The organism is Microcoleus sp. Pol12B5, assembly GCF_036701335.1.
Lineage (GTDB): Bacteria > Cyanobacteriota > Cyanobacteriia > Cyanobacteriales > Microcoleaceae > Microcoleus.
Map to the genome: position 1 here is coordinate 153,542 of NZ_JAUBQQ010000001.1, position 57,671 is coordinate 211,212.

Below are 57,671 nucleotides of genomic sequence, written 5' to 3' on the forward strand. Positions count from 1 at the left end.
GGCAAAACCGCGATTTCCGCTTCCGCTGCTGACGATAACACCATGAAAATCTGGGACACTGAGAGTGGTACCGAACTGCGAACTCTCACCGGTCATACTGAGTCGGTAAATGCAGTGGCGATCGCACCAGACGGTAAAACCGCGATTTCCGCTTCAGATGATCGAACCCTGAAAATCTGGGACACCGAGAGTGGTACCGAACTGCCAAATCTCACCGGTCATACTGAGTCGGTAAATGCAGTGGCGATCGCACCCGATGGCAAAACCGCGATTTCCGCTTCATCGGATAACACCCTGAAAATCTGGGACACCGAGAGTGGTACCGAACTGCGAACCCTCACCGGTCATACTGAGTCGGTAAATGTAGTGGCGATCGCACCCGATGGCAAAACCGCGATTTCTGGTTCATCGGATAACACCCTGAAAATCTGGGACACCGATAGTGGTACCGAACTGCGAACCCTCACCGGTCATACTTACGGGGTACTAGAAGTGCCGATCGCAGCACTAGCAGTGGCGATCGCACCCGACGGCAAGACAGCGATTTCCACTTCAAGGGATGAAACCCTGAAAATCTGGGACACCAAGACAGGGACTGAACTTAGAACCCTCACCGGTCATACTGAGTCGGTAAATGCAGTGGCGATCGCACCCGACGGCAAAACAGCGATTTCTGCTTCACACGATAGAACCCTGAAAATCTGGGACATCGAGACAGGCTCGGAACTCAAAACTCTCACGGGTCACAGTAACTCGGTATATAAAGTGGCGATCGCACCAGACGGAAAAACCGCGATTTCCGCTTCAGACGATAAAACCCTGAAAATCTGGGACACCGAGACAGGCACCGAACTATTAACCCTCACAGGTCATATTAACTCGGTAAATGCAGTGGCGATCGCACCTGACGGCAAAACCACGATTTCCACTTCGGATTACGCCCTGAAAATTCGGGATTTGCTTAGCGGTAAAGAGGTTGCTAGTTTCAGCGGAGAGTATAGGTTTGTTTGCTGTGCAATCGCCCCTGATGGAGTGACAGTTGTAGCGGGCGATGATTCGGGCCGGGTGCATTTCCTGCGATTGGAGGGAGTTAGCGGCGGGGGATAATCCAAGAAACCGGGTTTTTGCCCGAATCTGTGGGTTGTACCGAAGTATTTCGGAAAAAACCCGGTTTCTGGGGCCTCGCGATCGGGTTTTTTGTGGATGGGCGATCGGGTTTTTTGTTGATTGGGGCGATCGAATTTTTGTGTGGATCGGGCGATCGAATTTGAGAGAAATGTGCGATCGGGCAATAAGTTGTTAACCAATAAGTGATTAATGGGAACCCGATTAGTGCGATCGTTACTTGTTTCTCGGATTCTATCAGATTCAAAAAGATTGTGAGTAAAATAAACGGGGTTTGCGTCAGTTATTTTTGTAAGTGAGTCTAGTAAAATGTTGGTAACATATTTTTTGGAATAGGCAATCGTGTAATAATTCGGCTGCCTATCTTTTTTTACCACAACACTGATCAATCCTTACCCCCTCTGGATTTGGGGCGGGTTGTTCCCCCCCCAGTCCACTAACAATCCTATTTTTTAATAGTCGCTTGCAAATAAAGCAGCGGGTCTTCAGCAACCCAACCCAAACCCGAATTGTACCGAACTTCAAAATGCAAATGAGATGGCGGAATGTCCCGTTTTCCCGTCGTCCCCACAGTACCCAAAAGTTCTCCCGACTGCACTTTTTGACCGACTTTTACCGCAATATCTTTCAAATGAGCGTAGCGCGTTTGCTTCCCCGCTTCATGGTTCACCACCACTAAATTCCCGTAATCCCCCTGCGGCCCGGCAAAGGCGACAGTCCCCTCGCCCGCGGCCAAAACCTGCGTACCCTCCGACGCCAAAAAATCTACGCCGCTGTGGAAAAAAAATTCGCGCCGCCCCGGATGCAATTGCCGCCCGTAACGCAAAGCTTCCACTGCTGGCGCGGGCAGCGGAAATCCTTGCACCGATGGCGTTGCATCGGGATTGATAGAAGGCCCGATCGACCTATTCACCGCTGGCACAAACACCGTTTTCCCCAAAGGCCTGCACCCATTCGCCTCAAATAGCAAATCTGCGCGCACTTTGTAAGCTTCTGCCAGTTTTTGCCAATTCCAGCCCGCAGGCACTTCTACCTCCCTGCCACTGTACGGAGGAATGACGATCGCACTTCCAGCAGATACTCCACCGCCCCGCAACATCGGATTTATCCCGATCAGTGCCGCAGGAATCACACTGTACTGCCGCGCGATGCTTTCTATTGTTTCGCCCTGGGCCACAGTGTGGCGGCGCAACCGAGACATAGCCGGACTCGGGCAATCGCGGGCGGGGTCGGGGTTTTCTACAGGTGTACCTAAAGGAAGATTTGCAGGTGGGATTTCGGTATTTGCCGCCGTTTTCCCAACGGGTGCGATCGACCAAATTAATGCAAAAATCAGCGGAAATAAGCGTTTCAAAGTCATTATGTACATAAAAAAGTATTCATTTCGGACAGTTGACAATTTTAAAATCCTGTGAAACTGCATATTTGAAAGCTCTAGCCACCCCCCAGACTGTAAATCCCAGGCTAAGCCAAGTTAGGATGAGAATTATTAGTTTGATTCGCTCTTGGCAAATCCGGCAAAATTGCCTGTGATGCCGATGGGCGCCTGCCTGTTAACAGCTATGTTCTTGAGGAAGCGGTACGCCCCGCCCCGCTTCCTTCCCGTCGCCAAGACAAAAAAGCTTGATTCGGAACCTGTCTGCGGGGATGAGGTATTTAGCGGGAGTTATTAAATGAGTTTATCTTTTAAGCAAGCGACCCTTTATGTGACTCTGCTGTCAATCGGCGGAGGTATGGGATGGTTGGGAAATCGCTATCTGCAAGGCTCAAACAATCTGGAAACCGGATTGGTTTTGCCAGTAGTACGCCAGCAAATCCCCCCCTATGCGTCTCCTCCAGTTCTGGAAAATCGGGCAGTCGATCGCAGCAATCCCAATTTTATTGCTGAAGCAGCGGAAAAAGTCGGCCCGGCTGTAGTGCGGATTGACGCATCAACCAAGGTGGCGAATCAAGTGCCCGAAGCTTTCAAAAATCCTTTGTTTCGTCGGTTTTTTGGGGAGAATTTGCCACAGCCGGAAGAACGACTCAAGAGAGGTACGGGTTCCGGGTTTATTCTCACTTCGGACGGCCGCATCGTTACTAATGCTCACGTTGTCTCCGGGACTGATACTGTCAAGGTGACTCTCAAAGACGGCCGCGAGTTTGAGGGTAAGGTGCAGGGAGTCGATCCGCTGACGGATGTCGCTGTGGTTAAGATTAATGCTAAGGAACTGCCGCAGGTGGCTTTGGGTCGATCGGACAATATTGTACCGGGACAGTGGGCGATCGCGATCGGCAATCCTTTAGGTCTCGACAATACCGTGACTGTGGGCATTATCAGCGCTACTGGTCGATCAAGTTCCCAAGTCGGCATCCCCGACAAGCGAGTCCGCTTCATCCAAACCGATGCTGCCATCAACCCCGGCAATTCAGGCGGCCCCCTACTCAACGACCAAGGCGAAGTAATTGGCATCAATACCGCTATCCGCGCGGACGCTCAAGGCTTGGGATTTGCAATTCCGATCGAAACCGCCAAACGAGTTTCCGATCAGCTATTCGCCAAAGGTAGAGCCGAACATCCCTATCTCGGCATTCAAATGGTCAGCTTGAGTGCCGCCACCAAGGCAGAACTCAACAAACAGCTCGATAATAATAATAAAATTACCCTCGATCAAGGCGTAGCCGTGGCGCGAGTCGTGGAAAATTCCCCCGCTCAAAAAGCCGACTTGCGCCCCGGAGATGTCATTCAAAAAGTTGACGGAATTGCGGTTAACACTCCCGGTGACGTGCAAGAACGGGTGGAAAACACGGTTGTGGGCAAAGAACTAGAAGTGGAAATTAACCGTTTGGGTCAAGTTCAGAAAATTAAAGTACGTCCGGGTGCTTTTCCCCTATCGGGTAGCTCCGCCGGTGGGTAATACCATTTTCAATTTTCGATTTTCGATTAAAGAATTAAGAATGACTTACTGCATAAGGATTTGGAGCTTATCTACAGTTGCATTCTTTTTTGAAATTGGTATTAGTTGCAGGGGTGGAGGATGGAAGATGAATCTGATGCTTTATAGTCCTGGAAGCAGTAACCGGGTTTTTTCACCAAAAGCCTCGGTGTAGCGCGAGGGATAGCCGGTTAACAGCCCGGTTTCTTAATTCCCTGTGCCTCCATGATTCAGGATTATGGATTTTTCTGAACAACTTTCATCTTTCTTGCTTCCCCAACCCGTTGATCTTTTTACTTGTCTTTGGGTGAGTTTGGTTTAATCGAGCTGGTGCTTGCTAAATTTTCTTCTAGGTGCATCCTTTGCTCCATTTGCCTCAAAAAATAGCCTGTCATCATCGCTGAAGCTAGCAAACCTGCTAAGTTTTCGCGATCGGTGGTAATTTCGACGTTAAAATTTTCTGAAGGCAAAACGCCGACAAGTCCTTGAACGTTATGAGAGATTATTTCTCTGATGTCGGGGCTGACGGACTTGGCGACGTGGGCTAGAACCTCCGGGGATTGGTGTTGGAGGTACTTCAGCAGTGGATTGACTGCGGTTTGTTGGGCATTGGATGTGTCAAAGTCAGGGTGAAAAACCATTTGGCGATTCTTAATTTCTGGCTGGTTACATTCTACTTCAAACTACTCGTCATTGCTTGGGTACAAATTTGCCTGAAAGTCAAGTTGCAATTGTTTTGGCAGTTGATCTACTTGAAAGTACCGATGAAATTTCTCGGTAACTTGTAACCAATACGACCGCCCCTCAGTCGGTCGCCGTTTGCGGACGAAACCCATTTCTACCAACTCCTGCACTTGTTGGTAAGCTCCTGAACCTCGCAAGTTAACTAAATCTGGCTGAGCGATGCCGCCTTTGAGGGCGATCGCAGCCAGCGTCCGCAAAGCTCCCACACCTAATTCTGGAGGTATTAAAGTTTGCATTAAACTGGCAAACTCTTCTCTGAGTTGCAGGCTGTATCCTGTGGGGGTTTCGACGACTTCTAATGCACTGTCGCGGTGGGACGAGTCAGACATGAGTTCGATGATGGCGTCTTCGGCTTCGGCTCGATCGCACTTGGCAATCTCGGCAATTTCTGCGATCGACACTGGCTGACCTTTTAGGTAAAGTATGGCTTCTATTGTTGTGGCTAAGCGAGTCATTTGGGAATTGGTAATTAGGAATGGGGACGTGGAAAGAAGGAGGAAGAAGCAAGGAAGAAGAAAGACTCAGGAAAACAACAGTTATCCGTATTTCCGTAACTTCCGTCTAGTGAATAATGAGAGTTAGGAATAAACATTCTCCTTACACAAATTATTAATAGTGTAGGTTAGGTTGAGAAACAAAACCAAAACTTTCAATTTTCTTTTTTTATATCAGTCCGAGACGCAGAAATATATAACGTTTCTGGCTCTCCTGAGCTTATGGTGCTCAACCAATACACCTGACGGGGTGACACCCCCGTCATAACCCCCTAGCTGACGGGGTTATTACTAATTCAGGGTAAAAAAAGATGGGTCAGTATTGTTAAGAAGCCCCATCAGTTAAAATGTTACCTCAATCATACCAAATTTGTTTCCAACGGCAGCTCAAAAACGCCTAATACTTGACTCGGACTATTGTAGTTTTTCTGCTCCCAACCCATAAATAGGTGAGTATTGAGTTATTGGCAAAATTGATGCCATACCCAATCATGTTTGAGAGCCGACGACATTCTCTTCAACGATTTCTCAAGCTACCTATCTTCAAGATAGAAAAGCTTTGGTTTGCTCTGCTTAAATATACCCATCTTCTGTCAATACGCGGCAGAATAAAATAAGAATTCACTCTCATTGATCAAGTAAGGAAAGGATTTGGGTAAAAATTTATTAACGCTCTTAATCGAGCCTAGCCTGTAGATAATTGTGGAATCGGAAAAACTTTTAGCCACTGTTGTATCCAGTTATATCAGGTTCGGATAATTACTTATAATATTTAAGTTCGACGACTGACCCTCACAAACCAGCGAGTGAGGCAAAATCTCATTGGTAATCAGTTAAGCCTGTATGGCTATTGTCAACAGGATTCCAGAAGAGGTCTCTTGCGAAAAATTGGTCAGAGCCTCGCTGGGGAAAATCCAGATTATTTGCTCTCATTCTATCACGACCTACTCGAAAAATACCTAAGCCCAACACAATTACTTACTCTTCAGATGTTCGCGCGTGTTGTTGCAGACTCAAAAAGAAGTCAGAATAGAACCATTAGCTGTTAAAGAGCAATTGCCGATCTTACAAAGTAGTCGCCGCCGTCACATACAAAGATTTTTACAGGTTCCAGGACTTAGCATACTTGTGCTGTGGTTTCCAATTGTCTGCATAGGTAATAGCCCGTCACCTAAAAGTCGGGTGTCAATTAGTAATTGCATTGGGATAGAACTCAATGCAAAGATTATAATGTCTTAATGGTAAGTGCCATAGTTCAAAAAAGGGTATTTCCTGTATTCTGGACGCTGTGAGATAAACATGGGGCTTCTAATACAAGTCGAAGAGAAACAAGTGTTATGTCCAGTTATTCGCTTGTTAAAAAGATATAAATTAGTAATTGTTGGCGCTCGGTAATTTCAGTAACTGCTAACCGCAACAGGGTTGCGGTTAGCAGTTACGACTTTGGTCGCGTACAAATGAGCCTCTTGCTAATCGAACATTTGAAAATCTTGATGACTTAGAAAAGGTTTTATTTGCTCGCTACCAACAATTACTCCAACAACAAGATTTAATTCGGGGTTTCACAAACTTTCACTGGTGGCCTCAAGTTCCCGTTGCTGCTTAATTATGGGTAAGTACCCGGATATGATATAAGATTGAGCCTCCAATTTATAATTTTAGTTACTGGGCTGAAAGATATTGTCTGGTCCGCACCTGGGCAATCTCACTCAGTTGGTGGTGGGAACGAGTCAGAGGAGCCTGTGTTTCCCAGTTGCGATCGCCCTCGTCGAGCTCACGTTAACTATGAGTAAAAGCGTTTATCGCAAAAAAAAATAGGCTAGCTATATTTCACAGCGCCTATCTCAATCAAAATTTTAATGGTTCCCCGCAACGCCGTCTTACCTCAGCTTTTGACCTGGTATTTTACCAGGTGGGTACCGTTGGCTCGGACTTAAAGTTTCTGGGTACAAGCCCAGTTTACTGCTGTCCAAACATCTTGATTCCCGAGAGTTAAGAGTTATAGATCAAAAAAACATTATTGGCAGTCACCAACGTCGCAGTAGAACCTTTATTTAATATATACCAACTAACCCGATTTTGGCAAGCTTCGAGCAATTTAACTTGCATACCAGATAGATTCAACGGTTTGAGCCAGATCCTCTGCTGACGATCGCCCCTGAGCCACCAAGTCCGCGTCGATCACAACTGTAACGTGACCGAGTTTGCGACCGGGACGCGATACTTTCTTACCATACCAATGGACAAAAGCACCACTAATTTGTGCCAGTTGTTTTCTTTTTGCTAAATAATCGGACTCAGCCGACTCGTAACCTAGCAAATTTACCATGACAGCGCCTGCACATTTTAAATCGGAATTCCCTAAAGGCAGTTGACAAACTGCGCGCAAATGCTGTTCAAATTGTGAAGTTTCGCAAGCATCGATCGTAAAATGTCCAGAATTGTGGGTGCGGGGTGCAATTTCATTGACTAACAGCTTATTGTCGGCGGTTAAAAATAATTCAATGCCGAATATGCCGACAGCTTGCAAACTGTTGAGGAGAGTGCGGGCGATCGCACAAGCTTCATTTTTCACCTCTAAACTAATATCAGCGGGCGCAATCACCACATGACAAACCTGATTTTGCTGCTGAGTTTCTACGATCGGATAAATCGCAATTTCGCCAGTTGCCGATCGAGCCGCAATCACAGCCAATTCGCGATCAAACGGCACAAACTCTTCCACTAGCAAAGACTGACCTTGGAGTGTAGCACGAATTGACTCAAAACTCCCCCGATCCTTAACAATAAAAGTACCTTGGCCGTCATAACCGTGGCGGCGAACTTTGACGACAAAGGGAAAGTCGATCGATCCAGCACCCGAATCTCCTGCAATCTGCACGCTGTCAGAAACAGAAATTGCCCGAAAGTCGATCGCCACCGCCTTAAACAATTCTGGGGGCAAATCCGCACTGCCATCCCATTCCCAAAACCTCGGAGTTGGCAAACCCAAACCTTGTAAATAACAGCGCTGAACGTACTTATCCAACAAAGGAGAAAGCGACGACAAACTCGGCTGAAATAACACACCTTGCTCTTCTAGCGACCGCAAACCATCCAAATCCACAAACTCATTTTCAAAAGTAATAACATCGCAGCCAGCAGCCAATTGAGCCGTAGCCAAAACATCATCAACAGCAGCCAAAACAGCATCAGCAGCAACAGAAACTGCCGGGTCAGTAGCATGGGGAGTTTGTACTACCAATTCAATACCGAGCGCCCTAGCAGCATCCCCCATCATCCAAGCTAGCTGGCCGCCGCCGACAACGCCCACCCGCTTAAATTTTGCAGACGAACTCGCAGCGGTTTGATTTGATTTCATGTGAGTAAAATTCTCAGAGTCAACCTGCCTATCTTATCGCTATTTGTCCCCGGATCAATTATAGTAATTGCAGAGTTAAAAGCCAGAAAAGAGTTTTAATTGCCTGATTAATATCGAGGCAGAACCCAGAAAAATTGGGCGGCTAAAGTCTTTAATTATTGCACGCTCCCAGCCATTGATAAACAGCGGTAGAAGCCCACTCCTCCAGAAAAGTGCCACATCTAGCAATTCCCTAGCGCCAAGCATGGCATAATTGACAGCACTGCAAAAAGCAGATAGACAGATGCCAACACTGAAAATCAGACATTCAGGGAACACAATTTATAGGTGAGGATACTGTGAAAGTTTTAGTTGTGGGAAACGGAGGTCGCGAACACGCGATCGCAAAAAAACTGCTAGAATCTACGCGGATTAAACAAGTATTCTGCGTACCGGGCAACGGCGGCACAGCTACCACCCCAGGCTGTCAAAATCTGTCGCTCAACATCGACGACTTCCAAGGCATCGAACGCTTTGTGATGGTCAACAACATCGGATTAGTCATCGTCGGCCCAGAATTGCCCCTATCGCTAGGCATCGCCGACTATTTCCAACAGCGAAAAATGATGATTTTCGGCCCCACCAAAGCCGGCGCCCAAATTGAATCCAGCAAATCCTGGGCCAAAGAATTGATGCTCGAAGCAGGCATCCCCACACCCAAAGCTGCCGTATTTACAGACGCAGAAGCAGCAAAAGCATACGTTCTGGAACAAGGAACCCCAATAGTCATCAAAGCAGACGGACTCGCATCAGGCAAAGGAGTCACCGTTGCCACCACCGTCAAAATGGCTCACAGCGCCATCAACACCATTTTCCGAGGCGAATTCGGCACCGACAACATCCGAGTCGTCGTCGAAGAATTTTTAACAGGTCAAGAAGTCTCGATTCTCGCCCTCACCGACGGCATCACAGTGGAACCGCTGCTGCCGGCCCAAGACCACAAAGCTATCGGCGAAGGCGACCAGGGAGCCAACACCGGCGGTATGGGAGCCTACGCCCCAGCGCCCATTGTCACCCCGGAACTCATGGAAAGGATTCAAGAAGAAATTCTCGAACCCACCCTGGCAGCACTGCAAAAACGCAAAATCGACTATCGTGGTGTACTCTACGCCGGTTTAATGATTACCCCCGACGGAGAACCCAAAGTCTTAGAATTCAACTGCCGTTTCGGAGATCCCGAAACTCAAGCGGTTTTGTCACTGCTGGAAACTCCTTTAGAAGATTTGGTGCTGGCCTGCTGTCAGCAGCGTCTCGGTGAATATTCTATTCGCTGGAAGTCGGGGGCCTCTGTTTGCGTAGTTTTGGCTTCTGGGGGCTATCCTGGAAGTTATCAAAAAGGCAAAGTTATTACAGGTATCGAGGAAGCTGAAGCCAAGGGAGCAGAAGTGTTTCACGCCGGCACCCAGTTGAAGCAGCAGCAGTTGGTGAGCGACGGCGGCCGGGTTTTGGGCGTCACTGCGACGGGAGAAACTTTGGAACAAGCTATTTCCAAAGCTTATGCAGCAGTTGATTGCATCCAATTTGAAGGCGTCTACTGCCGCCGGGACATCGGCCGCCGAGCTCTGGGCGATAAAAATTAGGAATTGCGACATCGGCCGCCATCCGAAAGCCAAGCAATCTCAATGTAGAAGTGTAACAATGAAGTTTGGTATCTATGCGGTGGCGGTAGCGGACAAGTCGCAGCAGAAAATTCGATCGGAGCCAACTGAATTGATCTTGCTATTAATATTGAACTGGTGAACTGGTGAAATGCTGGCCATACTAAACAAAATCGGAGAAATTATTGCCCGCTGGTGGTCGGATTTTACCCTCCAGACCCGTCTGATGGCGGCTGCTACCCTCGTAGTGTCGTTAATTATGAGCGGCCTGACATTCTGGGCGGTGAATACTATCCAGCAAGACGCCCGACTTAACGATACTCGTTACGGCCGAGACCTGGGCCTGCTGTTGGCGGCCAATGTGGCGCCGCTGATTGCCAAAAACGATCGCTCCGAAGTCGCCCGCTTTTCCCGCCAATTTTACAGCAGCACCTCCAGCGTCCGCTATATGCTTTACGCCGACGAAGCCGGGGATATTTTCCTGGGGATACCCTTTTCGGAATCCGAGGTGGAGACTTCCCTGACGCTGCGCCGCCAGATCAAACTTCCCGATAATTTTCTCGCCGATATTGAGGCGAGAAATTTAACTTCTTTGCCTTTGGTACGGCAGCATTTGACACCAGATGGAGAAGTTACCGATGTATTTGTGCCGTTAATTCATGAAGACAAATATTTGGGAGTTTTGGCGATCGGCATTAACCCCAATCCCGCAGCAGTTATCTCTTCAAATCTGACTAGGGATGTCACTTTAGCAGTATTTGTAACTATTTGGGTGATGGTAATTTTGGGAGCTGTATTTAATGCCCTGACAATTACTCAGCCGATAAAACAATTAGTCTTCGGGGTCAAAAACATTGCCAGCGGGAATTTTAAGCAGCGAGTTGACCTCCCTTTGGGTGGAGAATTGGGCGAGTTGATTGGCAGTTTTAACGAGATGGCTCAGAAACTCGAAAGTTATGAAGAACAAAATATTGAAGAGCTGACAGCGGAAAAAGCTAAGTTAGAAACTTTGGTATCAACGATTGCTGATGGCGCGCTTTTATTAGACGCAAATTTGCAGGTGATTTTAGTTAATCCGACGGGGATGCGGATTTTTGGATGGGAAGGCAAAAATGCGCTCGGAGTAAATGTTCTGAACATTTTGCCTTCGGAAGTGCAGCAGGACTTGGCGAGACCTTTGCAGGAAATAGCTGCGGGCGATCGCGAAGGCGGCGAATTTCGCATCTCTCTGAGCGAACCAGTTAACCGTACAATACGGATTGTTTTAACTACAGTCATTCTGCACAAAGCGCCCGGTGCCGAACCGCTGTGCAGAAGCTGCATCCGCCATGAGGAAGATACCTGTACCGAACCACAACGCCCGGTAGCTGTAGAGTGTACTTTCTACGAGCAAACCTCCAAGCATCAAGGTTCCGGAAATTACCGAGAAAGTCTCAAAGGCATTGCAATGACAGTGCAGGACATTACTCGCGAAGTAGAACTCAATGAGGCTAAAAGCAATTTTATCAGCAATGTTTCTCACGAATTGAGAACACCTTTATTTAATATCAAATCTTTTATCGAGACTCTCCACGAGTACGGAGAAGACCTTCTAGAAAGCGAGCGCAGGGAATTCCTAGAAATTGCCAACCGAGAAACCGATCGACTAACTCGTTTAGTTAACGACGTGTTAGACTTGTCGCGACTGGAATCCTGCCGAGTTTATCACTTGGAAGCTGTTGACCTCCCGCAAGCTGTGGAACAAACCCTGCGGACTTATCAGTTAAATGCTAAGGATAAAGGCATTGAATTAGAGCAAGAAGTTGACCCGTATTTGCCACCTGCTTTAGGTCATTACGATTTGTTACTGCAAGTATTTGCAAATTTAGTAGGAAATGCCTTAAAATTTACGCAGTCCGGCGGCAAGGTGGCTATTCGAGCATATTTGCTAGAGCCGGAAGCGCCCACCCACAAAGACGGTCAATCCGTCCACCACAACTTGTCACCGGATGCTCAACATTGTCCGGTAGTGCGGATCGAAATTTCTGATACTGGAATTGGCATAGATCCCGAAGACCAACAAGCAATATTCGATCGCTTTTTCCGGGTAGAAAACCGAGTACACACTTTAGAAGGAACGGGATTAGGTCTTTCTATTGTCAGAAACATTATTGACAAGCACCACACTAAAATTAATTTAGTTAGCGAAGTTAATGTGGGTACGACTTTCTGGTTTGACTTAGCAGTTTATCAGCCGAAAAAAACAGTAGAGATGGAAAATTCTTGGCCAGTGGAAGCAACGGTGGAGAGTGAAACAATTGCGAGTCATGTTAGATCGATTCCGGTTGCACCGGAATGATTGTTGACTTTTGACTGTTGACTGTTGACTGTTGATTAGGAATCAAGAAGAAACCAGATTAGTTAGATTGGGATTTTTTAACCGCAGATATCAGCCGAGGGACACAGATGAAGACCGATGATTTTATCTGTGTTTATCGGCGTTTATCTGCGGTTAAACCTACATTCCTATTGTTTCCGGTAGATGGGGTTCTAATTACGTCAAGACTTAAGAAAGAGTCTTTCGAGCGCGTTCCGATCGCTCTTCTGCGGTATCCATAACATCCGCCATTTTATCCACCATTTCCCCAGGATAATTTTCCAGTACCCGAGTAGAAAGTGAAATCCGGCCACGACTTTCATCGAGGTCAAGCACGATCGCTTTCAGGGGTTGACCGGGAGCAAACACCTTTCCAAGGTTATCAATATATTTTTGGCTCACTTGCTTGATGTGCAGCAAACCGCTAACTCCTTCCAAGTCCACAAACACGCCAAAAGGCTTGATGCTGCTGACTTTTCCTTCCACCAACTGACCAATTTGCAAATCCTTGAAGGCATTCGATTGAGTGGCCATCCGCTGGGAAAGTACGAGTTTTTCTCGTTCGCGATCGACCTCCAAAAAATTAACGCTCAAAGATTGACCAATCAGCGATTCTAGGTTATCGCGATCGACTAAGTGCGATCGGGGAATAAAACCCCGCATTCCCTGAACATCTACAGTCACGCCGCCCTTATTCGCCCCAGAAACCCGCACCTGAAGAACTTTACCGGTTTCCTGCAATTCAATTAAATCTTCCCAAGCTTGCTGAATTTGTAACTGCCGCAGAGACAAGGTAACTTGGCCATCTGCATCTTGTTCGCGGATAATCAAAAAGTCCCGTTCCTCGTCCAGGGGAACCACTTCCGACAAATCCGTTACTGTTCTCAAAGCAGCCTCTTCGATCGGCAAAAAAGCCGAAGACTTGCCGCCGATATCAACATACGCGCCGTTTGAGTCGTACTCGAACACTTTGCCGCGCACTACTTGTCCCTTCTGGAACTCGTAATTGTGCTGTTCGAGGGCTTTAGCAAAATCATCCATTGAAAAGGATGCTTTTGCGCTTTGAGAACCTGTAGATTTGGAATTCATGTCAGTTTAGTTGTCAGTTGTCAGTAATTTAGTTGGCAGTCGTCAGTAGAAAAAATTTTTCCACTCTCCCCATCTCCCTATCTCCCCATCTCCCACTCTCTAAGCTGGTTGAAGTTGCTGATGAAATAGCTGCTTCACCTGCACCCACGAGTCGGCTGCTGCCGTAGCGTCGTAACTGCCGCGGTGGTCGCAGAAGAAGCCGTGATCGGCATTGTAGCGGAAAATTTGGTGAGAAATACTGTGTTTTTCCAATTTTGCGGCGATTTGGTCAACTTGTTCTAAGGGAATGCTGGGGTCTTGAGTGCCAAAAAAGGCGTAGAGAGTGCCTTTAATGTCTGCTGTGCGGGCGATCGTGGGGGTGCCGCCGCCGGGGGTTTGGGTGGCAATACCGGCGCCGTAGAACGATGCTGTAGCCTTGATTTCGGGCAAAGTAGCGGCGAGGTAGGCGACGTGCCCTCCAAAGCAGAAACCGATGCAGCCAAAACCTTCTGGTTTGACTGAGGGTAGAGTTTTGAGGTAATCGATGGTGGCTTGGATATCGCCCAGAAGTTCGGAAGCGGTGGTTTTTTCTTTGTATTCTCTGCCGATTTGGATAGCTTCGGGTGTGTAGCCGGTTTCAAAACCGGGGGCTTGACGCTGGTAAATGGCTGGGGCGATCGCCACATATCCTTCTTTTGCTATTCTTTCAGTAACTTCGCGGATGTGCGAGTTGACGCCAAAAATTTCTTGAATTACGATAACTGCGGGAAATTGCCCTGGGGAGGTTGGCTGGGCTAGGTATGCAGCTATTTGCAAATCCCCGTTAGGAACTGTGATGTTTTCGGTCCTAATTTCGGCTTTTGTCATAGGTAGTTTTAAGGTAAATGCCACTCTAATGATTTTAAGTTAATTTGGGGATTTTTTAGGCAATTAGCCAATAATATTTTTCGGAACCGCGAAGCGCAAATACCGCAAATATGGCAGGTGAAAATTTGATTATTATTGAAGGTTTAGGTTTCGCTGAATAAGTTGGGGCAAATCAATCCTAGCAATTAATTGGGAATTCAATTTTTGTAAAATATAAGTTTTGATCTGTGGTTTTCTAAAGCATAGATTTTGATAAGTCTACGACTTGGCAGCTTTTATCTGGCTTTTTTGTGAGATTTTAGAGATAAGTGTCTAAGCCGTTAGCTGTTGAATATGAGCTAATTTTTTTTGATATATCGAAGTTGTTTTTTAATCGCTTTGCTTTCTGGTTGGCGGAATCGTTTGAGGAGATTGATGCAGGCTAGGACTCAAGTCTAAGTTACGATCGCCACGCCGAACAAAGTCATCATCAAAAATTAATTGATGAGGTAAAGCGCGAGAGCCGGAAAATACCTATTTCCCCATCTAGGGCTTGAAACCTCGAAACTACAAAATTATTGGCTCAAAAATAGACTTCTCGTCTCTCTTTTTATCTCCTCCCATAACCTCAAGCAATCGATCGACTACGCACCTCCAAGTAAAATTTTCAGCCACAAAAGCCGGGCCCGCAACCCTAGCTTTCGCAGCGATTCCCGGCTGCTCGATCGCCCCTTGCATCAAATCTGTCAAATGTTCCCACTCAGGAGCTAAGATAAATAAGGTTTCCCCGTCACTCACCACAGCCGTAAATTTACTCTCAATCCGCTGTGCAAAGTTCGATCGCGTAAAATCATCCGTAGGGCCGCCCGCAGTGCAAATAACCGGCAAACCGCAAGCTGCAGCTTCCAATACCGGCAGATTAAAACCTTCTGCCAAATAGGGAGAAACATAAACATCTGCTGCTTGGTAAAACTCTGCTATTTGAGCAAAAGATAGCTGGCTACCAGTATAAATTAATCTCGGTAAAACCCTCGCTCTTTCGGCATCGTTGAGCACAACTCGGCACGCTTCGGCAATCTCGTCTCTCGACGGATAAAGCAGTTCAGAACCTTTTAAAACTAATCTCGCATGGGGATATTTGTCAACTACCGCAGCGAAGGCTTTTAATAAAGGGCGAATACCTTTGCGATCAGTTTGTCCTCCGATATTTAAAAATATAAAATAGTTTGACCACCCGAAACTTTCGCGCAGTGATTGACGCCGATCGCCCGCAGCAGGATAATAAATCTGAGGATCGACTCCCAAAGGTACAACGGCAATGCGATCGGCCTCAACTCCGCTGCGAATTAAGCCGGCTTTTGACCAAGCTGAAGGTGTAATAATTTTCGTTTCTGAATTAACCGGAGTTTCTGCGATCGACTTAACACCCATCGCCTGTAATACTGAACTGGTAATAATCCCCCATTCTGTCGCTGCAAATACCCAAGTTTGAGCGCTGCTGGATGCCGAGAAGTCCCAGGGGCAGTACATTCGCAGCGTAACATCGGCTGACTGATTTACCGCAGGGTTCTTAATGCTGCGAAGTAAGGTTTCATTCGGGCAATCGAACAAACTAATTTTCGTCTCCCAAGCTGCGTCAATGTAGGGCATATCGCGGTGGAAAAGCTCAATTTTGCTTCGCGGGCGATCGAGCATTTCCAGCAGTTGAAATTGATTGGCTACGCAATAGGAATGATAAATAAAACGCCAGCCTTCAACAATAATCTGCAATTCAAAACTCCCACTTTTGGAATTAAAAATTCACCTAATAATCAGAAACTGGTAATTAGTAATTAGCCAACAAAAATTACCAATTACCAATTACCAGAAAGAATAGGTTTACAGCCAGAACCCCGATCAGGAGAAATTAAAAGAAGACTGTTCATTTCTCCAATCCTCTTCGTCCCAGGTAGATGTCGGTATCCCAGGTCAACAGTCAACAGTCAACTGTCAACAGTCAACAGTCAACTGAACAATTCCTTACTTAATCACTTGCCAATCCATAATCCGCCACTGTCCCTCTTGACGGATCAAGTCGTAGCGCACCCGCAGGTTTTCGTTGCGGGAAGAAACGAGCTGATCGCGATCGAACACTTCGGCTTTTTCCGCGACTTGGGCTTCTACTTGAGCGCGATCGGGATTAGTCGGATTCGTCTTAACTCCATTAACTTCCAGCTTGTGTACGTAACGCTGGTGCGCGTTGTTTCGCTGTTGAGCTTCTGCCATCAATTGCCAGCGAGACAAAGCCGGTTCTGTCAGAACTTGCTTTAATTCTTCGACAGCGTGATTGGGGCCCAAAGCCGCTGCTTTCGCCGACAGCCAGCTTTGAACTATTTGTCCGGCTGATTCCTCAGTGATTTCTCCCGACACTGGGCCTGCTGCGCTCGGCTCTGGGGCCGCGGGCAAGGCAGGGATTTCTAGGGGCGGTTCTTCCAGGCGGAGGAGGGCTTGCTCCCCTTGGAGGGATGGGCCCGATAGGGCTTGCATCGCGCTAGCCAACAGACTGAGTATTAACCACAGGAGTAACAGGCTCAGGACACCTGCGACTAGAAACAAAGCCAGCTTGTTTGGAGGCATGGACTTAACTTGGGCGGTAAGTTCTGCTGCCTTGGTGCGCGCCCGATCGACAAAATCGCCCTTTAGCCCATTGCCGCTTGCTCCGCTGCGCCCTGAATGTTGGCGTCTGCGATGTTTGGAAGTCGATTCAGCAGGGTCTGGCACTGTAGCTATCGGGAGAGAGACAGGGGCAACAGCGCTCGGCGCGGTCACCGTTGCCGGGGATTTCGTTCCCGAAGCTGCGGTGGAAGCCTCGCCCGGTACGGGGGTCAAAGTGACCATACTGGCTCCCTGCTTGGCTGTGGGTGGCTGTGGGGGTATGGCAGCGGGCGATCGGCCTGCTGCCGGTTGCAGTCGCCCTGGGAGCTTGCCGGCGCGGGGCTGCACGACGACCCATTCGTTGGCGGTTTCTGCGTCCTGTGGCAAAGCTTCTAGGTAAGCTTGTACTTTCGGGTCGGCAAAGTAGTCTTTCAAGGACACTGACTCGTTGGCCAAGTCGCGGAAGTGGGGAAACACTTCTTCTTGTAGCCAATGTTCGGCGTACAAGCACAGTCCGGGCAACAAGTCGGGTGAATCTTGGGAATGTTCGCGAATGAAGGCCAGGGGTTCTTTTTCCGAACTGAGTTCGAGGGCTCTGCTGGCTTCTTCTGTCTGGCCCAGCAGCAGCGAACAGACGGCTTTTTCCAGGTGAACGTCTTGGCGGCGACCGAGCTGCATCAGCATCAGCTTTGCCCGACGGATCATCGATGGCTGTCTGGCGGCAAATCCTTGGGCTAACAGGGTGTAGACCGAGAGGTAAGTGGCGACTGCGGAGGGGCGGCCGGCTTCGGCTTCAAATAGCGCCTGCTGCTCGCTGCTGGTTAGGTGTTTACGCATTTGCTGCACGAACCGGAGGAAGTCTTCTATTCCTAAACCCGATCGATCGTCTCCCGAACCGTCGATACCGCCTCGTTCTTGAAGCATTTCTCGCAGGATTTCCAGCCCCCGGCGACGCTCTGCGACTTTTTCTTCGGGAAGTGATAATAGCTCTAAAATGTTGTACGGACGGAGTTTGTATATGTCGGCTTGCATTTCACCCCTCACGCTTGCAAATAGGCTTTCGCGCAGCAGCAATTCTTGACCTGCTTCTAATGATTTTGCGGCATTTTCGTACTGACCTTGTTGCCACTGTTCGCGGCCGAGTTCTAGACAGGCAAGGCTGACAGTTAAAACTATATCTGGCCTCACGAGCTGGGGGTCGCCGAAACGACCTTCTGCGATCGCGATGCTGCCATTGTTAAGATACGGGCGACCCAGCTTCTGTACGAGTTCGTATTCTCCCAGTTCTTGCAGTATGAGCAGGGCTCCTACGAATTGGTTGTCATCGATTTCAATACTTGGAGTGTGGGGGTCGGGAGCAGCCTCTAAAGTCTTGAACTCTGGCGGAGCGGTTTCTCCTGTGTCTTGCAGGAAGGTGGCCGTGCCTGCTGAGGTTTTTGACCTCTGGTGCTTGGCTTCCTGTGCGGCTTCCGACTCTCGATCGTAAGTTTTGGCTAAAAAACTGGCATCGTAAGCTTTGCGCCCCTCTGAGTCTGACAGAACGGCGCAGGCTTCATCGAGCAGTTGTTTGCGGGCGACGATCGCAACTTCGGAATACTCCCTGCGCGGAAGCTGTAAAGTTCGATCGCGGTGAGCCTGCTGCAACTGTTCGGCAGTAGCTTGAATCGGTAGACCCAAAATCCGGTAGTAATCTAGTGGAATTAACATAAGTTAAAGAACTGTCCACTTCCCCAAAGCGCTAGCAACTGAATTAGCCTATCTTAAGTGACATACTCCCGCAAACCAAATCAAAAATTCTGGTGTTGGCTTCCAACCGCCCCATTCGCGGTATGTTGGACTTGCCGTAGATATACTCTGATTTTTTTCGCTCTACAGCGTTTTACAGTGAGGAAAATGCCTTGCCCCACTGCCCGTCAGCTAAAGGAGTGGTTTGACTCTTGAGCATTTTCGGGTTAGAGAGTAATGGAATTATATCATTCGTTTGCATGGGGTTTAGATGGGAGTTGGTTCTCCGAGTACCTGCAATCCGCCCCGCCTGCTAAGCACATTTTAACAATTGGTGAACTGTTGCACAGAAAACGTTTGATCGTTTTCTGCTGCGGTTGTGTCCCATCTGGGTTTAAATTTAGAAGTCTAGGAAGCCGAACGTCGGGTATTAATTATTTATGGTTCAGGAACGGACTTTACCAGTTTTTGACGCGCAAAGCGTAAACATTTCTCGGGATGAGGGCTTAATGCTCTACGAGGATATGGTCTTGGGGCGCTACTTTGAGGACAAGTGTGCTGAGATGTACTACCGGGGCAAAATGTTTGGTTTTGTCCACTTGTACAACGGTCAGGAAGCTGTGTCTACTGGCGTGATTCGATCGATGCGTCGGGATGACACTGATTACGTCAGCAGCACCTACCGCGATCACGTTCACGCTTTGAGCGCGGGCGTGCCGGCGCGGGAGGTAATGGCGGAGTTGTTCGGAAAGGAAACTGGTTGCTCGAAGGGCCGCGGCGGTTCGATGCACATGTTTTCGGCCGAACACCGGCTGTTGGGAGGTTATGCTTTTGTGGCTGAGGGGATTCCTGTAGCTACGGGGGCGGCTTTTCAATCGAAGTACCGGCGCGAAGCTTTGGGGGATGAGAGTTCTGATGGCGTGACTGCTTGTTTTTTTGGCGATGGTGCTGCAAATAACGGGCAGTTTTTTGAATGTTTGAATATGGCGGCTTTGTGGAAGTTGCCGATTATTTATGTTGTGGAAAACAACAAATGGGCGATCGGGATGGCCCACGAGCGAGCTACTTCTGACCCACTGATTTACAAGAAGGCTCATGCTTTTGGCATGGCTGGTTTTGAGGTTGACGGGATGGATGTTTTGGCGGTGCGGGAAGTGGCGAAAGAAGCTGTAGCGCGGGCGCGCGCCGGCGAGGGGCCGACTTTGATCGAGGCTTTGACTTATCGCTTTCGCGGCCATTCTTTGGCCGATCCTGATGAGTTGCGTTCTAAGGAAGAGAAGGAATATTGGTTCCCCCGCGATCCGATTAAGAAGTTGGCTGCTGATTTGATCGATCGAACTTTGGCAACTGCTGAAGAATTGAAAGAGATCGATAATAAAATTCAAGCAGTAATTGATGATGCAGTCGATTTTGCTGAGAAAAGCGCTGAGCCAGATCCTAGCGAATTGTATCGGTTTATCTATGCTGAAGATGAGTAAGCTTTTTTTTGTGCATTTAACTTGTATGTTTAGGGCTGCCAGGATGCCCAACCCCTACTCCCCACAAGAGTGATAGATCCCCGTAGGGACAGGGCGAAAGCCTTTGTCCCTACTGCATTTTCTTAACCTGCAATACGCTGTAAGACTTAGGTACAAACTCTACTTGTAAATTGTGCACTGCGAATCTTACTACCATAAATTAGGGCTAGAATCAAAGGTAGACTTTTTAGACTTTAGACGAAAAGAGAGGCGATATGATAAATCTCGATCGCGATCTAACTCAAGCCAGGAAAAATATGGGTGCAGTTCGAGTCAAAGTCAAGCTAACGAATGCCATTGATGAAGAGTTAGTCAAGAGAGGATTGATCAATCCAAATCTGTTGCGTGTGTACGAAGCAGAAGCACTCATAGATACTGGCGCAGTACGCACAGCTATTCCTGTAGAAGTCTGCGGAACACCTGGGTTTAAGAATTAGGAGTCCGGAAATAGCAAAATATGCTGATGGCAGACAAGAAACAGTAGGACTGACTGGACCTATTATCATTGAAATAGAAGGGCGCGAAACGATTGAGGCGGCAATGGTTTTAGGCGATATGGTGCTAATCGGTCAAACTGTGTTAGAAACTTTATATTTGCTAGTAGAGTGCAAACATCAGCGTCTAATTCCCAATCCAGAAAATCCCGACAGACCTGTATTGAGAGTTTAATACTAAATAAAGTAGTTGCCTTTGGGATAGAAGCAAGCTGAAGATCGAGAGGTTCAGAAAATTCCCTGAGCTGGTCATAACCAAGCTTATATGCTATTCCTTGATTGAGATAAAGATAAACGCCAGAGAAGTCCGCGCGAAAAAAATAAACATAGTAAAACCCCGACTGGACATTCTCAGTTACAAGCTTGTTAAATTGTTAAATGTTAAATATTGCTACCAAGGAACTTTAGCCCAAGAACCATTACCGGGTGAAGCTTTTACGCTATAGATTTCTGGTAATTCCAATTAAGCACTTATTGATTTCGGCACTACATTTCTCACATAAGTAGCAAATGAATGTCCTTTGATGTTGTCGTTACTGACCAATGGATATTCAAACATGATTTTTTTAAGGGACTCTCTAAGCGCCATAGCCACTAATTAATGTTGCATCTTCAATTTAATTATCGTGACTCACCAGCAGCTTTCAAATATTAACTCTGCCGATAACCATTAATGATAGCGAAACTGCGGTATAACATTTTATACTAGATGTTCACTCCGCAAACAACTGTAAGATTAGCCGATCGCCCATCCTGTATATTGCCCCAAATACAGCGCCGCCCCCAACCAGGAAATCTCCCTTGCAGAAAGTACCACAAATGTGATACGGTTGAAGCTTGTGTCCAAATAACACCAGTCCATGCCAAAACTCAAAACTCGCAAAGCAGCCGCAAAGCGCTTTAGAGCGACCGGCAGCGGTAAGATCGTGCGCCGCAAAGCTTACAAAAGCCACTTGCTACAGCACAAAAGTTCAGCTCGCAAAAGCCGTCTCTCTAAGCTGGTCGTCATTGACGAGACCAACGACGCTAACGTGCGGTTAATGCTTCCATACTTGTAAAGTTTAACGGAAATTAAAGATGACACGGGTAAAACGCGGTAATGTCGCCAGAGCGCGCCGCAAAAAAATTCTCAAATTAGCCAAGGGTTTCCGAGGCGCACAGTCGAAACAGTTCCGCACAGCTAACCAACGGGTGATGCAGGCCCTGCGTAACGGTTATCGCGATCGCAAAAAACGCAAACGCGATTTCCGCCGCCTGTGGATCGCTCGGATCAATGCCGCATCGCGCCAGCACGGCACGAGTTACAGCAGACTGATCGGCAACATGAAAAAAGCCAATATCGAAATCAACCGCAAAATGCTGGCACAAATGGCGATCATTGACCCCGCAACATTCGGTAAAGTCGTGGAAATGGCTAATCGAGCCGGAGGCTGAAAGTTCGCTTGATTTTCAGAAGGCAGAAAGCAGAAGTAAGAAAGATTTAACGGTCTGCCAGAGAAGGAAAACTCCTGATAAATTTAGGAGGTGGAGACAAAATTTCCTTCTTTGTTCTTACTTCTGGACTCTTGCTTTTTCAGAAATCGCGATCGGGCCGGTCGATCGCTATTTCCTTGTTTTTTATACAGTTGCAGAGGCAAATGTTAGAGATTGCTAGCGCCTTAAAATAAATAAGACCTTCCACAGACCTACCTAAATTTAAGAAAAACATGGATAGTAATTTGCTCATTATTTACTTGTCAGTCCTGCTGGCTATACTCGGCAGCACTTCCTGGTTTGTAGTGCGCCAGATTCTCAAAACTCGGAAGCTGGAAATGTCTCTGGAACGCTTAGAAAATAAGCTGACAGTAGAAAAAGGAACAGCACAGGAATACTACGAATTAGGAAGTATCTATCTAGATAAGAAGCTTTACTCCCAGGCGATCGTACTGTTTCAAAAAGCCCTGAAAGCCAAAGACTTAGAAGGCGAAGAAAATCAAGCTATTATTTACAACGCTCTCGGTTTTGCACACTTCGGCCAAGAACAGTACGACATAGCCATCCGCCACTACAAAGAAGCCCTGAAGTTGCAGCCAGAATACGTTACATCTCTCAATAATCTGGGTCACGCCTACGAGCGCAAGAAATTAACAGCCCAAGCCTTGGAAATCTATGAACAAGCTCTCGCCTGCGAGCCAGACAATACCACGGCCAAACAGCGAGTAGAGTCCCTTCGGAAGCGTTTGGTAATCTATAATTGAGCGCCCATGTTAGGAGCAATAGAGATCCCGCAAACCTGGTTTCATTCAGAAACCGGGTTTTTTCTTCACATAGTCCAAGATACTAAACTATCCAATACATTAATGCGTTAGTTTTTAAGAACAGGAATTCCAAGTGAAGCTCGATCACACACCGTCCCAGCACTTTAAATTAATGTCAAGATAAAAGCAGTACCTGCAATACCGGTCAGTCCTAACAATAGAAGGAGGAGAACGTAGTGACATCAATTCTCGTTGTCGAAGATTCGTGGTTGACTCGCAGGGTAATCTGCAAAATTCTCCGAGCAGAGGGATACGAGACTTGGGAAGCATCCAGCGGCCCAGAAGCTCTAGAACAGCTCGGCACTAAAACTCCAAACTGTATGCTCTTAGATCTCCTGATGCCAGAAATGGAAGGTCGGGAAGTCCTGCAAGCTATGCGCGATCGAGGATATAAAATTCCAGTGATCGTAATTACCGCAGACATTCAAGCCAGCACCCGCTCCGAGTGCATGGATCTCGGAGCCCTGGCAGTCATTCACAAAATGCCCAACTCAGACGAACTAATCGGGTGGATCAAAAAAGCTCTCAGTGTCAGCGAGGAGAGCGCCCAATGAAATTAAGCACTCGACAGCTCGATGCTTTGCAGGAACTCGTCAACATCGGGATCGGTCAAGCCGCAGGGGTTTTGAATGACATGATCGACTCCCCGATTCGCTTGCAAATCCCCTACCTTCAAATTCTGACTCCCACCGACGTGGAAGAAGAGTTAGAGCAGCACCTCAACGGTGAGCAAATCGCCGCCGTCCAGCTCAAATTCACAGGCTCCTTTGGAGGCATTGCCCAGCTAGTCTTTCCCACCAACAGCGCTGCTTTGCTGGTGACGATGCTCACAGGGGAAGAAGGAACTCACGATCTCGATTCAGTCAAAATTGGTACGCTGAGTGAAGTGGGAAATATTGTAATTAATGGGGTTATGGGTGCAATCAGCAACGTGCTTCAGCAGCGCCTGAACTACTCAATTCCCACTTATAGTGAAGGGACGATTGCTAGTTTGCTGATCTCTGGCGGTTTAGCTACTGATACAGTTGTTTTATTAGCCCAGACCAGTTTCATGATTGAAAGGCTTCACATTGAAGGAGATATTATTCTTATTTTCAATGTTAATTCCTTTGACACCTTGTTGACTGCTATCAATCAACTTGCCGGGGGTCTATGATTGAGGAGAGCAAAAGTATTAAGGAAAAGTTTGGGGTTCTCGACAGTGTACCAGTCGGCGCCTGCTTGCTGCAAGATGATTTTGTGGTGCTGTTTTGGAACACTTGTCTGGAAGAGTGGACTAAAATTCCCCGCAGCCAAATATTGGGAACAAAGATCACAACCCATTTTCCTCACCTGAGTCAGTTAAAGTACGCCACTCGCTTCAAGCAAATCTTTGCAGGAGGCCCGCCAACAATTTTTTCTTCTCAAATTCACAAACACCTGATTCCGGCAACTTGGCAAGACGGCCAGCAGCGAATTCAGCAAACTACTGTGACTGCTGTGCCGGCACTGGAGGCTGGCATTGAAGAACAGGAGATTAGAGACTGGATTCTCCATACTCTTGAGCTGGAATCAGACGGTAATGTCGGCTCCCGATCATCAAGAAGTGCTTTTGTGTCTAGGGAATCTCCACCCTCAGTTTCGTCATCAATATGGCCGGGGGTCAATGCCCCATCGTTCTACGCGCTGCTGGTGATTCAAGACGTGACCGACCTCACCCACCGCATCCAAGCTTACCGCACAATGCGGGATCAAGCTTTGGAAGAAGTGCAAGTGCGTCAGCGGGTGGAGGAAGAATTGCGATCGAGCCAGCATTTCATCCAACAGATTGCTGACGCGGCGCCTTATTTACTGTACATCTACGATTTGACCCAACAGCGAAACGTTTACGTCAACGGTCAAGCTTCTAAATTGCTGGGCTACACTCCCTACGAAATTTTACAGATGCAAACTGCTTTGTACTCGAGTTTGGTGTACCCAGAAGATTTGCCGAGGCTCAAAGCCCATCAGCAAAAATTTCCCTCGACTCAAGACGGGCATATTTTGGAGTTGGAATATCGCCTCAAACATCGATCGGGCCAATGGCGCTGGTTTCGCTGCCGTGACCAAGTTTTCGCCCGTACAGCCGACGGCTGTCCCAAACAAATTTTCGGCACCGCTCAAGATATCACCGAGTACAAGCGGGCAGAAGAGGCGCTGCGGCAGCAGAACGAACGAGAACTGCTGATGGCGACGATTACTCAGCACATCCGCCAGTCTCTGGATTTGGGCGAAGTGCTCAGCACGACAGTGACAGAAGTGCGTCAGTTCCTTCAGGCTGATCGAGTGATGATCGTGCGCTTTAACACCTGTACCGGGAGTGTCTGCGCGGGCCCGGCGACGGGGGCGGTGACAGTGGAATCTGTAGCTCCCAACTGCCAGCCCATGTTGGGGGAAACCCTGGAAAATTTCTGTTTTGACCAATTCTATCTCGAAGCGTACCAACATCGAGCGATCCGACCGATCGCCGATATCTTGGCCGCGGATTTGCCGCAATATCAAATTGACTTGCTCGCACAATTTGCGGTGAGAGCTTATTTGGTTGTGCCTTTAGTGCAAGGAGACGAGTTGTGGGGGCTGCTGATGGCCCACCAGTGCAGTCCCCGGCAGTGGATGCAGTTGGAAGTAGAGTTGCTGTCTTCTCTGGCTACCCAGTTGGCGATCGCGATCAAGCAAGCAGAACTATACCAGCAGTTGCAAGCGGCCAACCTCAAGTTAGAGCGCTTGGCAACTTTAGACGAACTCACGCAGCTAGCAAACCGCCGCCGTTTCGATCAGTATTTGGAAATGGAGTGGGGCAGACAAGCCAGAGAACAAACGCCTCTGTCCCTGATTCTCTGCGATATTGATTCTTTTAAAAGCTACAACGATACCTACGGACACCCAGGGGGAGACGAATGTTTGCGACAAGTCGCCGCGGCGATCGGCAATGCAGTCAATCGCCCCGCCGATTTAGTAGCTCGCTACGGAGGCGAAGAATTTGCCGTTATTTTGCCCAATACCGCGATTCAAGGCGCGGTGCTGGTAGCCGAACACATACAGCTCAAAATCGCAGCTTTGCAGCTTCCTCACGCTGGTTCTCAGGTGAGCCCGTACGTCACTCTCAGTCTGGGCGTAGCGAGTATTGTTCCTGCATCTGAATCGGGAGCCGAAATTCTGATTGCCGCAGCCGACCAAGCGCTCTATCAAGCTAAACGACTTGGGCGCGATCGTATCCAACTTTACCAGCCTGAGCCTGCTGCCAAGGCGAATGGGACAGGCACTTCGATACTTCCTGTAGATTTTTCCCTACCCAATACTAATTTACCCTCTCCCACTAGCGCTTGACGAATTGCCATATTTGTGGGTTCCGAGTAGTTATACCACTACGTAAAAAATGCCCCTGTCAGCGCGTGATCCAAACCCTGATATCCCTCTTCTGTCACTCTGCGAATTAAAGAAGTAAGAAATAAGCTAGCTCAAACATAAAAATAAAAGGGTTGGAATTGATTTATTCTATCAATTAAATCCTTGAACCCAAGTAATAAATTAAGATTACCGAATATTATGCCTCTTGCAAAAAATTTTATGCTATAATTAAATTTTTGGCTTAATTAGAGCAGATTGCAGGTTATATCAGTACTTGACAATTATGAGTTGGCTCTCAGGTATAACACTCAAAACCTTTAATTATAACATAGATTTTTTTTTGCAAGGGGTCTATTTATAACCAAGGATAAACAAACCAAAATATAAGGATAGTTTAGATAAGCTGTTGTGCATTTAATTTGTATGTTGAGGGCGGGCAGGATGCCCACTGCACAAGAGGAAAAATTTATTTTACTATGCAATTTAAATGCGGATTAGCTTAAGCTATTGTGCATTTAAACTGTGATATAAAATTACCATAATTTGTGTTTTTTAGTCCCATTCAATAATCAACTCTCGGTAAGGATTCAGGTATCTAAAACGTAGTCACAGAAAGACTTATAAAATTCAAGCATTCGCTAAATCAACCGCTTAATTCTCAATAGATACGAAAATAAAAGCTTTCATCTTTCTTAATAAAAATTGATTTTTGATGATTATTCCACAAAATGTTTACAGCGTATAGGTTTTATTGCTTTTCGCATGACCTGAATCCTTACAACTCTCCTTCATTTAATACGCGATATAAGAGATCTCTTGCAAAATATTTTTGTGCCATTATGGAAAAGTTAGCCATTTTTATAATCTAGCAGGCTAGGCAAGTTTAAGCAGATGCCAATCAACCCAATCACTCAAAGCTTGACCTAAACTTGAGCAAACTGTTAAGGAGTACACATATTTTGTTACCAGAGGTTTATTGCCAGAAGTTAGATCCAGTAGTAGCCTGCCATCCAGTGATTTTAGAGCAGTTTCTCAAAGATTTTTGGGATTATTACCGGGAATTATTAGCTTACAAAGATTGCCCGAGTGCAGAAGCTGCACGGGAATTAAAGTCTAAATTTTGGCAACTTTTTGACACTTTAAGCGGTTATGAGTTATTGTATCAACGAAAACAATTAACTGCTGCCAAAGCATTTCTTGTTGCGAGCGGGTTTTAGAGCATCCTGAATTACCTTTGCATAATAATCCGGCGGAGTTAGCTGCCCGGACTATGGTGCAGCACCGTAATATTAGCTATGGGAATCAGACTATTGAGGGGACTCAGGCTTGGGATACTTTTATGTCTATTGTTGCTATTACTTGTCAGTTGGCAATCAGTTTTTTGAGTATGTGCGTGACCGCATTTCTCAACTGGGAAATATTCCATCTTTGGGGACTATTATTCTCGAAAAATCTTCTCTTCTTCCCTTGGGCTTATCCTGGTAGCTAGAATAACTGCTCCCCCTACTTATTGAGCAGATAACCTCACAAGCTTGATTTGGCACAACCGCTAGCCTTCACCCCAAGCTGAGAAGAAGCCCATTATTCTCAAACGCAACATTTGTTCAAGAACACCTGGGTTTTAGCACCTGCTTGTACGTCCGGTGAGGCTGGCCACCACCGCCACTAACTCTGCAGCATCTACGGGTTTTGTCAAGTGCATCTGAAAACCTGCTAATAGTGCCTGCTGACGATCGTCATTCCGGGCATAAGCCGTCAGCGCGATCGCGGGTAGCCTACCGCCCCGCTGCGCTTCAAGTTGACGCAACTTGCGGATCAGCGAGTAGCCATCCTCATCCGGCATCCCAATATCGCTCACTAAAACATCGGGGCTGCGATCGCTTGCGGTTTCGATAATGGTCAAGGCCTCCTTGACCGAAGCCACAGCCATGACATCAGCACCATACTTTTCCAGAATCGTGCTCAGCAACTCTAGCGCGTCAGCCTCGTCCTCTACCACTAAGATTTGTAAGCCTTCAAGGGTGGGCGAGGCCTGAAACCTCCCATTCGCCTCGACGAGCGAGTTTAATGGCTCTGGAGCGCTGGGTGGTAGATGGATAATCATCACAGGCAGTTTGACTGTAAAGGTCGTCCCCTGTCCTATCCCTGGACTCACTACCGTTACAGTCCCGCCATGTAATTCCACTAATTGACGCACAATGGCTAACCCTAAACCCAACCCCCCATAACTGCGAGTAGTCGTGCTGTCGTGCTGGCTGAAGCGATCGAAGACAAACGGTAGAAAGTCCGAGCTGATGCCTGCCCCAGTATCGCTGACAGTAATTTCAACATGGGAATTAACCCGCTGCAAACGAATCTGGACTCGCCCGTCTTTAGGGGTAAATTTAAGGGCATTAGAAAGTAGATTCCACACAACTTGCTGCAACCTATCGGCATCACCCAAGAGCGGGCCGGCTTCAGAATCGAGCACACTTTGCAGGCGAATAGACTTTGCCTCAGCCGCCAATTGTACAGACTCAATCGCCGATTCAATCACCGGCAGGAGGTTGACAGGACGGACTCGGAGGCGCAGTTTACCTGTGATAATGCGAGAAACATCGAGGATGTCTTCGATGAGCTGGGCTTGAGACTTCGCGTTTCGCTCGATCGTCTCCAAAGCCCGCGCCACCTTATCCTCACTCAGGTTTTTTTGCCGTAACATCGTTGACCACCCTAAGATCGCATTGAGAGGCGTTCTGAGTTCATGAGAAAGAATGGAGAGAAACTCATCCTTGGCACGGTTGGCTGCCTCTGCGTCTGTCCGAATTATTTGTTCACGCATCAATAATTCGTCTTTGGTGCGATTAGAAGCTTCCAGTTGGGCAGTGCGTTCCTGCACCCGTTGCTCTAGCTCCACATTAATCGCCTGGATACGGCGGCGACTCTCTTCTAGTTCCTGGTTTGTAAGGGCAAGTTGAGCTGGACTGGGCGTATCGAGTGCCACTGGAATTAAGGGAATCAGTAAAAAGGTGAACGTATAGAAAGACCAAACACCAGTGACAGCTTTGATCAGTCCTGAAACCCAATAAATGGGGTGCCAAAGTGTCACTATTTCCATCAGGTGCGTCGTGCCACATAAGGCAAAGATAAAAAAGAAACCCACCAGCAGCATCACCGTGTGGGCAGACAGATCCTTACGCTCATTTGTAAAGTAAACAATGGCAACCGCCACCGAGTAATAAGCGAGGGTAGTCAAGGCATCTGACGTTAAGTGCAGCCAGACTAACCCCGGTTTCCAGAGGTAACAATGCCCGTGAGGAATGAAATTATTAGAAAAAAAGGTGCTCAAGAGGTCAGGCATATTAGTTTACGGCACTGTCAAGTTAATTTAGGGGGTGTCATCAATTCAACCAGATGACCGCAGCAGCCAGAAGAATCGCGCGCCGGAAAGTTCACCGCCTAGGGTGATAGCGCGTCGCGATTGCCTGATACTGCTTGAGCTTGGGGAAAAAGTTCTCAATCAAATGACGGGCTTTGTACAATTGAGCATCGTAAGTTTCCAGGGTCTTGCAATTGCGGCGAGGTGAAATGACGGTGGTCTTCCCCTCGGCTTTGAGGCGGTCAATCACACGCTGATCTGGATCATAGCCCTTGTTAGGCAGCAGTGTATCCGCCACCAGTAATGGCTGCAGTTGGTCGCCTCCTACTCGCGTCACCAGTTGGTCAGGGGGTGAGGTGAAACCCCAACGGATTGCCCAACGCATCCACGTGCTCGCATGAATCTTGTTACTCAATCGCCCTTTGCTGCCTCCAATTGCTTCATTCCTACGCTCTTCAAAAAGCTCAGCAGGAAGATGTTTCTTTCAAGTGGGAAAATGCCTGAATTGAAACTAAGTGTACAGCCGGGAAATAGTGGGTAAATGTGATTTAATATATGTCGTTAAGATTCGCTCCTAACAACGAAAATAAAAAATGTTAGAGTTTGATCGCCTGTTCCAAACAATCGAAGAATTAGTAATGCTGCACTCACCCAGCGGTACGGAGTCGGAAATTAACCAGCGGTTGATGGAAAAATTCGCCGCCCTGGGAGTGAATGCTTGGCTCGATCGCGCGGACAATGCGATCGCCCTAATTAAGGGCCGCAATCCCGAAAAGTCGATCGCCATTACCGCCCACAAAGACGAAATTGGCGCCCTAGTTAAAACAATAGGCGAGAGTGGCCGCGTGGAAGTCCGCAGATTGGGCGGCGCATTTCCTTGGGTTTACGGCGAAGGCGTGGTGGATTTGCTCGGAGACAAGCAAACAATTAGCGGCATTCTCAGCTTCGGTTCCCGCCATGTTTCTCACGAATCTCCTCAGAAAGCTCAGCAGGAAGATGTTTCTGTAAAGTGGGAAAATGCCTGGATCGAAACTAAGTGTACCGCCGAGGAATTAGCCGAGGCCGGAATTCGACCGGGCACGCGGATGGTAGTGGGAAAGCACCGCAAGCGCCCGCTGCGGTTGAAGGACTGGATCGCGAGCTACACTCTGGACAACAAGGCTTCAGTGGCGATTTTGCTGGCTCTGGCGGAATGTTTGAAAGAGCCTGCGGTGAATGTTTACTTGGTAGCGTCGGCGAAGGAGGAGGTTGGGGCGATCGGAGCTTTGTATTTCACGCAGCGCCAGCCGTTGGACGCGCTGATCGCTTTGGAAATTTGCCCTCTGGCGCCGGAATACCCGATTCGTGACAGCGAAAACCCGGTTTTGCTGGTTCAGGACGGCTACGGAGTCTACGATGAAGGATTGAACGCCCAATTGCGCGCAGCAGCCGCAGCAGCCGATGTAGAGGTGCAGTTGGCGGTAATTAGCGGTTTTGGGAGCGATGCTTCGATCGCCATGAAGTTCGGCCACGTAGCCCGCGCCGCTTGTTTGGCTTTCCCCACCCAGAACACCCACGGCTTTGAAATTGCTCATCTCGGGGCGATCGGCAATTGCGCCGCCATCCTCAAAGCCTACTGTGACGTGCTTTGGGACGAGTAGAAAAAAAACTTTCGCAAAGTAGTTGACAGATTGGGAAAGATTAGTTAAGGTAATAAAGGTGCGGAACACAAGCAAACGCAACGACGCGCCCCCATCGTCTAGAGGCCTAGGACACATCCCTTTCACGGATGCGACGGGGATTCGAATTCCCCTGGGGGTATTGAAAATTTAACTCTGATATCAAATTGATATCTAGTATGTGGGGTGGGCATCTTGCCCGCCCTTATTGCTATTCGGTTTAAAATTAATCTGATGCGTTCGATCGCACTTTCCTTAGTTTGCACCATTGCCATTGATATCAAACTTTTCTATAATGGGAATTTCTGAAGGTGAGGAGGCGACTATTCGCAGGTTTATATCAACTATGATTTGATTTTTATCAAGAACTACATTTGCTTTTTTTATTATAATTTTTGCGGATAAACAATCGCCTGATTCAGGTTCGGGAGATGGCTGATTTTTATATCCTGCGTCCTCCAGCCATTCACAAATCTTCCTCCAGTTTTCTACCTTTTCATCCGCTTTACCTACAAGATTTTTTACATATTGGTATAAAGTATTACAGAAGTCTACGGCAATTCCCTTGGGGTTTTTACTGAGTATTTCGGCAATTTCGGCGGGACTGTAGCCGCAGAGTAGACCCCGTAGATGTTGTTTCTCTGTGGGCGTGAGCCGCTTTCCCTTGGCGGATGCTAGGTCTGTGTAAAGAGTTTCTAAGTCCCATTCGCGGGCAGCTTCGGAGAAGCGATCGTTAGAGGATGCCATTGCAGGGGATAGGTTTCTGGATTTTTTATAATCAAAGTCTAACACGATTCCTAATGCTTATTAGTTTCTTTGTTAAAGGTAGTTAGATTAGGATCAGGGAAAGCAGGATCGTGATTAATTTTACACAGGAAATTCGGGCAAGGCTCACTTTTTGCGAGGTAGCGTTTTCTGCTCTACAGAGTTATCAAGCCACAGTCTCTAAAAAAACCTCTGTTTTTAAGATGTCGAGAAATCAGACTTAGGAGTATTTTATGCCTTCATTCTATCCAGGTCAGAAAGCTAATGAACTTGCTCAGGAAGCTCAAAAGCGATTCGAGCGTGCGGTTGAAGATTTGAAAAGAGAAGAAGCAGCCACAAACAGATTAGCCGAAGAGTACGGTCAACTGCAACTGAATGTCATAAGAAGCACAATTAAGCGCTTTGTTACCTTCCTTGAAAATACTGGTCGGAAGGCTTCAGAAAGTGAAAAGCGGCTTTTAGAAGGGATGGATTTTTCTGTTCAGCAGATGAAGGAGTACAAAGCTGCGGCGGTAGGAGCAGAACAATATTTTATGGCTGGCGTTAAATCTGCTGGAGCAGCCGCAGCAGGTTACGGCGGTGCTATTGGTGCTGTTACTTCACTAGGAGCTGCAAGCACCGGAACCGCTATCTCAACTCTCAGTGGAGCGGCTGCTTGGAATGCAACTTTAGCATGGTTTGGCGGTGGAGCGGTGGCGGCTGGTGGCGGTGGTATGGCTGTTGGTGCTTTTGTGCTAGGCGGTATCACGCTTTTACCAGCTTTGGCGATTGGCGGCTTTTTTGCTGCTAGTGAAGGCGAGAAAGCGATGACAAAGGCGCGAGAGCATGAAGCTCAAGTCAATAAGGCGATCGCAGACATGAAACTTGCTAAGGATTTTGCTCAACAGGTAAGACAGCGAATAATTGAGTTGAGAAAAGTGTTTGAATCTATGAACACTCGTGCTGTTAAAGGTCTGAGTCAACTTGAATCTCAGCCGTTTGATGCTGAGAAGTTCCAACAGGTAGGCCTTCTGATGAAGGGGCTTGTAGAAATGTTGAAAACTCCTGTCTTAAACAATGACGGTAAGCTTAACCTCGGTACTGTGAAGGTTTTGGAGAAATATCGGATTTTACCAGGGAAATAGAAATCACGATCGAAGTAGTCTCAAGACTTACGCAGAAAATCTATTTGTAGAGTGGGCACTTTCCACCTTACTGCTTAAAAATAAGGAGGTTGCAATGAATCCGTGGGAAATTTTAGGAAATGTTGGTGATTTACATCAGATATGTAGTGAGGCCAAAGAAAATCAAGCGGGTGCATTTGTAGGAGGAGGTGCAGCACTTGCGGCTGGTGTAACTTTGGGTGCGGCTGCTCTAGGGCCTCTGGCTATTCCTTTAATCATGGCTGGCGGTGTAATGGCTGGTGCCACAGCAGAATCTACAGTTAAGAATGTAGGCAAAGGCGTAGCAATGGCTGGTGCCAAAGCAGAATCTACAGTTAAGAATGTAGGCAAAGGCGTATCTAAGGGAATTACAGGATTTTTTGATTTCTTCAAAAGCGATGAAGACTTTTTTAACCGAGGAATAGAAAAGCTTGAAAGTGGAGATTACGGGGCAGCTATTGAAGATTTTACGAAAGCGATCGAACTCAATTCTCAAAATGTTTATGCCTACTTTGTGCGCGGCTGTATTCTCGATGAACAGCACAATTATGCAGGAGCAATTTCAGATTACACTAAAACTATCCAGCTCGATCCTAGCTATGTAGATGCTTACCGCAATCGAGGTAACATTTACGTCGCTAAAAATGATTATAGCAAGGCAATTGCCAACTACACCCAAGTCATCAAACTCGCTCCCGGCAATGCGGATATCTACTTAATACGAGGAAGTGCCTACAGCGAACTAAAAAATTACAAAGAAGCTATTGCTGACTTCACTCAAGTTATCACTATCGATCCTAGTAATGTGAATGCCTACTACTGTCGTGGTTTAGCATATACTGAACTAGAGGATTATGAGAGTGCCATTGCTGATTATACTCAAGTTATCAAACTTGACCCTAACTGTGTCGATGCCTACTTCACGCGGGGCTGTTTACTTGTTGAGCTAGAACATTACAAAAAAGCCATTGCTGACTTCACTCAAGTTATCAAAACTAAACCTAATGATGTTAACCTGTATTTTCAGCGGGGTTATGCTCGCGCCCAAGTAAAGAATTATAAAGGAGCTATTGCCGATTTCACTCAGGTTATAAAGCTTAGCCCTAATGAAGCAGTTAATTATTTGTATCGCGGTCATGCACAGGTAGCAAACAAGGATTATGATAGTGCAATAGCTGACTACAATCAAGTCATCAAGATAGAACCAAACTGTACAGATGCTTATTTTCATCGGGGATGCGTCCGCCATGAAAAGGGAGACAAGCGGGGAGCTCTTGCCGACTACAATCAGGTCATCAAAATAGAGCCAGACAATGCTTATGCCTACGTTAAAAGGGGTTCTATACGCAGAGAAAAGGCAAAAAGAGAGGAAGCCGTAGCAGATTTTCAGAAAGCTATCAGCCTCTTTCGCAAAGAATCCATGATGGATGAAGTCCGAAATCTTCAAAAAGAAGTCCGCAATCTTCAGAAGGAAATTAAGAATACTCCTTGGTGGCAGACGCGGGTGTTTTAGGATTCTGTTCTGTTGAAATATCGAATTTTACCAGGCCAATAGAAATGAGAGCTAAAAAAGTTCCTGTAGAAATCTTTAATCCCGGCTCGGCTGCTGAGTGCTTCCGCGATGTTGTTAAAGCTTACACCGAATACAAAATAGTTGCAGAGCAAGAACAGACTAAACGGCGTGGTATAGAAGCTTGGGAAAAAGCAACAATTGCCGACATTCAAGCAAAACGCGATGCTTTGATCGAGTATCTTGAATGTTCCTTTGATGAACGTGCTAATAATTTCAAATTTCTGTTTGAAAAGGTCGATGAGGCAATAGCAATCGGTGATAATAACCAGTTAGCTTTAACCATGACTTCAATTACCGAAATAGCTAAGTCTAGTCCTTTCAAAGACCTTGCTAATTTGACATCTGTCAGAACAGCCCTTGACGATCCAGATTATGAATGGGAGTTTTAGAAGGTCCTATAATTATAAAAAATTCAATTGATTTCATTTGCTAAAGAACAGGAGATTTTAGAATATGACAATTACATCTATACTCAAACAACTGGAAGGCTTGAGTCGTGAAGATATGATAGCTAAACTAAAGGCTACCCGCCATGAACTTCATAGTGAACAAATGAAAAAGACCGTACCAAATAATGACATTCACACGCAAACTTTAACAATAAACAGAATTTTAGGTGCTATTGAAATGGGTGTTCGTGGTTCTTTGACTAAATCAGAACTTCAAGAACTTCGTCCAGTTCTTCAATACTTTGTGGAAAATGGAGAATTTTCTCAATCTAAGTTTAGTTCACTTTACCAAGGAGGATAAAATTAAAGATTGTGCATCGCCCTACAGATGTCTGTTCATAAGTCCTAACTCAGAAGCGCTCGTCCCTCATTCCTCCCAGGAAATAGAAGATCGATCGCACTTTTATATCTAATCCCAAATCCGGCTTAAATACCCCCTCAATCTCTTAGTCTCGCGTTGCGCGGACTTCGTTTGTATAGAAGCGATTTCAATCGCCGATTGAAATCGCCTATTTTTAAATCGCCGATCGCACCGATTGTCAATTCTGCAACTTCAGCAACGGTTCAATCTGCTGCCTTTGAAACTGCAATTCATCCGCCAAAGGCTGGTAAATTTCCCGATCGCCCGATTCATTGCAATAATCCCACAAACCATTGTAACAGTGCCTGTCGTCGTCCCAACCCGGATGGTTAACAATCGGATACAAGCAGATTCCCTCGATCGGAACTCCTGCTTTCATGGCCGCCATTACCTCGGTGCACACATAATTAAACCAGACAGGTCTAAAATCGTCTTCAGTGCCTGTTTCTGCTACGAATAAGGGGCGACCGTAGCGCTCAAACACTTCTTGCAGCATTTCGCGAAACGGGCGGTACAGCGGATCGGTGTATTTCATGGGCTCTTCATTGTGAATCCACTGATTGCGATCGTAATAATTCACCCCAATAATATCGAGATATTTTTCCTTGCCGCCGAGTTCCGGGCGAAAGCGTCCAGCCAACATATCCCAAGCTTGATATTGAGATAAGCGATAACCTTCCGCCGCGTCCCGATCCTCCGGTTTTTCAGGGTCAGCAATAATGTTAATTGTGGGGTCGATTTGAACGATGCGGGTGCGGGGATTGACTTCCCAAACAGATTCTATCGCTGCGATCGCAGCTTTGATTAACTGGACTTTTAGCTCGTCTCCCCGCCCTTTTGCAAACGGATTGATGTAGGCGACATCGCCGCCGGCCCAAGCAATAAATGAAATTTCATTGACAGGTGTCACGAAAGGTGTTTGGTCGGTTTCCTCAGTTAGCACTTCCATAAAAGCGCGCACCATGCTGGCAAACCTGGACACAAATTCGGGACTGAAAATATCAATATCGTCGGGCCAACCGTAGTGAAACAAATCCCAAATTACCTGCATTTTCATGTCGCGGGCGGCCCGGATAATTGGCAGGGAACTGGAAAAATCGTATTTTCCGGGTGTCTGTTCAATTAAGTGCCAGCGGAGGCCTTCGCGGACTGTATAAATGCCTTTTTCCTGCAAGCGTTGGTAGTCGGCTGCTACAAATTTATCGTGGCCGGTGGCGGCTGTGACATCGAGACGCTTTCCTGATAGCAATTTGTGGGTGGAACATTCAAAGCCGCCCATGAAAAAACTTTGAAACATCAATCGAATGGGTAATGGGTCATTGGGCATTGGGCATTAGGCATTGGGCATTGGGCATTGGGCATTGGGCATTAGGAATTTAGAAATTGGTAATTGTTAGCAATTAACTAATAACTAATAACTAATAACTAATAACCGATCCCCCATGCCCCATGCCCCATGCCCCATGCCCGATTAGCACTGAGTAATAGCTTGCGGCTGTGAACTTTCTTCGGGAATATCCCAGCCGAGAGTTGCCGCAGCCATCGTCTCTAGGGGAAATTTGGGAGTGCGATCGGCATACAGCAAACCGTTAGCTTCTTGGTAAGTATCGGTTAACTGCGTGTAACAAAATCCACTGAACATTTCCACTTGGTTTACCACCTTCAGCAGCGCGGTGTAGCGCCTTTGCAGTTCCTTCGTGTCCCATGCGCGCACGTAGCCCCAAACCCTGTAAAAATCGGGGTTTTCGTGGCCGGCGCAGGCGATGCCACCGAATTCTGTCAGCATCATCGGCTGTCCTTGGTGCGGGTGGCCGTCTAGGGTGAGGATACGCCCGCCCGGACGCCCGCGATCGAACAAATCGGCTAGCTGAACTTCGGGCCCGTAGCGCTTAGCTAGGGTTTGCGGGTTGTTGTCATAGTCGTGAATCGCCAGGATGTCGGTATCGATGCTTTCCCAGCCGTCATTACCGATGACGGGGCGAGTCGGATCGAGGGTTTTGGTTAAGAAATACAGCGCTTGCACGTAGTTGCGGTGGGCTGCGGCTTCGACTAAATTCGGAACTCCCCAAGATTCGTTGAACGGTACCCAGACTACGATACAGGGGTGGCTGGCGTCGCGGTCGATGACTTCTGTCCACTCCCGCGTCAGCCGTTGTACGGCTTTGGGAGTGAAGCGGTAGGCGCTGGGCATTTCTTCCCAAACTAGGAGCCCCAGCACATCAGCCCAGTACAAAAATCGGGGGTCTTCGATTTTTTGGTGCTTGCGGACGCCGTTGAAACCCATTGCTTTGACTAATTCGACATCGTGGCGCAAAGCTTCGTCGGAAGGGGCAGTCATCATGGTGTCGGGCCAGTAACCTTGGTCGAGCACCAGTCGCAAATAGTAGGGGCGGCCGTTGAGCATGAAGCGATCGCGCTGGATGCTGACAGTCCGCATCGCGGTATAAGATTTTACCTCGTCGAGGAGTTTGCCGTCGGCCCACAACTGTACTTGAGCGTTAATTAACGTAGGTTTTTCGGGACTCCACAGCAATTCGTTGCGGTAGTCGTCGATACCAGGGTCCGAGAGGGCGATACGGCGGTGGATTTCGCCGTTGATGACTTCGTAGGTGTCGTTGACTAGCAGCAAACAGCCGATCGACAGTTTGACTTTAATCTGGATTCCCGACTGGCGATCGCCCGCGACAAACGCTTCAAAACCGATTTCCCAGCGTTCAAACTGCGGGGTCCAGCGGATGCGCTCGATATAAGTGTGAGGCACCAATTCTACCCAGACTGTCTGCCAAATCCCGGTCGTGCGCGGATACCAAATACTGTGGGGCTCTATTTGCCAGTCTTGCTTGCCGCGCGGTTTCTCCAAATCTTGCGGGTCGTCCTGGGCCCACACTGTCACCCGCTGCAGCCCGTTGAGGTTCACAACTGCTGTAATGTCTGCGGTGAAAGGAGTGTGTCCGCCTTCGTGTTCGATGACAAATTGACCGTTCACCCAGACGCGGGCGCGGTAGTCTACGGCCCCAAAGTGGAGGAGAACTCTGCCTTCTGTGTGGGGTACGTCAAATTCGCGTTCATACCAGCAGTTGGCGTGAAAATTCGTGTCGCCGATCCCGCTTTTTGCCGATTCTGGAGCAAACGGAACTTCTATAGTGTGAGTCCACTCAGAAATATCGATCGGCTGCACGCAGTGGCCCGCGTCATCGTAAGCAAACCTCCACGGACCATTGAGACAAATCCAGTTGCTCCGGCGCAGTTGGGGGCGCGGATAACCTGTTTTCCGTCCTTGAACTGTCACCTTACTATCAAGAGTTGCAGACTCTTCTATCTCACAATTTTCTAGTTCTCTACCTAACCAACTCATCGGCACATCTACCCAAAGTTATATTTATAGGTTAGCGACAATTACCCCCACTTTGACAAGTCTTTTGCTGATTAATTTGCAAAAGTTCTGCCTATTAAAACAGCCTCATCTGAAGACTCTCTTGTGCTGAAGTCATTAGTCAGAAGAAAAAAGAATAAACCAGGAAGATTTTTCCTGTCTCCCTCTCCCCCTCTCCCTCTAGCTAGCAAGACTTTGCAAACCTCCTAACGGTTCAGTTAGCTCACTTTTAAAAGAAAATTCTTCTGCAAACGGCAAACACTGAAATATTTGCTGTAGTCCCGTGAGTTCAAAGAGAATTCTAACTTGTTCGCTCATGGCAGAGATCAAAAGTATACATTCGCTGTCTCTCACTAATTTCACGATCGCCACTACAGCCATTAACTCGGAATTTTTCAGGAAATTTATTTTTGAGAAATCCAGCATCAGAATTTTGCCACCGCTTTCAATGAGGCGCTGTATTTCTTTCTGAAACTGAGCAAATTGAGAAACTTCCAAAACCTCATGAGACAAAACAATTTTAACTAGAACGTTCATTTTCACCTCAAGGCTTGTTTGAATTATTAAATAACTTTTGATAAAAATCTAGTAAGGTGCTCAATCAGCACCTTACCTTTTTACCAGGAACTCGCAACTTCCAGCTACTTGCTAACAGATTGGCCGTTGCCGTTGCCGTTGCTGTTGCCGTGGTTGACAGCAGCGACTTCTAGAGAAGCTGCTGCGGCTGGGCGATGGGAAACTCCATTGGATGTGCTGACATTAGAGACAGAAGCGTTAACATTTTCTACCAATTCAATCACCGGCTTGGTAGTAATTTGTTTGTAAGTTGTCAGAGCTTGAGCGACCACTTGATCCATGTTGTAATACCTGTAAGTCGCCAGCCTTCCCACGAAAGATACTCCCGGAGTTGCATCAGCCAAAGCCTTATATTTCTTGTAAATTTCGGCATTCTCTGGACGTGGAACTGGGTAGTAAGGGTCTCCCTCAGCTTGCGGATATTCGTAGACAATGCTAGTTTTTAGATGCTCTTGTCCGGTGAGGTATTTAAACTCGGTGCAGCGAGTATATAAATGCTCGTTGGGGTAATTTACCACCGGTGCTTCTTGGTGTACGGCTACGTTCAGTGTTTCGTGCTTGAATTCCAAGGAACGGTAAGGAAGTTTGCCGTAGCAATAATTGAAATAGGAATCGACTGGCCCGGTGTAAATCATTTCTCCGTAAGGGATAAAACCCTCAATCTCCCGGTAGTCGGTATTCAGCATCACCTTGATGTTTGGGTGAGAAAGCATCTTTTCAAACATCCGAGTGTAGCCGTGCAGCGGCATTGCTTGATAGGTATCGGTGAAATAGCGATCGTCCCGGTTAGTGCGAGTGGGTACGCGCGCAATCACTGAGTTGTCGAGTTCCGACGGGTCCATTCCCCACTGTTTGCGGGTGTAGTTGCGGAAGAATTTCTCGTAAAGTTCGCGACCGACTTTGCTGACAACGACATCTTCGGAAGTGCGAATGTAATCTTTTGGTTCTGCTACTTTTGCGAAGAAATCTTCGACTTCAAATGAGGTGAGATTCAGTCCGTAAAGTTTGTTTACGGTGTTGAGATTGATTGGAATTGGCAGCAGTTGACCGTCAACACTGGCGAGGACTCGGTGTTCGTAAGGCCGCCACTCGGTGAAGCGCGAAAGATACTCGAAAACAGGGCGCGAATTGGTGTGAAAAATGTGGGGGCCGTATTTGTGTACCAGGATGCCGTGGTTGTCGTAGTGATCGTATGCGTTGCCGCCGATGTGGTTGCGGGTATCAATTATCAGGACTGTTTTTCCAGCCTCATTTGCTAGTCTTTCGGCAATGACGCTACCTGCAAATCCTGCTCCGACGATTAAATAGTCAAACATTGAAACACCTCTGATTGTGGGTAAGGGTAAGGGTAAGGAATAATTGGTAATTGGACATACAGCGAGGAGTGTTGAGTGTTAAGTTTTGAATCCGTAAAGTGTAACTCTTTCACTTCAACCTCAACATTCCTAACTTAAAACTTTCATCCGGTCTTCGGCTTTCTGCCGTTTCTCGTCGATCGCACTTTCGATCAACCCCAGCATTTCGCCCCAGGTATTGTCCCAAGAATTGTCTGCTAAAAAGGCATCTACTTCGCTCAGCCACTTAGTGTGAACGTCCGAACTTTCGCTGAGGATTTCTTCGGCACAAGCAACGAATTCTTCAGAATTGCTAGCAATCCGAACCAAGCCGTTTTCTCCGTACGGCCGCACCACGTCGCGGATAGGAGTAGAAATCACCGGTTTTCCGGCAGCGAGGTATTCTGGAGTTTTCGTAGGACTAATAAACTTAGTCGATTCGTTGATCGCAAAAGGCAGCATGGCGATATCCCATCCGCCAAGATACGCTGGCAGTTCTTGATAAGATTTGCCGCCGAGATAGTGGATATTTGTGTGAGTTGGCAGAGTTGTCGGATCGATTTTCGCCACCGGGCCAATGATGACTAAATGCCAGTCCGGCCTTGCTTGGGCAATGCCCCCCAGCAGTTCGATATCCATGCGTTCGTCTATGACGCCATAAAATCCCAAACGCGGGTGAGGAATGTCTTTTTGATCCGCCGGTTCTTGTGAAAGATTCCTGGCTGTCGCAAAGTGTTCTTTTTCGATGCTGCTGGGGAAGGCGTGAATGTTTGGGTGCTGGTGCTGTTTAGCTTCGTAAAGGTTGTGTCCCCCGGTAAATACTACGCTAGCGCGCTTTAATAAGTGGTTTTCATTGGCTTTTAAATCCGGGTGCGCGCCTTGGAATGCTGACAGTTCATCCATGCAGTCGTAGACTACAGCTAGCGGCTTTAAGTGACTTGTGAAACTGACAGCCATTGGTGTGTAATACCAGAGGATGTACTGGCTAATTTCTGCCGCTCGAAACAAATCATCTAGCATGGCTTGCTGAGCAGTTTGTGCTGTTGCTTCGCTGGTTCCTTCACTCAGGTGCGGTACTATTACCCAGACTCCGCTTTCGTGGATGCTCACATCAAGCCACCAATCTGTAGCCGCGCTAAACACAGGTTCTTCTACAAAGAATACGCGACGAGTTTTGGCACAGCGACTCAAGAGATGTTGCGGACGTTGATAGACAAAATTCCACCGCAAATGAGACAGGCAAACTAAATCTGGTGCATCTAAAGCCTCAGTTTTTGATAAGTTGGCGCGCAATGCGGGCGACGCAGCAAATTGAGATGGCGATTTGGCTGGATCTATAGAGGTAAATCGGATATCCCATGCTCGCTCTTTATTGCTATAATTATTGTTTACTGAGTTTTCTGGGGGCGACATATTAGCCTCTGGAATTTGTCAATGAAAATTTGTCCGTTAAAATTGGTCAATAGGATATATTTCTCAGCAGGGTCTTACTGAAAATCGCAAGCATAAATCTGAGAACTTTTATTGACGAGCAAGCGGCGCGTTCAGTGAGCCAAACAAACAAACTGTTTAGCTGCGGGAAAAACAGGCTTATCTGCTTTTTTCAGAATTGAAACTTAGAGATAAGTTAATATGGTTTGACTTGCTATTGTTGTTAAATGTAACCCAGTTTTTCTGCCCTAACTTCTATCTGAAGGATGACTTTTATCTCAGAACACACCTAGCTTGCACGCTGGGTTCAAAAGCCGTTAAGATGCCGATCGACCTTGTAAAATCACTTTTAACTGGCAGGTACGAGGTGAAAAAAGAGCGAGTTTTATTGCTTTATTTGAAGATGAGAGAAAATTTGCCATCAAGTTTATGTTGCTTTGTGATTTGACAAACCTTGCTTTTTTTTAACTCATCCGATCGCTATTATGGAAAATTTGTATCCTAATATACAAAGTTTTGTCAAAGATTTCTAACTTCCGATAGATTAACAATTAACCGTTTATGGAGTGAGGTTAAACTGACACAATATCACCTATCTCAACAATACCAAAGAAACCAGGCAACGGCAAGGATAAACCTAAGATTCTGCACGAGTCAGTAGCAAGAAACCAATGTGATGACATTTGCGCTGTGGGCCTGAGTTTAACGTCGCACCACAGCAAAAATATCAATCATCCCTCTAAGGGCGGGTTCGCCGATATCTGCGATCGAACGCAAAATATCCACGTAAACCCGCGACTAAAAAATAGCAGCAACTTTACAGTCGGCTGCTATCAATTTTGGTGATTCCCCCTCCAAAGGCAAAATCTTGCACTGCCGAACTCTTTAAAAAATCGTGAGGGAAACCCAATTCAATTGCGCTTACTTTGTCTAACTGCTGCATTTGTTCGGGGGTTAATTCAAACTCCAAACAAGCGAGATTTTCCTGAAGTTGCGAGAGTTTGCGCGAACCCACAATCGGAATAACTTGGACTGGCTGTTGTCGCAGCCAATTTAGGGCTACTTGAGAAGCAGGTTTGCCAATTTTGGCTGCTATTTTGCTAACTTCATCAGCAATTTTGAGGTCTCGTTCGTTAATTTTTCCCGATTCAGGTGAATTCAGCCGTTTAGCTTCGCTGGCTGTTTCTGAAGTGTTGTATTTTCCTGTCAGCAAACCGGCTGCTAGGGGACTCCAAGCTGTGACGCCAATATCAAAGGCTTTTGCCATAGGGATCAAGTCCCGTTCAGGAGTTCGCTCTTTTAAAGAATACTCGATTTGCAAGCCGATAAATGGTGTCCAACCGCGCAGATTGGCGATCGTATTTGCTTGAGAAATAATCCAAGCCGGCGTATCGGAAATTCCTATGTAAAGAATTTTACCGGCGCGTACCAAATCGTCAAAAGCGCGCATTACTTCTTCGACGGGTGTGGTAAAATCCCAAGCGTGCAGCCACAGCAAATCTATGTATTCAACTTGCAATCGCTTCAAACTTGCCTCTACTGCTTGTACCATATTTTTGCGGTGGTTGCCGAAACCATTGATTTCGCCATTCTTCATGTTGAGGCTATACTTAGTTGCAACTACCCATTTTTCGCGATCTGCTGCGATGAACTCACCAACATATTTTTCGCTAGTACCGTTGGTGTAGAGATTCGCGGTATCAATGAAATTGCCGCCCGATTCTGCAAAGGCGTCGAACATTTTACGGCTTTGGTCGTAGGAACTCCCCCAGCCCCACTCTTCCCCAAAAGTCATGGTTCCGAGGCAGATTTCGGAAACGCGAAGTCCGCTGTGACCTAGTAGTTTATATCTCATGTCACCCTTCTGCTAATTAATGGTTGTTAACAGTTTAGATCGGGATTTCCCCAACTGTTGCCATCAGTCGGGTGGCTGGCTTTACGAGGCCTTAGTGCTGTGCTTAATGTTTAATGTTTTGCCAAGTCAATCAAAATGCCTTAGCTTCCGGGGCTCTGGACGATCGCCCCTGCGTTTACTTTAAACAGCGCGCAGGGGCGATCGTCTTATTAATGTATTTAGGATTACATGAATAAATAAAAATACAGTAAAACAGCCAAAGAAATATCTACCTTTAGATAGGTATTTTAGGAAAAGAGTTAAAAAAAAATGCTATCTTAAATAAGCAGAAAACCAGACAGAACTACAGAAAAAATTAATGTAGCTAAATTAACTTTTTAGCGTTATAGTGATTTATAGATTACACAAACTAGGTGACTCACTTGGCTGATATTGTTGATACCGCCGTTTCGGCTGGATCTTTTACAACCCTAGTTGCTGCTGTCAAAGCTGCTGGTTTAGTAGATACTCTTAAAGGCGCTGGCCCCTTCACTGTTTTTGCGCCTACTGACGAAGCTTTTGCTAAGCTTCCCGCAGGTACTGTAGAAGCACTGCTTAAGGACATTCCTAAGCTCAAAAAAATCCTGACTTATCATGTCGTTTCTGGCAAAGTTATGGCCGCTGATGTGGTCAAGCTGAAATCTGCCAAGACAGTTGAAGGTTCTGAAGTGAAAATTGATGCTTCCAACGGCGTCAAAATCAATGATTCTACCGTTACAACAGCCGATGTTGCTGCTGATAATGGTGTCATCCACATTATTGATTCAGTCTTGCTTCCTGCGTAAGCACAGACTTAGATAGCGCAATACTATCTTGAGGGCGGTGGCTGTTGTTAGCCACCGCCCTGTTTTCGTTGATAGTTGAGGTTTCAATATTTTACGCAGGTCGATAATTAAAATTATTATAGAGTAGCGGGAATTTGCCGATCGCACTGGGCTTGATTCGGCCCCAAATTTGTCGCTGCTGGATTTACCTGGAACACAGCTTGTAGGCTAACTGCCACAGGTACTCTGGAAAAAAGTTTATCAAAGAAATAAAAAAGTGCGATCGACCGCCTTAGCAATTGCCGATAATTAGCGGCCCACTTATTTTGCACTATCGGGCTGATTACCGGTTGATGCGTAGATACCATGCCACCAAACCCAACATTTATCCGAGAAACTGGGTTTACCAGGCCTTGTCCTAATTAAGATACAATAAGAGCCACAAAGAAAGTGCGATCGACATTATTTGACATTCAAGCTATGCAATCTACAACTCAGTCCGAGACAGAACTGGCGATGGAAGCTCCCAAACACGGATTGCCCGTTACAATCATTACAGGATTTCTCGGCAGCGGCAAAACAACCCTGCTCAACCACATCCTGACCAATCAGCAGGGTTTGAAAACAGCAGTTTTGGTAAATGAATTTGGCGAAATCGGTATCGACAACGAACTGATTGTCACTACCGACGACAACATGGTTGAGCTGAACAACGGCTGCATCTGCTGCACTATTAATGAAGATTTAGTTAATGCAGTTTACAAAGTTCTGGAACGTCAAGAAAATCTCGATTATCTGGTAGTTGAAACAACCGGACTCGCCGACCCGCTGCCAGTAGCAATGACTTTTTTAGGCACAGAACTGCGCGACCTGACTCGTCTCGATTCGATAGTTACAGTAGTAGATGCAGCCAACTACAGCTTAGATTTGTTCAACTCTCAAGCAGCTTACAGTCAAATAGCTTACGGCGATATAATTATCCTCAACAAAACTGATTTGGTTGAAGAAGCAGATTTAGATTTGTTGGAAGTTAAAATTCGCGATGTCAAAGAAGGTGCTCGAATTCTGCGAACAGTAAAATCGCAAGTTCCCCTACCGCTAGTCCTCAGCGTCGGATTGTTTGAATCTGACAAATATTTCCAATCTGAAGAAACTCCTAGCAATCACGAACATCACGACCATCACGACCATCACGAACATCACGAACATCACGACCATCACGAACATCACGAACATCACGACCATCACGGTCACGAACATCACGACCACGGCCATCACGACCACAGCCATCACGACCACTCCGACCATTTAGAAAATGACGGATTTACCTCAATTTCTTTCCAGAGCGACAAACCGTTTTCTCTGAGAAAATTTCAATATTTCTTAGACAAACAAATGCCAACAAATGTGTTTCGCGCGAAAGGGATTATGTGGTTTGAAGAAAGTCCCAAACGGCATATTTTTCACTTGAGTGGCAAGCGATTTACGATGGATGACGACGAGTGGAAAGGCGATCGCAAAAACCAGCTTGTTCTCATCGGTCAGGGTTTGGATACCGAGACTTTGCGATCGCAACTCGAAAACTGTCTTTGTATGCCTTCAACCAATCGCGGCAAAGGTTTTGGGAAAAACTAAAGGTTGAAAATTAAGCAGAACAGAGGTGTACTGGCTAGAAACCCGGTTTTTTCGTCGAGATTTCGCGGTGACAACCAAGATTTATCCGATAAACCGGGTTTTTTTTCATAATTCTTATTAAAAAGGTAAGTTTACCTTTTGATTTTTAGTTTTAAATTTAAGCATTTCTAATTTCCCATGCGACTCATCATCCAGCGAGTAAAATCATCTCAAGTAGAAATTGAAGGTCAAATTGTCGGCAAAATTGGCTGCGGACTTAACTTGCTTGTAGGTATTGCAGACACCGACACCGAAGCAGAACTCGATTGGATGGCTCGCAAATGCCTGGAATTGCGTTTGTTTCCCGACTCTGCCGGGGATACCGGGCGCTGGAACAAGTCCGTACAAGACATCGGCGGCGAGTTGCTGGTTGTCAGTCAGTTTACGCTCTACGGGGACTGCCGCAAAGGTCGGCGGCCTTCCTTTGACCGAGCAGCGGCTCCTGAAAGAGCCGAAATTTTTTATGATAAATTTGTCGAAAAGTTGCGCCAGAGCGGCTTAAAAGTCGAAACAGGCTTGTTTGGAGCGATGATGCAAGTCTCGATCGAGAATGACGGGCCGGTGACTTTGGTATTAGAGAAAGAATCAGGGTGAATTGTTGGCAAACAAAGCTCTCTGTGCTTCTTTCTGATTCCTTCTTGCTTCTTGGATAAGATCAAATTTTCAGATTAACCGGGTTTCCTAACTGCTGTTGCGTAGGTTCTGAAGACATTGCAGATAGCTACACTCTGCCAAGTCTCGATTCCACAATCTCTAACGGCCAAAACCGCCTCAAATAGCCAGTTATTAGATTGTCCACTCAGCGGCCTCGCAGCACCCTCCATTTTCCTGGCGATCGCCCCACGCACATAACAGCTCAGAATGCTTGTCAAGTAAGGCTTTAACGGCAATAAAACCAATCTTCCACAGCCAGCGATTAGAATCAGATTCAGCAGCCAAAAACTGTTGCATGAGAGAGTGGAACACTGGCATAACTACGGTTATCTCTACTTCCGTAACATTCAATGTATAGAGAGTTGAATCAGCACAGCAAGCGAAACCGCCAGCAACTGCCACCTCACTCTCTGACAAATGTCCTTGCACACCCGCTGTGCCCTACCACCCGATAAACGCCATGACTCTCAAAGCTGCCACCAACACCGTCAACTGCAACACCGCTTCTGACATCAACAGCATTCCGGCTGCATCCAGCGAACAAACCGCCGAAATCAATACTCTTCCCAGCATCGATATCCTCGCTTTGGCTAACTTCGCCCTCAAAGAATTGCAAGGGGAAATGAAAACTGCCAGCCGTAGCGCTCAAGCAGTGGCGATGCGGATTGCTAAGGAAGTCGAACGGATTTGCCAAAAGAGCGATCGCATCCAAATTTCCGGCGAAGTTGAAGCTTGGCAAATCACCTTGGCGGAGCACCGGTTGCAAAAAACCCTGCAATACTACCGCCTCGGTTCCAAACAAGGCCGCGTCGAACTGCATTCTCACCTCGCGGCGATGATTTACCGCCATGTTGCTTCTTTCCGATCGAACTTGAACTTCCAAGCTCGCTACAACATGATTGAAGACTTTTTGCAAGGCTTTTACATCGAATCTCTGCGAGCTTTCCGCCGCGAACATCAACTCGATGTCACCTACCAGCCCCGCACGCAGCTAGAATTGGCTGAGTACATGGCTTTTACCGAGCACTACGCCAAGCGCCAAATTGGTTTGCCCGGCCGCAACCGCCAACGCCTGATCGTGTTGCGCGCTCAAGGATTTGCCAAGGGTCAGCCTCCCGAAACTGCGATCGACATTGAAATGGCTGTAGAGTCGGGCAAGGGAGAAGATGCGGAAATGTACAGCCGCTCTCCGGCGCTGCAACAAGTGCGCGAGCAAATGGTATCGGAAACTGTCGATCCGGCTGATGCTGTGTTGCGCGATCGAGTAGTCTCGGAATTGATCGCCTATCTGGAATCGCAAAATCAGCCAGAATGCGTGAATTACTTAACTTTAAAATTGCAAGACCTTTCGGCTTCGGAAATTGACCGCGTGCTCGGTTTGTCTTCCCGCCAGCGCGACTACTTGCAACAACGTTTCAAGTACCACGTCGAAAAATTTGCCCGCACTCAAAATTGGAAACTCGTCCACGAATGGCTGGGTGCTGATGTCGATCAAAAGCTGGGAATGACTTCGGACAAATGGGAAGCGTTTCGCGCTCAACTTGCGCCCGAAATGCAGCAACTGTTAGAAATGAAGCGGAATCAAGAAAGCGACAAGGCGATCGCCACCGCGCTCAAATGCACTCCCAAACAAGTCCAAAAACGCTGGGCGCAACTGTTGGAGCTGGCTAGCCAGACTCGCAACAGCAACCAAGCTTAAGTGGTACTCAAATATGAATGCAACTGTTTTCTTGAGGCTGGAAAATGCGATCGGGTGCGGCACCTGCACAGGACTGCCCGCCCCGGCGTCCGCTCTCAAATCAACAATCGCTGCTACTAAATTATCGCCGCTTTTTGGCAAATTCAATTTATTAAAACAACATTACTTTTTTGAATATCTTTCGTTCCCTGGTTAGGCCGGGGAATTTGTTTTTATTAGTTATTAGTTATGAGTTATTATTTATGGGAAATTGCTTGCTGAAGAGGCGGCATTGCATATATTCATAATAATATTTAAACATAGGGAGTAGTATAACAAAGGCAAAGTTGTTCAAAGTTCAAATTGCGAAACTTGAGGGGGCGGGAGATCGATAAAAAATGATAATTCATCTATCCAGAGACAGAAAAAATTTAAAATAAATATACTCATCGTACTATTCTGTTTTATTTAATACTTCATAAGAAGGAAGCATCAAATTTGAGTTATATCTAAAATGGAGGCATAAGTTGATGTAGATAGAAAGGGAAGGATTCCTATGTTACTTTACAAAATTGAAGATTTTAATCCCCACTACCGCGAAGCAGCTTTTAATGGCGAAGATATCAAAGGCCTGGATATCTATGCTGGAAATACACATGAGAAGATTGGCTCCATCGATACCGCGCTAGTTGATGAGACAGGACGTTTCCGATATTTTGTTGTTGACACAGGTTTCTGGATTTTTGGCAAGAAGGTATTAGTTCCAGTGGCTCTTTGTCGAGTGGATGTTGATGCAGAGCGCATCTACGCGACGGGTTTGAGGAGTAAAGACCAAGCAGAAAGACTACCCAGGTATGAGGATGGGATGGTAGTTGATTACGATTATGAAGAACAAGTGCGGGGTGTTTATCGTACTCTAACAGTAGAAGGGTCTGCACCTGTAGAAGCATCATTGCCTTTAGAAGTATCTGCACCAGTTTCTATGCCGCATTCTGTCTCTAACCAAGCTAGGGCTGCTGGTTATGATCGCAACACCTACACTTACGAACAAGAGCCTCAATTGTATGAGATGAACGAGCGCGAGCATCACAAATTCCGACTCTACGAAGAACGACTGGTTGCAGAAAAAAGCCGTCACAAAGCTGGCGAGGTAGCAATTGGCAAGCGAGTAGAAACCGAAACGGCACGAGTTTCAATTCCCACAGAAAAAGAGCGAGTTGTAATTGAAAGTATAACTCCAGGGACGGCAGGTGCGCCCGTAAATCGGGATACTCCATTCCAGCAGGAAAAGGTGATGCGTATGGAAGTTTACGAAGAAACTGCTGATATCAAAAAAGAAGCTTTCGTGCGCGAAGAAGTTAACATCAGGAAAGAAGTTGAAACGGAGATTGTTGAGGCAGCGGAAACACTGCGTCGCGAAGAGTTGGACGTGAAGAGGGAAGGACGTTAGAGTGCGAATGAATTTAACAAGGGTTTGTAGTTAGTTGCGCTGTCTTCGCCCACAGGAGCTGGGTCAGCTAAAAAGCTGGTAGGATACTTTGTTTTTAGGATGGTTTAGTCCAAGGGGTGCGGCAGCAGTTTTCTATGCCATGCTGGCGCTACGTAAAACGGGATTAGATTTAGATTGGGTCATTGGTTGCCTAATTATTTGCGCGTCAATAATCCCCACGGCTTTACTGCTGTGCCGGTGGCGAAAGCTAATGCTAAAATGCAGCGTAAAAGACTAACTTTTAATGATTTGGTAGGTAGATGAACAACCCCAACCTAGCCGAAAAACAAGCCATAGAACAAGAGCAAGGCGAGATTTTGCAACAGCTAGAAGATTGGCTGGAAGCTCCCATGCTGGTGCTGGCATTTGTGTGGCTAGCCCTATTTATTATTGAATTAACTTGGGGATTAAATCCACTGCTAGAAGTCGTTATCACTACTATTTGGATTATCTTTATTGCCGATTTTCTAGTTAAATTTGCCTTGGCTCCCCGCAAAATTTCCTATATCAAAAGCCATTGGATAACGGCTTTTTCTCTGCTGTTGCCTGCTTTGCGTACCTTGAGGATTGTACGAGTGGTGCGAGCATTCAAAACAGCACGGGCTGTGCGAAGTTTGCAGTTGTTGCGAGTTATGACTGGTACGAATCGAGGGATGCGGGCATTAGCTGCGAGTGTTAGCCGTCGCGGATTTGGTTATGTCGTAGGACTAACGATAATTATTACCTTGGTAGGTGCAGCAGGGATGTATGCTTTTGAAAAAGATGTCGCCGATGGTTCCTCCGGGTTAAATAATTACGGCACAGCGTTATGGTGGACGGCAATGCTAATGATGACAATGGGTTCGGAATATTGGCCCAAAACGCAAGAAGGTCGCATACTTTGCCTTGTTCTGGCACTCTATGCGTTTGCGGTTTTTGGTTATGTAACTGCGACCATCGCCACATTTTTTATTGGTCGCGATGCAGAGGATGACGAAGCAGAATTAGCAGGAGGGAAATCAATTGCAGCACTTCAAACTGAAATTGCTGCCTTGCGGGCTGAGATTCAGCAATTATTAAATCAGAATTCCAAGTATTGAATTAGGTAGATGCCAAGATCAATTTTTTGTCAGCGCTGGCACTACTTTTTCGCCAAATACCTCAATAAACTGCTCTTGTTCTCGGTTAACGTTGTGCAAAATTAGTTCATCAAACCCCAATTCAATATCTTTTTGCAACCACTCAATATGCTGCTCTTGGTCTGCCGAGATGCGGACGTGTTGATATAACTCCTCTGGTTGCACAAACTCCCCGGCCGCATCAAATTGATCGGGTGTTATCAGTTCTGTCAGCATTTTACTTTTGAAGATGTTACTACGCCATTGATGATGAGCGCCTTGTAGTGCTTTCTCTGCATTACTGTCATAGGAAAGCTGCACTTTCAAAATCATTGGTTTCCCTTCTCCACCACCGCGACGAAACGCATCGACGACTTTTTTTAACTTTTCAGGTGGGCGAGAAGTAGTAATTAATCCATCTGCCCAACTGCCCAACCATTCTGCGGTTTCTGGGGTAACTGCGGCGCCGATAATTAATGGGAGAATTTCCGGGCGGGTATAAAGTTTTGCATCTTCTACGCACACTAAACCGCGATGGGTGACAGTTTCTCCTGCCCAAAGGGCGCGGATAATATCGACACATTCTTTGAGGCGCGTGTTGCGATCGCTCTTAGTAGGCCACTTATCCCCAGTAATATGTTCGTTCAACGCTTGACCGCTGCCAACCGTTAGCCAAAAACGATTGGGAAACATTTCTGCCAACGTTGCCACAGCTTGGGCAATAATAGCCGGATGATACCGCTGTCCGGGAGCGCAAACAACCCGATAGGAAAGCCTCGGCGTTGCTTGCATTGCTGCACCCAACCAAGACCAAGCAAAACCACTTTGTCCTTGCGCTTCACTCCAAGGATGAAAGTGATCGGAAGAAAGGGCATGGGTAAAGCCAGCTTGTTCTGCCATTTTGACATATTTCAGCAGTTCGCTGGGCTTAAACTGTTCGTGGGAAGCATGATAACCAATTTGTGCCATAAGTTTTTAAGAGTTTTGAGTAGGGGCCCCCGTGCCCGCCCTGAGTTTTGAGTAGGGGCGGTGCCCCCGTGCCCGCCCTGAGTTTTGAGTTAAAATATCCAGACTTAAAAGCAGGTGATTTAATCAGGAAGCCTTGTAAAAGTTTTGAGCTTTGAGTTAGATATTTTTTTAATTTAATAAAAAAAATGTTGTACTCAAAATTCATAACTTTCTGTATAACGGGCAAACTTATGAGCGGAAAATTCGCCGATAGCGAGCTTCAATTACCGAGTAGATGCCATAGGCAATTAAACCCAAAGGTACTAGAGCCAAAATCACTGGACTAAAAGGCTGTTGTGCCAGAATTCCCAACACCTCGCCCAATCCCTTCGTTTGACTGGCATCCGATAGCCTTGCTGCTTGAATTAAGAAAAAACCGATTATAACAAAAACAACTCCACGGGCAGCAATTCCAGCTCGACCCAACCGTGTCGCCCAAGTTTGCTCGGTTTGGCTCATTTCATCTAGCTTGAAATGGCGACGAAATTTGGCTTTATATGCTTGGTAGAAATAAGAGAAACCTACACCAATAACAATTGATCCTGCCAATCCTACCAGCCATTGTCCAAACGGTTGCGCTAAAATTTGGGCTGTCAAATCTTCGGTTGTATCGCTCTTACCACCGCCCGAACCCATTATCAGTTTTACAGCCGTTAAAGCCAAACCTGCATAACCTAAAGCACTTAAGGCGTAGCCAATGCGTTGGGCAATTCGCTTGGCATCCATTTTCTGTCCTTGGTGTTCTGGGTCGAGAATTGTCTGAACGATACGCAAAAGGGCATAACCAATAATGCCAATCGTTACAATAAATAGCAGAAATTTACCGAAAGGTTGGTTAACAATTTCTGATAATGCACCGCTAGTATCGGTTGTCCTGCCGCCCATACTAAAGGCTGCTTGTGCTGCTAAAAAACCGACAATAAAGTAAACTAAGCCTTTGGAAGCATATCCCAATCTTGCCAGTCGCTCAAACCAGGGATGAGAAGCTGCCTGTCCAATTGAGTCTTTAATGCTGTCGGTGGGTGAGTTGTCCCGTTTCATATTTTTTATACTTTAGTTGTTAACGACTGCTGGCATAGGCAATGGTGCATTCCTTTCCAGTTAACTTAGTTCTTAAACAAACGATTTATATTATCATTTATTAATTTAATAATTACCTTCTTTAGAGATTTTTTTCATCTGTCTTGAGCGGGAGTCTCATCGGTTGATTGATTGATAAAATTCACATTAAGTGGGCTTGACAAATATAGCTTTATAGGTTATTTACAGGCTTCCCTGATGGAGCAGTCTGCCAGCGGTATAGTAGATTTTTGATAAAAATTTCTTTAACCCAAGTTTGAATAACAATTAGAATTGGCGACCCTAAAAATAATGTCAAAAAAAATCAGAATGCTATCAAGAGCTAAGGTGTAAACGGAAAGCAAAAATACCTGCTTTTCCATAATGATATATCTGACAAATCTGCAATAGCTGTCATAACGGGCTTATGGACGTTGCAAGAATGGATGCGCCCCAGTGCGGCAGTTGGGAATCAAGCATCTATCGCCAATACTCCGAGCGATCGCACTTAACTGAATTGTGTAGCATAAAATTTTCCTCAATCATCTTCCATCAGGGGGATATTTTCTTATGGCATCAGACAGATGGCAAGGTTGGGCTAGTTAGATTCAATAGATATTGAAGCAAGATTGTGAAATGTTGAACAGAAACAAGAGACGTTTTGCCTAAGTCGATTTTTAAGACTTTAAATTCCCCTTGTCGCAAGAAGTTGATTGTTCAGAACCGGGAGGATTTTAGGAAAATCAAATCAACCACAACGGCACTGCCCGTGTTGAGTTCAACCTTTTATTTACCGGAAATTGCCGAATTCGGTTCCCAAACATCCGGCATCCTGTCCTGCCCTTAACTGACTTTTCAGGAAAACTCTAATAGCTAACAACAAGGCGATCGCCAGGAAGACAAGCATAACCTCTTTCTTACCTCGTTTATTTTGATACTCAATTCAGCAATAAGGTGGATATAATGAATCAACCAGAATCCTTGTCGCAACCGCTGATCCAAAGCGAATTCGTCGCAACTTTTCGCTTGTTTAGTAGGTTTAGCTTCTGGATACAGTTATTCTTGGGTGCTGTTTCCGGCATAGTTTTAGTATTTGCTATGTTGGGTCGCAACATGAGCGAGCAAACCAATAATGCAGGTATTGGTTTCGGGGTTTTTTTAGCGATAGTTGGCCTGCTATTGCTGTGCTTTAGAATATTTTGGGATTTTCGCTATAGGCTATTAGGCCGACTTTTGCACGCCGAAAACTCCCAGGTATATCCCAGTAAAGAACATATTACTCACACCTTACGGATTGGATTAGTTTCTAGTTTGGTGGGGGTATTAATCGCGTTTGTTGCTTCAGAAGAAACAGTTGCTGTAGTGCTAGCGAAAACTCTTAGTCAACCCCAAGCGATGGCAGCTTATGCGCCAGAAAATGTGATTCGTTCCCTAGATATTTTTGTGACGATGGCAAACGTCAATCTGATTGGCGCTCACTTTTTTGGAGCTGTTACTTCTCTTGGGTTACTCAATTGGGTAGAAGATTAGTTAGCCGGATTGGCGATCGCTAAAGGCAAACACAACTCCTATGCCGTCAGCACTTACAAGCGCTGGCAGATTTAACTAATGTTTATGCTGGTGCACTGTCTTGGCGAAAGAGACCGAAGACAGTGCAGCTACCAGCTAAACAATTTGGCTATTGCAATAAAGATATAAGCTGAAATGGGTAGCGATCGCTCCTGCTAATTGTAGTCAGCCGTATCGACCCTTTTTTAATTAAAAAAACGTAAGGTATTATCTTGGTTTATGTTTAACATACCGTTATATTGAGATATTTTTAATGGGTACAAATACGACTTAGAAGTATCTTCCGAAAGATGAGCTATACCCGTGGCATTCAGCTTCCTAAATAGCCCTGTGACCGGATTTCTGAATAAAGCCATGTTACACCGTTTATCTATTAAGAAATTTACTGATATGAAAGACCTCTGGTATAAAAACGCAATTGTCTACTCCCTCGATGTTGAAACCTTCATGGACTCGGACGGGAATGGTGTCGGCGACTTTCAGGGACTTATCAACCGCCTAGACTATTTATCCGGGCTAGGAATTACTTGTTTGTGGTTGCTGCCGTTTTATCCTTCCCCTAACCGCGACAATGGTTACGACGTGATGGATTACTACAACATTGATCCGAGACTCGGAACCCTGGGAGATTTTGTCGAGTTCATGCACCAAGCAAGGGAACGAGGAATTCGCGTGCTGATCGATCTAGTAGTAAATCATACGTCCCATCAGCATCCTTGGTTTGTGGCATCCAAAAGCGATAAAAACTCCAAGTATCGCAATTACTACGTGTGGTCAGAAAATCCACCCAAAACTGATCCAGAATTGCTGGTGTTTCCCGATGCTGAGGAGAGTATTTGGGAGTACGACGAACAAGCAAACGCTTACTATTTGCATCACTTCTATAAAGAACAGCCAGATTTGAATATTGCCAATCCGGCGGTACGAGAAGAAATCTGCAAAATTATGGGTTTCTGGCTAGAACTAGGCGTGTCTGGATTTCGCATTGATGCTGTTCCCTTTTTAATTAAAGGAATTGGCATCGAAGGTGCAGACCCCGAAAAGCTGCGAGGTTTCTTGGAAGAAATGAGAGAGTTTGTGTCATCGCGTCGGGGTGATGCAGTGTTGCTGGCAGAAGCAAATGTCGATCGCGAGCAAATTTCTATCTACTTTGATAAGGGCGACAGAATGCACATCCTGTTCAACTTTTTGCTGAACCAGCATCTGTTTTTGGCCTTGGCGCGTCAAGAATCCACAGCATTGCGCGAGGGACTAAAAACCTTACCGGATATTCCTGATATTTGTCAGTGGCTTAATTTTGTGCGCCATCATGATGAACTGACGCTAGATCGCATTACTTCATCGGAACGAGATGAAATTTTTGCAGCGTTTGCCCCTGAGAAAACTATGCAAATTTTCGGGCGCGGCATTCGTCGTCGCTTACCACCGATGATGGGAGGATCTCGCCGCCGGATTGAACTGGTCTACAGCTTGCTTTTCACTCTGCCTGGTACACCCATGCTGCGGTATGGGGAAGAAATTGGCATGGGGGATGACCTTTCGCTGGAAGGTCGAGACAGCGTCCGCACGGTGATGCAATGGTCAGATGCAGCGAATGGTGGCTTCTCGACGGCTGCAACTGATGCCCTTGCCAGACCTGCGATCGCCCACGGAGAATATGGTTACAAACAAGTCAATGTCGTCGCAGCGCAGCGCGATCCTGGCTCATTAATTAACTGGATGGAACGTGCAATCAGCATCCGCAAGCAATGTCCTGAGTTGGGTAGGGGCAAGTGGCACATTCTCGAAACCGACTCTCCCTCGGTGTTAGCCCACTGCTGCGACTGGCAAGGCAGGACGGTGATTGCTCTCCACAATCTAGCCGACAAACCTTGTAGCGCTACGCTCAAATCTAACGAATACAGCAATCTGTGCGATTTATTTGGCGATCGGCTCTATGAATCTCTCGGTGCCGACTCGCCCTCTATTCCCTTGGAAGCCTACGGCTATCGCTGGTTTCGAGTCAATCGAATCTAGGCGTAAAAAAGTTAATCTTGAGGGAAGAACTAGCGACGTGGACTGTTAGGAATGTACTTAGCAGTATTCTTGTCTGGAAGCGGTTCTATCTGACCTTGATTGACCAAGGCTTGATGAATTAGGGCAGTAGCACTACCCCGACTCAGCAACTCGTTCGGATTAAGAACTGT

50 protein-coding genes, 1 tRNA gene, 1 other RNA gene and 2 pseudogenes (1 of these 54 cut by a window edge) are annotated in these 57,671 nt (G+C 46.6%); 28 read left to right on the plus strand and 26 right to left on the minus strand.

Annotated features, from left to right (window positions below):
• Positions 1–1,107: pseudogene (locus tag QUA24_RS00595) on the plus strand (WD40 repeat domain-containing protein); the annotation flags it as partial.
• On the opposite strand, the gene QUA24_RS00600 reads toward QUA24_RS00595, so the two are convergent.
• Positions 1,091–1,372 (minus strand): hypothetical protein, encoded by a 282-nt coding sequence (locus tag QUA24_RS00600; RefSeq protein ID WP_333226409.1) that lies wholly within the window; start codon positions 1,370–1,372, stop codon positions 1,091–1,093. The pseudogene QUA24_RS00595 and the gene QUA24_RS00600 sit on opposite strands and share 17 nt — an antisense overlap.
• Positions 1,373–1,570: 198 nt before the next feature.
• The gene (locus tag QUA24_RS00605; RefSeq protein WP_445242574.1) at positions 1,571–2,485 is read right to left on the minus strand and encodes a peptidoglycan DD-metalloendopeptidase family protein; all 915 of its coding nucleotides are present in this window, start codon (positions 2,483–2,485) and stop codon (positions 1,571–1,573) included.
• Between the two features lie 313 nt (positions 2,486–2,798).
• Between QUA24_RS00605 and QUA24_RS00610 the strand changes: the two genes are divergently transcribed.
• Positions 2,799–4,022, plus strand: a complete 1,224-nt coding sequence (locus QUA24_RS00610; RefSeq protein ID WP_333226413.1) for an HhoA/HhoB/HtrA family serine endopeptidase — start codon at positions 2,799–2,801, stop codon at positions 4,020–4,022.
• Positions 4,023–4,333: 311 nt separating this feature from the next.
• Here the strand turns inward: QUA24_RS00610 and QUA24_RS00615 are convergent, their stop codons facing one another.
• The 4 genes from QUA24_RS00615 to QUA24_RS00630 all read right to left on the minus strand — a co-directional run bounded on the left by QUA24_RS00615 (position 4,334) and on the right by QUA24_RS00630 (position 8,639).
• Positions 4,334–4,681 (minus strand): DUF760 domain-containing protein, encoded by a 348-nt coding sequence (locus QUA24_RS00615; RefSeq protein ID WP_333216444.1) that lies wholly within the window; start codon positions 4,679–4,681, stop codon positions 4,334–4,336.
• A 42-nt stretch (positions 4,682–4,723) separates the two neighbouring features.
• Complete coding sequence (gene scpB / locus QUA24_RS00620) at positions 4,724–5,239, minus strand: SMC-Scp complex subunit ScpB (protein ID WP_333216442.1); 516 nt, start codon at positions 5,237–5,239, stop codon at positions 4,724–4,726.
• A 1,899-nt stretch (positions 5,240–7,138) separates the two neighbouring features.
• Positions 7,139–7,326: non-coding RNA, 6S RNA (gene ssrS, locus QUA24_RS00625), on the minus strand.
• Between the two features lie 50 nt (positions 7,327–7,376).
• Positions 7,377–8,639, minus strand: a complete 1,263-nt coding sequence (locus QUA24_RS00630; protein ID WP_333226416.1) for a 5-(carboxyamino)imidazole ribonucleotide synthase — start codon at positions 8,637–8,639, stop codon at positions 7,377–7,379.
• 338 nt (positions 8,640–8,977) lie between these two features.
• Between QUA24_RS00630 and purD the strand changes: the two genes are divergently transcribed.
• Both purD and QUA24_RS00640 read left to right on the plus strand, forming a co-directional pair.
• Positions 8,978–10,258, plus strand: coding sequence for a phosphoribosylamine--glycine ligase (purD, locus tag QUA24_RS00635; RefSeq protein WP_333216507.1), 1,281 nt, complete (start codon positions 8,978–8,980; stop codon positions 10,256–10,258).
• A gap of 169 nt (positions 10,259–10,427) precedes the next feature.
• Positions 10,428–12,614 carry an ATP-binding protein gene (locus QUA24_RS00640; protein ID WP_333226418.1) on the plus strand — a complete coding sequence of 729 codons (2,187 nt, stop codon included), beginning with the start codon at positions 10,428–10,430 and terminating at the stop codon, positions 12,612–12,614.
• Between the two features lie 207 nt (positions 12,615–12,821).
• Here QUA24_RS00640 and QUA24_RS00645 read toward each other — a convergent pair whose 3' ends face one another.
• The 4 genes from QUA24_RS00645 to QUA24_RS00660 all read right to left on the minus strand — a co-directional run bounded on the left by QUA24_RS00645 (position 12,822) and on the right by QUA24_RS00660 (position 18,887).
• Positions 12,822–13,721 carry a S1 RNA-binding domain-containing protein gene (locus QUA24_RS00645; RefSeq protein WP_333226420.1) on the minus strand — a complete coding sequence of 300 codons (900 nt, stop codon included), beginning with the start codon at positions 13,719–13,721 and terminating at the stop codon, positions 12,822–12,824.
• Between the two features lie 99 nt (positions 13,722–13,820).
• Positions 13,821–14,567 (minus strand): dienelactone hydrolase family protein, encoded by a 747-nt coding sequence (locus QUA24_RS00650; RefSeq protein WP_333226422.1) that lies wholly within the window; start codon positions 14,565–14,567, stop codon positions 13,821–13,823.
• A gap of 546 nt (positions 14,568–15,113) precedes the next feature.
• Entirely contained in the window at positions 15,114–16,316 is a 1,203-nt protein-coding gene (locus tag QUA24_RS00655; RefSeq protein ID WP_333226424.1) for a glycosyltransferase family 4 protein, read from the minus strand.
• Positions 16,317–16,565: 249 nt separating this feature from the next.
• Positions 16,566–18,887, minus strand: coding sequence for an IMS domain-containing protein (locus tag QUA24_RS00660; RefSeq protein ID WP_333226426.1), 2,322 nt, complete (start codon positions 18,885–18,887; stop codon positions 16,566–16,568).
• 458 nt (positions 18,888–19,345) lie between these two features.
• Here QUA24_RS00660 and pdhA point away from each other — a divergent pair, with 458 nt between their 5' ends.
• The 3 genes from pdhA to QUA24_RS00675 all read left to right on the plus strand — a co-directional run bounded on the left by pdhA (position 19,346) and on the right by QUA24_RS00675 (position 21,091).
• Positions 19,346–20,383, plus strand: coding sequence for a pyruvate dehydrogenase (acetyl-transferring) E1 component subunit alpha (gene pdhA / locus QUA24_RS00665; protein ID WP_006634162.1), 1,038 nt, complete (start codon positions 19,346–19,348; stop codon positions 20,381–20,383).
• A gap of 254 nt (positions 20,384–20,637) precedes the next feature.
• Positions 20,638–20,859 (plus strand): hypothetical protein, encoded by a 222-nt coding sequence (locus tag QUA24_RS00670; protein WP_333226428.1) that lies wholly within the window; start codon positions 20,638–20,640, stop codon positions 20,857–20,859.
• Between the two features lie 103 nt (positions 20,860–20,962).
• Positions 20,963–21,091 carry a hypothetical protein gene (locus QUA24_RS00675; RefSeq protein WP_333226430.1) on the plus strand — a complete coding sequence of 43 codons (129 nt, stop codon included), beginning with the start codon at positions 20,963–20,965 and terminating at the stop codon, positions 21,089–21,091.
• 100 nt (positions 21,092–21,191) lie between these two features.
• Here the strand turns inward: QUA24_RS00675 and QUA24_RS27255 are convergent.
• Positions 21,192–21,275, minus strand: a pseudogene (locus QUA24_RS27255) (MrcB family domain-containing protein); the annotation flags it as partial.
• A 32-nt stretch (positions 21,276–21,307) separates the two neighbouring features.
• Entirely contained in the window at positions 21,308–21,379 is a 72-nt protein-coding gene (locus QUA24_RS27260; protein ID WP_445242575.1) for an MrcB family domain-containing protein, read from the minus strand.
• 397 nt (positions 21,380–21,776) lie between these two features.
• On the opposite strand from QUA24_RS27260, the gene rpmI reads away from it, so the two are divergent.
• From rpmI to QUA24_RS00710, 7 genes are all read left to right on the plus strand, one after another.
• On the plus strand, positions 21,777–21,974 hold the full coding sequence (gene rpmI, locus QUA24_RS00680) for a 50S ribosomal protein L35 (RefSeq protein WP_006634164.1): 198 nt from the start codon (positions 21,777–21,779) through the stop codon (positions 21,972–21,974).
• A 19-nt stretch (positions 21,975–21,993) separates the two neighbouring features.
• A complete protein-coding gene (rplT, locus tag QUA24_RS00685; protein WP_190658174.1) occupies positions 21,994–22,350 on the plus strand; it encodes a 50S ribosomal protein L20 in 357 nt (118 codons plus the stop codon).
• A 272-nt stretch (positions 22,351–22,622) separates the two neighbouring features.
• Positions 22,623–23,153: a tetratricopeptide repeat protein gene (locus QUA24_RS00690; RefSeq protein ID WP_333226432.1), complete on the plus strand. Its 531-nt coding sequence runs from the start codon at positions 22,623–22,625 to the stop codon at positions 23,151–23,153.
• A gap of 236 nt (positions 23,154–23,389) precedes the next feature.
• Positions 23,390–23,767, plus strand: a complete 378-nt coding sequence (locus QUA24_RS00695; RefSeq protein WP_333213290.1) for a response regulator — start codon at positions 23,390–23,392, stop codon at positions 23,765–23,767.
• The gene (locus QUA24_RS00700) at positions 23,764–24,369 is read left to right on the plus strand and encodes a chemotaxis protein CheC (RefSeq protein WP_333067864.1); all 606 of its coding nucleotides are present in this window, start codon (positions 23,764–23,766) and stop codon (positions 24,367–24,369) included. The genes QUA24_RS00695 and QUA24_RS00700 overlap by 4 nt, the downstream gene beginning before the upstream one ends.
• Positions 24,366–26,558, plus strand: coding sequence for a diguanylate cyclase domain-containing protein (locus QUA24_RS00705; RefSeq protein WP_333226434.1), 2,193 nt, complete (start codon positions 24,366–24,368; stop codon positions 26,556–26,558). The genes QUA24_RS00700 and QUA24_RS00705 overlap by 4 nt, the downstream gene beginning before the upstream one ends.
• Positions 26,559–27,538: 980 nt before the next feature.
• Positions 27,539–27,796 carry a hypothetical protein gene (locus tag QUA24_RS00710; RefSeq protein ID WP_333226436.1) on the plus strand — a complete coding sequence of 86 codons (258 nt, stop codon included), beginning with the start codon at positions 27,539–27,541 and terminating at the stop codon, positions 27,794–27,796.
• Between the two features lie 404 nt (positions 27,797–28,200).
• Here the strand turns inward: QUA24_RS00710 and QUA24_RS00715 are convergent, their stop codons facing one another.
• Complete coding sequence (locus tag QUA24_RS00715) at positions 28,201–29,919, minus strand: ATP-binding protein (RefSeq protein ID WP_333226438.1); 1,719 nt, start codon at positions 29,917–29,919, stop codon at positions 28,201–28,203.
• A 91-nt stretch (positions 29,920–30,010) separates the two neighbouring features.
• The gene (locus tag QUA24_RS00720; protein ID WP_333226440.1) at positions 30,011–30,352 is read right to left on the minus strand and encodes a hypothetical protein; all 342 of its coding nucleotides are present in this window, start codon (positions 30,350–30,352) and stop codon (positions 30,011–30,013) included.
• A 178-nt stretch (positions 30,353–30,530) separates the two neighbouring features.
• Here QUA24_RS00720 and QUA24_RS00725 point away from each other — a divergent pair, with 178 nt between their 5' ends.
• Positions 30,531–31,577, plus strand: a complete 1,047-nt coding sequence (locus tag QUA24_RS00725; RefSeq protein ID WP_333226442.1) for a M42 family peptidase — start codon at positions 30,531–30,533, stop codon at positions 31,575–31,577.
• A gap of 87 nt (positions 31,578–31,664) precedes the next feature.
• Positions 31,665–31,737: transfer RNA gene (locus QUA24_RS00730), tRNA-Glu, on the plus strand.
• Positions 31,738–31,850: 113 nt separating this feature from the next.
• Here the strand turns inward: QUA24_RS00730 and QUA24_RS00735 are convergent.
• Positions 31,851–32,342 (minus strand): helix-turn-helix domain-containing protein, encoded by a 492-nt coding sequence (locus QUA24_RS00735; RefSeq protein ID WP_333226444.1) that lies wholly within the window; start codon positions 32,340–32,342, stop codon positions 31,851–31,853.
• A 251-nt stretch (positions 32,343–32,593) separates the two neighbouring features.
• On the opposite strand from QUA24_RS00735, the gene QUA24_RS00740 reads away from it, so the two are divergent.
• From QUA24_RS00740 to QUA24_RS00755, 4 genes are all read left to right on the plus strand, one after another.
• Positions 32,594–33,484 (plus strand): hypothetical protein, encoded by an 891-nt coding sequence (locus tag QUA24_RS00740; RefSeq protein WP_333226446.1) that lies wholly within the window; start codon positions 32,594–32,596, stop codon positions 33,482–33,484.
• A gap of 94 nt (positions 33,485–33,578) precedes the next feature.
• Positions 33,579–35,015 carry a tetratricopeptide repeat protein gene (locus tag QUA24_RS00745; RefSeq protein ID WP_333226448.1) on the plus strand — a complete coding sequence of 479 codons (1,437 nt, stop codon included), beginning with the start codon at positions 33,579–33,581 and terminating at the stop codon, positions 35,013–35,015.
• Between the two features lie 44 nt (positions 35,016–35,059).
• Positions 35,060–35,464, plus strand: a complete 405-nt coding sequence (locus QUA24_RS00750) for a hypothetical protein (RefSeq protein ID WP_333226450.1) — start codon at positions 35,060–35,062, stop codon at positions 35,462–35,464.
• Positions 35,465–35,528: 64 nt separating this feature from the next.
• Positions 35,529–35,825, plus strand: coding sequence for a hypothetical protein (locus QUA24_RS00755; RefSeq protein WP_333226452.1), 297 nt, complete (start codon positions 35,529–35,531; stop codon positions 35,823–35,825).
• 238 nt (positions 35,826–36,063) lie between these two features.
• On the opposite strand, the gene QUA24_RS00760 is transcribed toward QUA24_RS00755, so the two are convergent.
• The 6 genes from QUA24_RS00760 to QUA24_RS00785 all read right to left on the minus strand — a co-directional run bounded on the left by QUA24_RS00760 (position 36,064) and on the right by QUA24_RS00785 (position 44,454).
• Positions 36,064–37,212 carry a beta-glucosidase gene (locus QUA24_RS00760; RefSeq protein WP_333226454.1) on the minus strand — a complete coding sequence of 383 codons (1,149 nt, stop codon included), beginning with the start codon at positions 37,210–37,212 and terminating at the stop codon, positions 36,064–36,066.
• A gap of 144 nt (positions 37,213–37,356) precedes the next feature.
• A complete protein-coding gene (locus tag QUA24_RS00765; RefSeq protein WP_333213283.1) occupies positions 37,357–39,240 on the minus strand; it encodes a glycoside hydrolase family 2 TIM barrel-domain containing protein in 1,884 nt (627 codons plus the stop codon).
• Between the two features lie 198 nt (positions 39,241–39,438).
• Positions 39,439–39,795 carry an STAS domain-containing protein gene (locus QUA24_RS00770; protein ID WP_333213282.1) on the minus strand — a complete coding sequence of 119 codons (357 nt, stop codon included), beginning with the start codon at positions 39,793–39,795 and terminating at the stop codon, positions 39,439–39,441.
• 104 nt (positions 39,796–39,899) lie between these two features.
• The gene (gene glf, locus QUA24_RS00775; RefSeq protein WP_333213281.1) at positions 39,900–41,150 is read right to left on the minus strand and encodes a UDP-galactopyranose mutase; all 1,251 of its coding nucleotides are present in this window, start codon (positions 41,148–41,150) and stop codon (positions 39,900–39,902) included.
• A 129-nt stretch (positions 41,151–41,279) separates the two neighbouring features.
• On the minus strand, positions 41,280–42,581 hold the full coding sequence (locus tag QUA24_RS00780) for a glycosyltransferase family 1 protein (protein WP_333226456.1): 1,302 nt from the start codon (positions 42,579–42,581) through the stop codon (positions 41,280–41,282).
• Positions 42,582–43,416: 835 nt separating this feature from the next.
• Positions 43,417–44,454: an aldo/keto reductase gene (locus tag QUA24_RS00785; RefSeq protein ID WP_333226458.1), complete on the minus strand. Its 1,038-nt coding sequence runs from the start codon at positions 44,452–44,454 to the stop codon at positions 43,417–43,419.
• Positions 44,455–44,876: 422 nt separating this feature from the next.
• Here QUA24_RS00785 and QUA24_RS00790 point away from each other — a divergent pair, with 422 nt between their 5' ends.
• On the plus strand, positions 44,877–45,278 hold the full coding sequence (locus tag QUA24_RS00790; RefSeq protein ID WP_333213277.1) for a fasciclin domain-containing protein: 402 nt from the start codon (positions 44,877–44,879) through the stop codon (positions 45,276–45,278).
• A 116-nt stretch (positions 45,279–45,394) separates the two neighbouring features.
• Here QUA24_RS00790 and QUA24_RS00795 read toward each other — a convergent pair whose 3' ends face one another.
• Positions 45,395–45,625, minus strand: coding sequence for a hypothetical protein (locus QUA24_RS00795; protein ID WP_333226460.1), 231 nt, complete (start codon positions 45,623–45,625; stop codon positions 45,395–45,397).
• A gap of 112 nt (positions 45,626–45,737) precedes the next feature.
• Between QUA24_RS00795 and QUA24_RS00800 the strand changes: the two genes are divergently transcribed.
• Complete coding sequence (locus tag QUA24_RS00800; RefSeq protein WP_333213293.1) at positions 45,738–46,892, plus strand: GTP-binding protein; 1,155 nt, start codon at positions 45,738–45,740, stop codon at positions 46,890–46,892.
• Between the two features lie 177 nt (positions 46,893–47,069).
• Complete coding sequence (dtd, locus tag QUA24_RS00805; protein WP_333213276.1) at positions 47,070–47,525, plus strand: D-aminoacyl-tRNA deacylase; 456 nt, start codon at positions 47,070–47,072, stop codon at positions 47,523–47,525.
• Between the two features lie 192 nt (positions 47,526–47,717).
• On the opposite strand, the gene QUA24_RS00810 is transcribed toward dtd, so the two are convergent.
• Positions 47,718–48,002, minus strand: a complete 285-nt coding sequence (locus QUA24_RS00810) for a hypothetical protein (RefSeq protein WP_333226462.1) — start codon at positions 48,000–48,002, stop codon at positions 47,718–47,720.
• Between the two features lie 43 nt (positions 48,003–48,045).
• Here QUA24_RS00810 and QUA24_RS00815 point away from each other — a divergent pair, with 43 nt between their 5' ends.
• The 3 genes from QUA24_RS00815 (at position 48,046) to QUA24_RS00825 (ending at position 51,831) form a co-directional block, all read left to right on the plus strand.
• Entirely contained in the window at positions 48,046–49,284 is a 1,239-nt protein-coding gene (locus QUA24_RS00815) for a HetZ-related protein (protein WP_333213274.1), read from the plus strand.
• Between the two features lie 535 nt (positions 49,285–49,819).
• A complete protein-coding gene (locus QUA24_RS00820; protein ID WP_333226464.1) occupies positions 49,820–50,713 on the plus strand; it encodes a DUF2382 domain-containing protein in 894 nt (297 codons plus the stop codon).
• Positions 50,714–51,012: 299 nt separating this feature from the next.
• Complete coding sequence (locus tag QUA24_RS00825) at positions 51,013–51,831, plus strand: ion transporter (protein ID WP_333226466.1); 819 nt, start codon at positions 51,013–51,015, stop codon at positions 51,829–51,831.
• Positions 51,832–51,849: 18 nt separating this feature from the next.
• On the opposite strand, the gene QUA24_RS00830 is transcribed toward QUA24_RS00825, so the two are convergent.
• Together QUA24_RS00830 and QUA24_RS00835 are read right to left on the minus strand one after the other, a co-directional pair.
• Positions 51,850–52,818, minus strand: coding sequence for a TIGR03885 family FMN-dependent LLM class oxidoreductase (locus QUA24_RS00830; protein ID WP_333226468.1), 969 nt, complete (start codon positions 52,816–52,818; stop codon positions 51,850–51,852).
• Between the two features lie 228 nt (positions 52,819–53,046).
• Positions 53,047–53,898, minus strand: coding sequence for a DUF1206 domain-containing protein (locus tag QUA24_RS00835; RefSeq protein ID WP_333226470.1), 852 nt, complete (start codon positions 53,896–53,898; stop codon positions 53,047–53,049).
• A 981-nt stretch (positions 53,899–54,879) separates the two neighbouring features.
• On the opposite strand from QUA24_RS00835, the gene QUA24_RS00840 reads away from it, so the two are divergent.
• Together QUA24_RS00840 and QUA24_RS00845 are read left to right on the plus strand one after the other, a co-directional pair.
• Positions 54,880–55,446 carry a DUF3611 family protein gene (locus tag QUA24_RS00840; RefSeq protein ID WP_333226472.1) on the plus strand — a complete coding sequence of 189 codons (567 nt, stop codon included), beginning with the start codon at positions 54,880–54,882 and terminating at the stop codon, positions 55,444–55,446.
• 429 nt (positions 55,447–55,875) lie between these two features.
• Entirely contained in the window at positions 55,876–57,501 is a 1,626-nt protein-coding gene (locus QUA24_RS00845) for an alpha-amylase family protein (RefSeq protein WP_333226473.1), read from the plus strand.
• A 29-nt stretch (positions 57,502–57,530) separates the two neighbouring features.
• Here the strand turns inward: QUA24_RS00845 and QUA24_RS00850 are convergent, their stop codons facing one another.
• Positions 57,531–57,671 carry the 3' end of an S-layer homology domain-containing protein gene (locus tag QUA24_RS00850; RefSeq protein ID WP_333226475.1) on the minus strand. Its footprint extends 825 nt past the window's final position, so only the last 141 of its 966 coding nucleotides appear in the window; the start codon falls outside the window, past its right edge — the gene reads right to left on this strand; its stop codon occupies positions 57,531–57,533.

What these genes read in the sequence shown, in the direction of transcription:
- QUA24_RS00615 (WP_333216444.1), bottom strand. Translation starts at nt 4,681, where the DNA reads ATGGTTTTTCACCCTGACTTTGACACATCCAATGCCCAACAAACCGCA.
- QUA24_RS00650 (WP_333226422.1), bottom strand. Translation starts at nt 14,567, where the DNA reads ATGACAAAAGCCGAAATTAGGACCGAAAACATCACAGTTCCTAACGGG.
- QUA24_RS00645 (WP_333226420.1), bottom strand. Translation starts at nt 13,721, where the DNA reads ATGAATTCCAAATCTACAGGTTCTCAAAGCGCAAAAGCATCCTTTTCA.
- QUA24_RS00735 (WP_333226444.1), bottom strand. Translation starts at nt 32,342, where the DNA reads ATGGCATCCTCTAACGATCGCTTCTCCGAAGCTGCCCGCGAATGGGAC.
- QUA24_RS00715 (WP_333226438.1), bottom strand. Translation starts at nt 29,919, where the DNA reads ATGCCTGACCTCTTGAGCACCTTTTTTTCTAATAATTTCATTCCTCAC.
- QUA24_RS00605 (WP_445242574.1), bottom strand. Translation starts at nt 2,485, where the DNA reads ATGACTTTGAAACGCTTATTTCCGCTGATTTTTGCATTAATTTGGTCG.
- QUA24_RS00750 (WP_333226450.1), top strand. Translation starts at nt 35,060, where the DNA reads ATGAGAGCTAAAAAAGTTCCTGTAGAAATCTTTAATCCCGGCTCGGCT.
- QUA24_RS00725 (WP_333226442.1), top strand. Translation starts at nt 30,531, where the DNA reads ATGTTAGAGTTTGATCGCCTGTTCCAAACAATCGAAGAATTAGTAATG.
- QUA24_RS00765 (WP_333213283.1), bottom strand. Translation starts at nt 39,240, where the DNA reads ATGAGTTGGTTAGGTAGAGAACTAGAAAATTGTGAGATAGAAGAGTCT.
- QUA24_RS00825 (WP_333226466.1), top strand. Translation starts at nt 51,013, where the DNA reads ATGAACAACCCCAACCTAGCCGAAAAACAAGCCATAGAACAAGAGCAA.
- QUA24_RS00770 (WP_333213282.1), bottom strand. Translation starts at nt 39,795, where the DNA reads ATGAACGTTCTAGTTAAAATTGTTTTGTCTCATGAGGTTTTGGAAGTT.
- QUA24_RS00820 (WP_333226464.1), top strand. Translation starts at nt 49,820, where the DNA reads ATGTTACTTTACAAAATTGAAGATTTTAATCCCCACTACCGCGAAGCA.
- QUA24_RS00800 (WP_333213293.1), top strand. Translation starts at nt 45,738, where the DNA reads ATGCAATCTACAACTCAGTCCGAGACAGAACTGGCGATGGAAGCTCCC.
- QUA24_RS00675 (WP_333226430.1), top strand. Translation starts at nt 20,963, where the DNA reads ATGGTTTTAGGCGATATGGTGCTAATCGGTCAAACTGTGTTAGAAACT.
- QUA24_RS00830 (WP_333226468.1), bottom strand. Translation starts at nt 52,818, where the DNA reads ATGGCACAAATTGGTTATCATGCTTCCCACGAACAGTTTAAGCCCAGC.
- QUA24_RS00690 (WP_333226432.1), top strand. Translation starts at nt 22,623, where the DNA reads ATGGATAGTAATTTGCTCATTATTTACTTGTCAGTCCTGCTGGCTATA.
- QUA24_RS00840 (WP_333226472.1), top strand. Translation starts at nt 54,880, where the DNA reads ATGAATCAACCAGAATCCTTGTCGCAACCGCTGATCCAAAGCGAATTC.
- QUA24_RS00795 (WP_333226460.1), bottom strand. Translation starts at nt 45,625, where the DNA reads ATGGTATCTACGCATCAACCGGTAATCAGCCCGATAGTGCAAAATAAG.
- QUA24_RS00785 (WP_333226458.1), bottom strand. Translation starts at nt 44,454, where the DNA reads ATGAGATATAAACTACTAGGTCACAGCGGACTTCGCGTTTCCGAAATC.
- scpB (WP_333216442.1), bottom strand. Translation starts at nt 5,239, where the DNA reads ATGACTCGCTTAGCCACAACAATAGAAGCCATACTTTACCTAAAAGGT.
- QUA24_RS00845 (WP_333226473.1), top strand. Translation starts at nt 55,876, where the DNA reads ATGAAAGACCTCTGGTATAAAAACGCAATTGTCTACTCCCTCGATGTT.
- QUA24_RS00760 (WP_333226454.1), bottom strand. Translation starts at nt 37,212, where the DNA reads ATGCCCAATGACCCATTACCCATTCGATTGATGTTTCAAAGTTTTTTC.
- QUA24_RS00815 (WP_333213274.1), top strand. Translation starts at nt 48,046, where the DNA reads ATGACTCTCAAAGCTGCCACCAACACCGTCAACTGCAACACCGCTTCT.
- QUA24_RS00700 (WP_333067864.1), top strand. Translation starts at nt 23,764, where the DNA reads ATGAAATTAAGCACTCGACAGCTCGATGCTTTGCAGGAACTCGTCAAC.
- pdhA (WP_006634162.1), top strand. Translation starts at nt 19,346, where the DNA reads ATGGTTCAGGAACGGACTTTACCAGTTTTTGACGCGCAAAGCGTAAAC.
- QUA24_RS00740 (WP_333226446.1), top strand. Translation starts at nt 32,594, where the DNA reads ATGCCTTCATTCTATCCAGGTCAGAAAGCTAATGAACTTGCTCAGGAA.
- QUA24_RS00745 (WP_333226448.1), top strand. Translation starts at nt 33,579, where the DNA reads ATGAATCCGTGGGAAATTTTAGGAAATGTTGGTGATTTACATCAGATA.
- QUA24_RS00780 (WP_333226456.1), bottom strand. Translation starts at nt 42,581, where the DNA reads ATGTCGCCCCCAGAAAACTCAGTAAACAATAATTATAGCAATAAAGAG.
- glf (WP_333213281.1), bottom strand. Translation starts at nt 41,150, where the DNA reads ATGTTTGACTATTTAATCGTCGGAGCAGGATTTGCAGGTAGCGTCATT.
- rpmI (WP_006634164.1), top strand. Translation starts at nt 21,777, where the DNA reads ATGCCAAAACTCAAAACTCGCAAAGCAGCCGCAAAGCGCTTTAGAGCG.
- QUA24_RS00660 (WP_333226426.1), bottom strand. Translation starts at nt 18,887, where the DNA reads ATGTTAATTCCACTAGATTACTACCGGATTTTGGGTCTACCGATTCAA.
- rplT (WP_190658174.1), top strand. Translation starts at nt 21,994, where the DNA reads ATGACACGGGTAAAACGCGGTAATGTCGCCAGAGCGCGCCGCAAAAAA.
- QUA24_RS00705 (WP_333226434.1), top strand. Translation starts at nt 24,366, where the DNA reads ATGATTGAGGAGAGCAAAAGTATTAAGGAAAAGTTTGGGGTTCTCGAC.
- QUA24_RS00640 (WP_333226418.1), top strand. Translation starts at nt 10,428, where the DNA reads ATGCTGGCCATACTAAACAAAATCGGAGAAATTATTGCCCGCTGGTGG.
- QUA24_RS00835 (WP_333226470.1), bottom strand. Translation starts at nt 53,898, where the DNA reads ATGAAACGGGACAACTCACCCACCGACAGCATTAAAGACTCAATTGGA.
- QUA24_RS00755 (WP_333226452.1), top strand. Translation starts at nt 35,529, where the DNA reads ATGACAATTACATCTATACTCAAACAACTGGAAGGCTTGAGTCGTGAA.
- dtd (WP_333213276.1), top strand. Translation starts at nt 47,070, where the DNA reads ATGCGACTCATCATCCAGCGAGTAAAATCATCTCAAGTAGAAATTGAA.
- QUA24_RS00610 (WP_333226413.1), top strand. Translation starts at nt 2,799, where the DNA reads ATGAGTTTATCTTTTAAGCAAGCGACCCTTTATGTGACTCTGCTGTCA.
- QUA24_RS00630 (WP_333226416.1), bottom strand. Translation starts at nt 8,639, where the DNA reads ATGAAATCAAATCAAACCGCTGCGAGTTCGTCTGCAAAATTTAAGCGG.
- QUA24_RS00670 (WP_333226428.1), top strand. Translation starts at nt 20,638, where the DNA reads ATGATAAATCTCGATCGCGATCTAACTCAAGCCAGGAAAAATATGGGT.